The sequence below is a fragment of the Actinophytocola sp. genome, from assembly GCF_050699915.1.
Taxonomy (GTDB): Bacteria; Actinomycetota; Actinomycetes; order Mycobacteriales; family Pseudonocardiaceae; genus Actinophytocola.
Genome location: NZ_JBOHGA010000009.1, coordinates 1 through 56,496, shown reverse-complemented (window position 1 = coordinate 56,496; position 56,496 = coordinate 1). Strand labels below are relative to the sequence as shown.

Below are 56,496 nucleotides of genomic sequence, written 5' to 3'. Positions count from 1 at the left end.
TGCTGGCGGTGCTCAGCGCCCGCAACCTGTTCCGCACCGCGCTCGGCCGATCCTTCATGGCGGTTCGTGACCAGGACATCGCCGCCTCGGCGATCGGCGTCAACCTGACCCGTACGAAACTGTTCGCCTTCGCGGTCTCCTCCGGGTACGTGGGGCTGGCCGGAGCGCTGATCGCGCACTACACCGAGACGGTCACTTGGGAGCGGTTCACCATCGACGTCTCGATCCAATACCTGGCGATGATCATCGTCGGCGGGCTCGGCAGCATCGCCGGCGCGGTGTACGGCGCGGCGTTCATCATGCTGCTGCCGCCGCTGCTCGCCGAGCTGGCCGGCAGCGTACGCGGCTGGGCGCCGTTCCTGGCCGACCAGCTGCCCGCCTTCCAGGCCGCCACCTTCGGACTGGTCATCGTGCTGTTCCTGCTTTTCGAACCGCGCGGGCTGGACCGCATCTGGCGCCGCGCCAAGGACTACTTCCGTTACTGGCCTTTCCGGTACTAGGAGGACAAGCCCATGAAACGACTCAGTTACGCAACCGCCGCCGCTGCCGCGCTCGCGCTGGTCGCCGGCTGCGGTGGACCTGGTGGGGACGCCGGTGCCGGCGAGGAAGGCCAGGAGATCGTCATCGGGGTGCTCGCCGACCTCACCGGTGCCACCGCCGACGTCGGCAAGCCGTACAACGAGGGGATGTTGGCCTACGTCGACAAGATCAATGCCGCGGGCGGTGTCAAGGGCAGCACGATCAAGGCGTTGAGCGAGGACTACGCCTACAAGGTGCCCACCGCCGAGGAGAAGTACAAGGGGTTCGTCTCCGAGCAGGCGGTCGCCATCCAGGGCTGGGGCACCGGAGACTCGGAGGCGTTGCGGACCAAGGTGAAGGACGACGAGCTGCCGTTCATGTCCGCCTCCTACGCCGAGGCGCTCACCGATCCCAACCAGTCGCCGTACAACTTCGTGGTGGCGCCGACGTACTCCGACCAGATGCGGGTGGCGTTGGACTACATCGCGGCGGAGGATCCGGCGGCCCAGGTCGCGGTGTTCCACCACGACTCCCCGTTCGGCACCGCGCCGCTCGCCGACGGCGAGAAATGGCTCGAGGACAAGGGCTACCGGCTCGGCTACCAGGCCTACCCGATGAAGACCGGCGCCACCGACCAGATCGGCTTGCTCCAGCAGGCCAAAGCGCAGGGCGCCAAGTACATCGTGATCCAGAACGTGTCGAGCCCGGCCGCGGTGGTCGCCCGGGACCTCGCCGCGCAGCGGCTGGACATGCGGATCATCTGCCTGAACTGGTGCTCCGACGAGCTGTTCGCCAAGACCGCCGCGGGCGCGGCCGAGGGCCACCTGATGGTGCAACCGTTCGCCCCGCCGAGCGCCGCCAAGCCCGGCCACCAGGAGATCCGGCAGTACTGCGAGAGCAAGGACATCGACCTCGACGCCAAGGGTCTGCACTTCGTGCAGGGCTGGTACACGATGGAGGTGATGGTCAAGGGCATCGAGAAGGTGCTCAACGACGGCGACGAGCTGACCGGCCCCAACCTGCGTGCCGCCCTGGAGACAATGCCCGCGGTGGACACCGGCGAAGTCACCGGCCCGATCAAGTTCTCCGCCGAAAGCCACCGGGGCAGCACCGCCTCCGGCATCTACCAGGTCACCGGCGGCAAGCTCACCGAGGTCTCCGCCGAGGTGGTACCCAAGACGTGAGCCGGACACCTGATGCGGCCGCCCGCGCCGGCTCCGGCCGGGCGGCCAACGCCGACGGTTCGGCCACCCGGACACCCGCCGCGCTGACCGTGGAGAACCTGGAGGTCATCTACGACCAGGTGATCCTGGTGCTGCGCGGACTGTCGCTGGAGGTACCAGCCGGCCAGATCGTCGCGCTGCTCGGCTCGAACGGCGCCGGCAAGTCCACGACACTCAAGGCCATCGCCGGGCTACTGCCGACCGAACACGGTGACGTCACCGACGGCACGGTCCGGTTCGACAGCCTGGACATCACCGGGATGGACGCGGCAGCGCGGGTACGCCGCGGCATCGCCATGGTGATGGAGGGCCGGCGGGTGTTCGAGCACCTCACCGTGCACGAGAACCTCGTGGCCGGCGGGTACACCCGCGGCGCCAAGGCCGACTACGCGCGGGTGTACGAGTTCCTACCCGGCCTCGCGGCGCTGCGGTCCCGGGTCGCCGGCTACCTGTCCGGCGGCGAGCAGCAGATGCTGGCGATCGGCCGGGCCCTGATGTCCGACCCGCGCCTGCTGCTGCTCGACGAGCCGTCGCTCGGGCTGGCGCCCCGCCTGGTGGACGAGGTGTTCCGGGTGATCCAGCGACTGAACCAAGAGCTCGGCCTCACCGCGCTCCTGGTCGAGCAGAACGCCCGGCAGGCGCTCGCCGTGGCGGACCGCGGCTACATCATGGAGTCCGGCCGGATCATGCTCGACGGCCCCGCCGCGGAACTCGCCGACAACCCCGACGTCAAGGAGTTCTACCTGGGCCTCGGCGATGCCGGCGCGCGCCGACGGTACCGCGACGTCAAACACTACAAGCGCCGCAAGCGCTGGCTGTAAGGAGGATGGCGTGCTCGCCTACCGAATCTCGCAGTACGTTCACGGTCTGGATGCCGCGGTCGCCGCCACGGTGAACGAAGCCGTCGCCCTGGTGCCGGCCTTCGCCGACCGCCTCGCCGCCGCCGACATCAACGGGGTACGCGAGGTCGCCGACCTCGACCCCCTGCCGGTGCTGGGCAAGGACGAGCTGATTCAGGCACAGCAAGCGGCTCCGCCGTTCGGTGGCGCGGTAGCCCCGAACGCGCGGTTGCGCAAGGTGTTCGCATCACCGGGGCCGCTGTTCGAGCCGCAGCTCGCCGGAACCGATCCCTGGCACTGGGCCGAAGCGCTGCGCGCCGCCGGGTTCGGCGCGCACGACGTGGTGCTCAATTGCTTCGGCTACCACCTCTCACCGGCCGGTGCCATGTTCGAGGAAGGCGCGCTCGCGCTCGGCGCCACGGTCATCCCGGCCGGCGTGGGCAACCAGGAACTGCAGATCCAGACCGCGGTGCGGGTCGGCGCGTCCGCGTACACCGGGCTGCCCTCCTACCTCAAGGCGCTGCTGGAGAAGGCGGTGGCTGCCGGTGAGCCGCTGGCGATCCGGCGGGCACTGGTCACCGCCGAGCCGCTGCCAGACTCGCTACGCGACTGGCTGGCCTCCTATGTGGACACCGTGCACCAGGCGTACGGGACCGCGGAGACGGGGCTGCTCGGATACGAGACCGCGCCGAACTCCGGACTTGCCCTACCCGACGGCGTACTCGTGCAAATCTGCGACCCGGCGACCGGTGCTCCGGTGGTCGATGACAGCGTCGGCCAAGTGGTGGTCACGCTGCTGCGCCCCGAGCAGCCACTGGTCAGGTTCGGAACCGGCGACCTGTCCGCCTGGCGTCTCGGCGCCGACTCCTCACTGCGCCTGGCCGGCGTACTCGGGCGCATCGGCGAAGCGGTCAAGGTACGCGGGATGTTCCTGCACCCGCGGCAGGCGGCGCAGGCGCTGGCCGCGGAGCCGGGCATCGCCGCGTACCGCTTCGTGATCGACCGCGTCGAGCACCGCGACACACTGCGCTGCGAACTGGTACCCGCGCCCGACGCCGACGCCGACCTGGCCGACCGGGTACGAGAGAAGATCCGGTCCCGGCTGCGGCTCGCAGCCGACGTCGTCTGCGTACCGGCACTCGATGACGGTCCGGTTCTCGACGACCGCCGGACCTGGTAGACCGCAAGCCGTGTCCGCCCGCGCTGTCATCCGGATCCGCCCAGGGAAGCGGTCCATTTCCGGTGGGAAGCCGACTGATGGGGTGGAGCGCGATGGCCGGCGTTCTGCAGTGCCTGGACGACGCTGCGCTTGAACAGGATGCCGATCGCGCGGCGCGACGGCCGCGGTCCACACCCGCCCGCATGACAGACCACACAGCGGCGGCAGCTCCATCCGCATCTCGGCTTCGGGGCGCCAGGCCTGCTCGTTGGCGCGCATGACGTCGCTGATGGCGAGGCCTTCCCGAGCGCACTGCGCGAGCAACTCGGCGGCCGAGCCGAAGGGTAGTACGTCCGGGTGCCGAGCACCGGCCGTCGTCGGCGGCCTCGGGTCCCGAACACCCACCGTCGAGATCGATCTGCCATGGCTACCGATCGGTGGCGTCGCCCTGGCCTGTCTGGCAATCGCGCTGCTCGCCAGCCTCGTCCCCGCCGCCCTCCTCCTCCGCCGACAACCGATCGAGCTCGCCGGCCTACGGGAATAGCCGAACGCTCTCGGTGACACCGACGACCGAAGCCTGAGGAAACCCTCAGCAGGGGCTGCCTATCCTCGGGCCTGCTGGGGCGGACGGACCGGTCGCGCTGCGGGCACACGTTCGTGATCGTCGAAACCACTTTCACCGTGAAAGGTTCCGTCGCGACATGATCGGCGTGATCGTCACCGTGATAATCGTCGTCGTCTTCCTCGCGCTGATCGCGCTCATGCACTGGTACGTCTGGAAACGGCTGGTCAAGGACGTCACCAAGCCGGGTCGTGCGCGGCGGGCCGGCGCCGTGGCGGTCGCGCTGCTCGCCGTGCTGATGGTCGCCGCGTTCGTCGGCGGGCGGCTGGCGTCGCCGGAGGTGGCGGGCTGGTTCAGCTGGCCCGGGTACATCTGGCTCGCGCTGGTTTTCTACCTGTTCCTGATCACAGCGGTGCTGGAGCTGCCCCGGCTGGCGCTGCGCGGCTGGGTGCGCCGACGCCCGCTCGAGGCGACCGCCACCACCGACACGGCACCGGCAACCTCCGAACCCTCGCCGGCCCCGGGGAAGCCCGAGGTGAACCAGAGCCGGCGGCTGTTCCTCGCCCGGACCACCGCGGTAGTGGCCGGGGCGGCGTCGGCGAGCCTGGTCGGCGTCGGCATGGTCAACGCCCTCGGGCCACCCGACCTGCTGAGGGTTCCGGTGCGGCTGCGCCGGCTCGACCCCAGCCTCACCGGCTTCCGGATCGCCACGGTCAGCGACATCCATCTGAACTCGCTGATCGGCCGCTCGCACACCGAGCGGATCGTGCGGATGATCAACGAAACCGACCCGGACGTGGTGGCGATCGTCGGCGACCTGGCCGACGGCACACCGGAGGATCTGCGTTCGGCCGTCGAGCCGCTGCGGGACCTCGCGCCCCGCGAGGGCAGCTTCTTCGTCACCGGCAACCACGAGTACTTCGAGGACGCCGACGCCTGGATCCGCGCACTCGACGGCCTGGGCATCCACACGCTGCGCAACGAGCGCACCGCGATCACCCGCGGCTCGGCGACGCTCGACCTGGCCGGGGTCACCGACGTCAACGGCAGCTCGGCCGGCGATGCCCCGGACTTCGACCGTGCCCTCGGCGGGCGGAATACCGACACCCTCGTCGTGCTGCTCGCCCATCAACCGGTCCAGGTCTCCGACGCCGCCGAGCGCGGCGTCGACCTCCAACTGTCCGGACACACCCACGGCGGTCAGATGTACCCGTTCCACCACATCGTGTCGATGGCCCAGCCGACACTGGCCGGTCTGTCTCAAGTAGACGACACCTGGCTGTACGTGACGCGCGGGGCCGGCTTCTGGGGGCCGCCCGTACGGGTCGGAGCCCCGCCCGACATCTCTGTGCTCGAGCTCCGGGCCGACTGAGATCTGCCTTCGGCAGATGGTCCCGGCTCGCCCGCTGCCGGAACGTGGACGTGTCCGGGAAGGCGAGTCGGGGAGTTGTGATGATCGGACGGCGATCGCCGATGATTCACGGCTTAACCTCGACGATTTTCAACCGGAGGCTAACAAGACGTTCGGGCCGTCTTGTGTGACGCAGAGCGCACACATGTGCATCAGTTCCCCGATTGGTTCGTGGCTCCGTGTGGATTCGCTACGCGCCTCCTCGTTCTGGCCCTGGCGACGCCGACGTTCGGATCGAGTGGGGACATCCAGAATGGACAAAGGAACTCCACTCGGACCGGGTGACCTCGCCACAGGACAGGCGGCACACTCCTTCTCTTCGTCAGGTATGACTCCGTGACGCCAAAAGTAGTATTTACGTCCTCGGTGCCAGTCGGCATCGAGTTCGGTACAGCGTCCACTCGTCCTCTTCCAGCACCAATCAGGAAACTCGACGTGAAAGGGTGGACGTAGCCTCGGGCTGCGCCGGAGTGCTCATCGACGACTTGGCAAAACGAGTCACGAGCTGGACCAGCCGGTCGACTGCCTGGCCAGCTGGATCCACGGTTCCCGTGTGGCCTGCGTTGGAATCAATGTACGCGGGGCTGCCGGAGTGTTACCGGTAGTGTGGAGAGTCGGTGTGTCACTGCTGGGGGTGCAACGAGCTGACGGCCTGGACGGCAGCGGCTACCTTCCCACGCGGCCCAAGCGGCCGCCGTAGCCCCGCTACGGCCGCGGCATGGCTGGTCAGCTGGCGCGGCCGGCGTCGGTCTTGTCGTAGAACTCCTTCAGTCGTTGCTTGATGGCTGGATTGGCCATCGTGGAGTAGCCCCAGAGGGCTTCGATGGCGAGTTGGTCATCCAGCGGGCGGCCGATGACGTCGAGGATGGTTTCTTTCGCGGACTCGACGGCGAACTGGTCGTTGCGGAGGATCTTGCTCACCACGTCCTCGGTGGCCGCCATGAGCTCGTCGTGCGGTACGACCTTGGACACCAAATTCGTGGCCAGTGCTCGCTGGGCGTCGATCGGCTCGCCGGTGAGCAGCATCTCCAGGGCGACGCCGACGCCGCATGAGTTCACCAGGCGCGGGATGCCGCCGTCGGCGTGGTGTAGGCCGCGACGTACCTCGAACGAGCCGAACTTCGCGCGGTCCGAGGCGACGCGGATGTCGCAGGCAAGTGCGACTTCGAACCCACCAGCCAGTGCCCAGCCGTTGATGGCGGCGACGATCGGCTTGTGGATGCGGTGCAGGCCGCGGGTGATCGCGCCGAAGCCGTCCTTGACCTTCTTGCGCGGGTGTAGCGCGTCCTCGTCGAGCCAGGGCGGGAGCAGTTCCTTGAGGTCGGCACCGGCGCAGAACGCGTGGTCGCCGGCGCCGGTCAGGATCGCGACCCGCAGCTTCGGGTCGTCTCGGAAATCCCGGAAGATCCGCCACATCTCGTTGTGTGCCTCGAGGTTGAGGGCGTTGCGGGCATCGGGCCGGTTGATAGTCACGTAGGCGACGTCGCCGCGCTTGTCGTAGAGCACCGAGGGCATGGTTTGCCTTTCGTCCGGGGATGCCAGTCGCCCGCGGGACGGCCGACATCGACGCTGTCGACGAGAAGATAACAGGATATCTGCATATTGAACAGTGTTATCTTCGGTTCATGACTCATACCGCACCACTGGCCGGAGTGACCGTGCTGAGCCTGGCCGAGCAGTACCCGGGGCCATATGCGACCTTGCTGCTGGCCGACCTCGGCGCCGACGTCGTGCTCGTCGAGCGGTGCGGCGCGGGGGATCCGTCGCGCCGGTTTCCCGGGTTCCACGAGGCGTTGAACCGCAACAAGCGCTCGGTGGCGGTAGACCTCAAGTCCGCGGCGGGGCGCGCCGTGTTCCTGCGGATGTGCGAGCGTGCCGACGTGGTGCTGGAGGGCTTCCGTCCCGGCGTCGTGGACCGGCTCGGCGTGGGCTACGACGCCGTGTGCGCGGTCAACCCGGACGTCGTCTACGTGTCGATCTCCGGCTTCGGTCAGCATGGCCCGTTGCGGAACAGGCCCGCACACGATGTGTCCTATCAGGCCATTGCCGGGATGCTGGCCGAGCGGCTGGATCGCACGGACCCGTGGCCGGCGCCGCGGATCGCCGTCGCCGACCTGTCGTCGGGCATGTTCGCCGTCATCGCGGCACTCAGCGGCCTTCTCGCCGGGTCGGGCGGATACTTCGACGTTTCGATGACCGACGGCCTGATGTCCTGGATGACGACCTACGCGTTCTGTGCCGCGAACGGGCTCGCGGAGCCGGGTCTGCCGCCGCGTGAACCCGGCTACGAGCTGTACCGCACTGCCGATGGCGGCGTGCTGAGCCTGAGCGTCGCACACGAGGACGACTTCTGGCGGGCGTTGTGCGGCGTGCTTGGACTCACCGAGCACGGCCCGCTTTCCGCGGCCGACCGGCGCGCGCGGTATCCCGAGTTGCGCGAACGGATCGCCAGCGTTGTGGCTACCCGTGGGCGTGCGGAGTGGGAACGGGAACTGGACGCCGCCGGGGTTCCGTTCAGCCCCGTGCTATCGGTGGCGGAGATGGTGGCGCATCCGCACATCCGGGCGCGCGAGTTGCTTGTGGACGTTCCGGCTACAGGCGGACGCCCAGCGCGGCGGCACATCCGGCAGCCATTGGCCATCCGCGGGCACGCGACAGCGATCGAGCGGCATGTGCCCGCGCTCGGGGAGCACACCCGCGAGGTGCTCGCGGCCGCGGGCTACCCGGAGGAGGAGATTCGGTCTCTGCTCGAGCAGGGTGTCGTCGGCGAACCGTAATCGCTACGCGGGTGGCAGCACCGACTTCTTGATCATGTCCAGCTGGGCGTCCATCAGGGCGTGCTGGTCCTCGCCGAGGACGGTGAGCCGTCCGGACTTGCTCATCAGCACGATGCCGAATATCGCGGCGCCCGCACCGACGGCGGCTCGGTGCGCCCGTTCGGTGTCGGTCACCCCGTCGGCGACGAACGCATGGGTCAACTCGTCGAACAGCACGTTGAGTTGTTGGTTCAGCTCCTGGTTGAGCTCATGGGTGAGGCCGACCGGCCGGACTCCGCCGCCGAAAAGGTAGAACGACAGGTCGAAGTCGTGTGGCCGGTCCACGTAGAACCGGAACATCCGGCTCAGTGCGGCGCTCGCTCGCTCTCCGGCGGGTGCCTCGGCGCGGGCGGCGCGGGACTCGGCGATCAACACGTCCAGCGAGTCGCGCAGGATGTCGGCGTAGATCTCTTCCTTGCTCGGGTAGTAGGTGTAGATCGCGCCAGTGGTGTATCCGGCTGCCTTGGCGATCTCCCGAACCGACGCGCCGGCGATGCCCACCCGAGCGAAGAGCGCCTTGGCGGCATCGCGGATGAGTTGCCGCTTGAGGTCGCCGACGGCCTTGGCGCGTTCGGCGGCGGCGTTCGATTCGGTTCCCATGTCTCGTGTCTAGCAGATCGCGTCGTTGTACGGGTGGGGTGACCGGTCAGTCGTACGGGCCGCCGGCCACGTACAGCACCTGGCCAGACACGTAGCGGGCGTCGTCCCGGACGAAGAACGACGTGGCGGCCGCGACGTCGGCCGGCTGGCCGGCACGGCCGACGGGGATCTTGGCCACCGCCGCCGAGCGGAAGTCCTCGAAAGTCATGCCGACGCGCTTGGCGGTGGCGACATTCATCGCGGTCTCGATGAATCCGGGCGCGATCGCGTTGACGGTGATGCCGAACTTGCCCAGCTCAATGGCCAACGTCTTGGTGAATCCCTGTATCCCGGCCTTCGCCGCCGCGTAGTTCGCTTGGCCCCGGTTGCCCTGCGCCGAGGTGCTCGAGGTGTTGACGATGCGGCCCCATCCCGCGGCGACCATGTGCTGCTGGGCGGCACGGCTCATCAGGAACGCACCACGCAGGTGAACGTCCATCACCGAGTCCCAGTCCGCCGCGGACATCTTGAACAGCAGGTTGTCCCGCAGGATTCCGGCGTTGTTCACCAGCACCGTGGGCGAACCGAGGTCCTCGGCGACCCGGGCCACCGCTCGCGCGACGGCCTGCTCATCGGTGACGTCGGCGCCGACGGCCAGGGCTCGTCCGCCGCCGGCGTCGATCTCGGCGACGACGCTCTTGCACGCGTACTCGTCGAGGTCCAGCACGGCCACGGCGAACCCGTCGGCGCTAAGCCGCCGCGCGGTCGCCGCTCCGATGCCGTGGGCCGCGCCGGTCACGATCGCCGTCCTTCTGTTCGCCGTGTCGATATCCATCGTCCGTCCCTCCGTCATTGACTCGTGCGTATGAGTGAATTACGTTAGCCTCAACATAACGCCGTATCAACTTTTTGAACAGTGATCTGACGCGGTGAGTGGAACCTTGGAGGACGTGGTGACCAAGCACCTGAAGTCCGCGGTACCGGTGGCGGCAGACGAAGATCGGTCTCGCAGCGTGCGCGAGACCGTCAGCGAGGTACTCGCCGACATTCGGCGTCGTGGTGACACCGCGGTACGCGAGTACTCGGTGAAGTTCGACAACTGGTCGCCCGAGAGCTTCCGGCTGTCGGGGGAGGAGGTCGAACGCATCGTCGCGACGGTTCCGGCCGACGTGATCGCGGACATCCGGACTGTGCAGGACAACGTCCGCGAGTTCGCCCGCCACCAGCTCGGGTCGTTACGCGAGTTCGAAGTGGAGACCCAGCCGGGGGTTTTCCTGGGGCAGAAGAACATCCCGGTGTCGTCGGTCGGCGCCTACGTGCCCGGCGGCCGGTATCCGCTCGTCGCGTCCGCGCACATGACGATCGCCACCGCGAAGGTCGGCGGGGTCGATCACGTCACGGCGTGTACGCCACCGATCCGCGGCGAGGTGCCCGCTACAACGGTAGCGGCGATGGCGCTGGCGGGAGCCGACGAGATCCTTTTGCTCGGCGGGGTTCAGGCGGTGGCGGCGATGGGGTTCGGCACTGAGACGATCCGCAAGGCCGAGCTGATCGCCGGGCCGGGCAACGCCTACGTCGCGGAGGCCAAGCGGCAGCTGTTCGGTGAGGTCGGCATCGACCTGCTGGCCGGGCCCACCGAGATCCTGGTGGTTGCCGACGAGCACGCGGACCCCTTCGTGGTCGCGGTGGATCTGCTGTCACAGGCCGAACACGGCCCGGACTCGCCCGCGGTGCTCATCACCACGTCCGCGGAGCTGGCACAGCGGGTGCTCGAGCACATCGAACGGATCCTGCCGGACATGCCGACCCGGGACTTCGCCGCTCCCGCATGGCAGAACCACGGTGAGGTCATCGTCGTGGACGACCTCCCGGCCGCCTACGCGTTGGCCGACGACTACGCCAGCGAGCACGTCCAGATCCTCACCGAGGAGCCCCGCCGAGCGCTCGCGGCGATGCGCAACTACGGCGCGCTGTTCCTGGGCGAGGGGACCTGTGTGTCCTACGGCGACAAGGTCATCGGCACCAACCACACGCTGCCGACCGGGGGCGCGGCTCGATACACCGGTGGCCTCTGGGTCGGCAAGTACCTCAAGACCGTGACCTACCAGGAGGTCACCGACACCACCTCGAGCGCCCGGCTCGGGGAACTGTGCGGCCGGGCGGCTCGGGTGGAGTTCTTCGAAGGCCATGCCCGCTCCGGCGACGTGCGGGCGGCGAAGTACGCCGGCGCGCCGATGGCATGGGCACCCGCGCGATACGGGACCGCGCGGTGAGATCGAGCTGGTCTCGGCGCCGGGTCGGTGTGGTCGGGTCCGGGTACATGGGGCAGGGCATCGCGCAGGTCCTGGCCGCCGCGGGCGCGCACGTCGTGGTACTGGACATCGACGGTGACCGGGCCGCCGCCTCGCTGGCGCACCTGCGCACACAGGCTCGGGCGTTCGAGGCACGCGGGCTGTGGCCGGCGGGTCGGGCAGAGCAGGTCGCCGCCCGGACCGCGGCCGCCGCGTCGATGGCCGACGGCCTGCCGGGGACGGACCTGGTCGTCGAGGCGGTCGTCGAGGACGTGCGGGTCAAACGGGACGTGCTGGCCGCGATCGAGCAGCACGCGCCGGCGGCCGCACCGATCGCGACCAACACCTCGTCGATCCCGATCGCCGAGCTTGCCGTGGCGCTGGGTGACCCGTCCCGGCTGCTCGGCGTGCACTGGTTCAACCCGCCGCAGTTCGTGCCGGGCGTGGAGATCATCCCCGGACCGGGGACGGACGAGTCGACGGTGACCTGGCTCGTCGCGCTGCTGCGGGCCGCGGGCAAGTCGCCCGCCGTGGTCAGCGACGGACCCGGGTTCGTGGCGAACCGGCTGCAGTTCGCGCTGTTTCGCGAGGCCGCCCTGCTGGTCGAGGAAGGCGTGGCCGAACCGGAGCAGGTCGACGAGGTGGTGCGCCACTCGTTCGGGTTTCGGCTGCCGTTCTTCGGCCCGTTCGCCATCGCCGACATGGCCGGGCTGGACGTCTACGCGGGCGCCTTCGACACGTTGCGGCGGGCCTACGGCGAGCGGTTCGCCCCGCCCCCGGCACTCAGCGAGCTGGTGGCGCGCGGCCGGCTCGGCACGAAGAGCGGTGGCGGGTTCCTGGCACTGGACCAGATCCAGACCCGCGCCATGCTCGCCCGCCGGGACAGCGACTACGCCCGCCTGCTCGAACTCCTCGCCGCGGATCCCGACGACACCGACGCACATGCCGACGCACAGGGAGCGCCACGATGACCGACCAGCTCACCAAGGCCGCCGTGTCACCGGAAACCCGGCGACGTCGTGCCGAGTACCCGGTTATCCGGACCGTGCCGACCCGCTGGGCCGATCACGACACGTACGGGCACGTCAACAACGCCGTGCACTACGTGCTGATGGACAGCGCTATCAACGGATGGCTGCTCGACGCGTCGCAAGTGGACATTCGGAAGCTACCCGCGATGGGCGTCGTCGTCGAGACCTCCTGCCGGTATTTCAAGGAGGTCCACTTTCCGCAGGAAGTGCACATCGGGATCGCGCTGGAGCGCTCCGGCAACACAAGCGTGCGCTACGACGTCGCCCTGTTCACCGACGACGAGACGCCGGTGGCCGTGGCCCGGTTCGTGCACGTCTACGTCGACCGGCACACCCGGCGGCCGGTGCCGATTCCGCCGGAGATCCACCAGGCCCTCCACCAGCTCCGGGCGACCAGGAATGTGTCCTAACGCGACAGTCGACCGGTTCGCCCGCGTCCTGGGCGCCGGGTCGTACCGGCCGCGTCGAGTCGTGTCCAATGAGGAGGTTGCCGGGCCGATCGGGTCGAGCGACGCCTGGATCAGGGCACGGTCGGGCATCCGGCGGCGACGGTGGGCCGACGATACCGAGACGCTCTCGGCCATGGCGGCCGCGGCCGCCGAGCAGGCCCTTTCACGTGCGGCTGTCGTGCCGGGACAGGTCGACTGCGTCCTCGTCGCGTCGATGACGCACATGCGGCAGACCCCGGCGGCGGCCAGCGAGGTGGCCGCCCGGATCGGCGCGCCGGATGCCGCCGCCTTCGACGTGTCCGCCGCCTGCGCGGGCTTCTGTTACGCACTGGCACTGGCCAACGACATGGTGTGCGGCGGCAGCGCGTCGGTGGTTCTGGTGGTCGGTGCGGAACGGATGACCGACGTGCTCGACCACGGCGACCGCGGCACCGCGTTCGTGTTCGGCGACGGCGCGGGCGCGGTCGTGGTCGGCCCGTCGCACGAGCCGGACATCGGGCCGGTCGTGTGGGGCGGCGACGCCACCCGGACCACCGCGATCACCCAGGACCGTAGCTGGACGGCGTGGCGACGGGAGCTGACGGCGGATTCGCACGCGGCGTGGCCGAGTCTGCGCATGCAGGGCTCCGCGGTGTTCCGGTGGGCGACCACGGCCATCGTCGACGTGGCCCGGCGGGCGCTCAAGCAGGCGGGCATCGAGGTGGCGGACCTGGCCGCGTTCATCCCGCACCAGGCCAACGGCCGGATCACCGACTCGCTCGCCCGTTCCCTCGGACTGCCCGACGGCGTGGTCATCGCCCGCGATGTCGAGGAGCAAGGCAACACGTCGGCGGCCTCGATCCCGCTCGCCTTGTGCGCGCTGCTCGACACGGGCGCGATCCGTTCCGGCGATCGGGCGCTGTTGCTGGGGTTCGGTGCGGGTCTGACCTATGCCGGCCAGGTAGTCACCGTGCCGTGAGCGGGGATTTACGCGCCGTCATGCGAGGCGAGCGCGTAGCGGCCGGGTGTCGTCCCGACGTAACGCTTGAAGTGCCGCGTGAAATGCGACTGGTCGTAGAAGCCGACGCTGGCGGCGACCTCCGACGCGGGTTCCCCGTCAAGCAGCCGCTGCCGGGCGAGTTCGATGCGGCGGCCGAGTTGGTAGGCGTGTGGCGGGACGCCGAACTGCCGGGTGAAGGAGCGAACCAGGTGCGCGGGGTTGGCGCCGAGGGTCTGACTGGCAGTACCGAGCGAGACCGAGGCCGCGAGATCGGTGTCGAGCAGCGCGCGGAACTGTTCGGCCAGGCTGCCGGGACGCTGTGGCCACGCGGGATCAGTCGCCGCACGCCGGCGCAAGTGGCCGCGCAGCCGGTCGAGGGCCACCGCCAGCCTGCTCTCCGCCTCGAGCGCGTCATCGGCGTGGTTCAGCAGTCCGTGGATGGCGGACAGGTGCCGGCGCAGCACCGGATCTCCGATCACCGGCTGATCGACGGCCGGGCCGATGAGTTCCTCGCCGAGTGCGGCGCTCGCCAGGTACAGCACCCGCTTGCGGAAGCCGTCGCTGGTGGCGGGACGCCCGTCGTGCACGACGTATGGCGGCAACACGCCCACTGTGGACGGATCGGTACCGTGCGGATGTCGATCCAGGTCGTACCGGATCGCACCGTCGTCGACCAGAAACAGGGTCCACGTCTGGTGCGCGTGCGCGGGGTAGGCGTAGTGAGCGAAACGCGCGTGAAATACCTCGACGATTTCCGGAATCGCCGGCTTCCACGCGCGCACCCGATCGGTATCTCGGTGAGATCCTTCAACCATACCGTCAATCGTTTCGCTCAGGCGGGAGATATTCGGGATGACCGCATTCTAGACAGGACGCAAAGAACGTACAAGACCTTCCGCGCCCGTCCGGCCTACCTTCGGTCCGACGACCAGCCGAAACGGAGTCAGGAGCAGGGATGGTGCGAGAGGACGCGGTGACCAGGTACGTCCGGTACGAGCACGCGGGTGAGGCCCGCTACGGGATTTGGGACGACGACGAGATTCACGAGCTCAAGGGCGATCTGTTCACCGGCGCGACGACTACTGGGCGTACACATGCGGTTTCCGACGTGACATTTCTGGTGCCGTGCGAGCCGTCGAAGGTGATAGCCGTCGGCCTGAACTACGCGAGCCACCGAGAACACGTCGAGAAATCCGAGGGTGTGATTCGCAACGCGGCCGGCCGGCCGGTCCCGGATGACTATCCCGGTGTATTCGCCAAGTTCCCCACGAGCCTGATTCCGAATGGCGCGGACATCGTTTTCCCGGCCGACGCCAAGAACGTCCATTTCGAGGGCGAGCTGGCTCTGGTGATCGGCAAGACCGCACGAGACGTGCCGACGGCACAGGCCCGGGAGCACGTCTTCGGGGTGACGATCTGCAACGACCTGGTCGAACGCGACTGGTTGCTGGAGGACCTGCAGTGGTTCCGCGCCAAGGGCGCCGACGGCTTCGGCCCGATCGGGCCGGCCATCGTCACCGGGTTGGACTACCGCTCGGGCCTCGCGCTCGAGACACGCGTCAACGGCGAGGTGCGCCAGTCGTCCAACACGAGCGAGTTGGTCTTCTCGCCGGACGAGCTGCTCAGCTACTGCAGCAGGTATGTGACGTTGCTGCCCGGCGACGTGATCTTCACCGGTACGCCGGGCACCACGCAGGCCGTCGTCCAGGGCGACGAGATCGAGGTCGAGATCGAGGGAATCGGGCTACTGCGCAACGCCGTCGCCGCGCGACGGCCGGCGACGTGAGTCCCGGCAAGGAGGACACCGACATGGGTATCACAGCGGTTCGCGGCTTTCTGGCCGAGCACGCGCCGGACGTGACGATCGTGGAACTGGCGCAGAGCAGCAACACCCAGTGGCTGTCGGCGGAGTGGAACATCGCGCCCGCGCAGATCGCCAAGACGCTCTCGCTGTCGGTCGGCGACCGGAACGTGCTGCTGGTGGCCTGCGGCGACTCACGGCTGGACAACCGCAAGGTACGGGCCGAGTGGGGCGGCAAGGCGCGGATGTTGGCGCCCGAGGTGGCCGAGCGGCTGACCGGGCACCCGGTCGGCGGCGTCTGCCCGTTCGGGCTCGCCACACCGTTGCCGGTGTACTGCGACATCCAACTGAAGGCCTACGACGAGGTCGTCCCCGCGGCCGGCTCGACGCATGCCGCCATGCGGATCAACCCGGTGCGGATGGCCGAACTCGTCGGCGCCGCATGGGTGGACGTCTGCAAGACCCCCGATGGCGGATGACCACCGTGTCGTCCACAAAGGACGTGAGCTGATCGTGACCGCCATCGCGCCGTTCACGCACACCCCCAACCCGTCGCCGGCGGCCCCGGAACGCGTTGCGGAGGTGTTGGCCGAGCCCGGCTTCGGGCAGCACTTCACCGACCACATGGTGACCGTGCCATGGAACGCCGGGCTCGGCTGGCACCACGCGGCGGTGGTGCCCTACGACCCGCTGCCGGTCGACCCGGCGGCCGCGGTGTTGCACTACGGCCAGGCGATCTTCGAGGGACTCAAGGCCTACCGGCACCCGGACGGCACGGTCGCGACGTTCCGGCCAACCGCGAACGCGGCACGCTTCCGCAGATCGGCGGCGCGGATGGCGATGCCCGAACTGCCCGAGGCGCTGTTCCTGGAGTCGTTGTCGGCGCTGGTCCGAGCCGACCGGCGGTGGTTGCCCGACGGGGGAGAGGACGCCCTGTATCTGCGGCCCTTCGCGGTCGCGACACAGGTCGGTCTCGGCGTCAACCAGCCGTCGAACTCGTACCTGTACCTGGTGATCGCCTCGCCGGCCGGCGCCTACTTCGCCGCCGGCGGCGTCCGGCCGCTCACGGTGTGGCTGTCGACGGACTACATCCGGGCCGCGCGGGGCGGGACGGGTGAGGTGAAGTGCGCGGGCAACTACGGCGGCGCGTTCCTCGCCCAGGCACAGGCGGCCGAACAGGGTTGCGACCAGGTGGTGTGGCTCGACGCGACGGAACGTCGGTGGGTCGAGGAGATGGGCGGGATGAACCTGTTCTTCGTCTTCGGCTCGGGCTCGCGGGCCCGGCTCGTAACGCCCGCGCTGTCCGGATCGCTGCTGGCCGGCGTCACCCGGGACTCGCTGCTCACCCTCGGCGCGGACCTCGGCGTCTCCGTCGAGGAGCGACCGGTCTCGACCGGTGAGTGGCGGGAGGCCGCCGAAGCCGGTGCGCTCACCGAGGTCTTCGCCTGCGGCACGGCCGCGGTCATCACGCCCATCGGACGGGTCCGGCATGCGAATGGGCAGTTCACCATCGCCGACGGTCGTCCTGGCGATCTGACAATGCGCTTGCGCGCGGAGCTGACCGGTATCCAGACGGGCACGATTCCCGACCGCCATGGCTGGATGTATCGGCTCGGCTGAACAAGCGCAAAGGACGTACAAGACTCCCCTACGCGGAAACCGTAGCGTCAATTCATGGTGATCTCCGATGAGTTGACGATCGACCTACTCCGCATTCTTGTCGCTTTCGACACGACCAGCGCCACGTCGAACCTCGATTTCGCGAAATGGGTCGCTGGCTATCTGAGAGAGAACGGCGCGTGGGTTGGCCTGAACTTCGACGAGAACGGCGCCAACGCCAACGTCCTGGCCTGCTTCGGGCCACCGGAGCCCGGTGGTGTCGTGCTGTCCGCGCACACCGACGTGGTCCCGGTCGAGGGGCAACGGTGGATGTCGGATCCGTTCCGGCTGACACGGCGCGGGGACCGGCTGCACGGTCGGGGGACCGCCGACATGAAGGGGTTCATCGCCGTCTGCCTGGCGGCGGCACCGCACTGGGGAACGGGCCGGTTGCGGAGGCCGATCCACCTCGCGTTCAGTCACGACGAGGAGATCGGCTGCGTCGGTGCGCCGCGCCTTGTCGACGACGTGGTCGCCACCTGCGGACAGGCGCACGTTGTGATCGTCGGCGAGCCGACCGGCATGCGGGTCGCCGACCGCCATCGCGGCTACCTCGCGTTCCAGACGACTTTCTACGGCCACGCGGCGCATTCCAGCGACCCGTCGAAGGGCAGCAGCGCGGTTCAGGCCGCCGCGCGGTTCGTCGAGTTGCTTGCCGACCCGGAGTTGGGCCGTGCCGAGGGCGTGACCCGGACGACGGTCAACATCGGCCGGGTCACCGGCGGGACCGGGACCAACGTCGTGCCGGAACGCTGCGTCGTCGACTGGGAGCTGCGCCCGGCCGCCGACGCCGACATCGACGAGCTTCGGCGCCGTGCTGCTCGCTGGACGTCCACCGCGGCACGGGATCTGCGCGTGGAGAGCACTGAACTCGTCGCGGTTCCGCCGCTGCGTGCCGACGACGATCGAGCCGTTCGGTTGGTGCGCGAGTTCGGTCTGGACGGTCCGGCGGACAGCCTGCCCTACGGCACCGAGGCGGGCTATTTCCAAGCGGCGGGTATGCCCACGGTGATCTGCGGGCCGGGCTCGATCGAGCAGGCACACCAGCCCGACGAATGGATCGACACGGCCCAGCTCGGCCGTACGGCCGAATTTCTCATGGGCGTGACGAAATGGGCGGAAGAGGAGAATGTCCATGTCGACTGACAAGATTTCCGTGAGTTCGTCGGCTCCCGCGGCTACTCCGCGGGAATCGCGTCGGCGAAATGTTCGTGCGGTTGTGGTGACGCGACCGCCTCGTTGCTGCTCGCGGTCGCCACGTTCGGCGTGGGGTTCGCGATGCGGCCGATCGGTGCCGCCGTCCTGGGCAGCCTGGCCGACCGCCGAGGTCGCAAGGTCGCGCTGTCGGTGACCATCCTGATGATGGCGGTCGGCACGGCCATGATCGGGCTCGCACCGACGCACGCCGTGGCGGGTGCGTGGGCCCCGGCCATCATCGTGCTCGCCCGCCTGATCCAGGGATTCTCGGCTGGCGGCGAGTTCGGCGCCGCGACCGCCTTCCTGCTCGAGCACGCGCCGCCAGACCGCCGCGGGTTCTACGCCAGCTGGCAGCAGGCCGGCCAGGCGGGCGCGCTGCTGGTCGGGTCGGTGTCGGGTGTCGTGCTGACCGGGGCGCTGTCGCCGGCGGCCCTGGAGAGCTGGGGCTGGCGGGTGCCGTTCCTCCTCGGTGTCCTCATCGGACCAATCGGGTTCTACATCCGGGCCAGGACCGACGAGCCCGCGGAGTTCCGACGTGCCGACCGCCGGCGCTCCCGGCTCACACTCGCGGTCGGCAGCCACTGGCGTGGGATCGCCGCCGGGTTCGGGATCACCATCACCTGGACCGTGTGCACGTACTTCTTCCTGGTGTACATGCCGACCTACGCGGTCCGTGAGCACGGTATCGCGCAGCGGGACTCGTTCCTCGCCAACGGCGCGTGCCTGTTGGTGCTCCTGGTTCTGGTGCCCGTGTTCGGCGCGTACTCCGACCGGATCGGCCGCCGCACCCTGCTACTCGGATCCGTCACCGTCATCATCGTGCTCACGATGCCCTCGTTCGCGTGGCTGGCCGACAACCCGTCGTTCGGGTCGCTGTTGGCGTTGCAACTGTGCTTCGCGGTGGTCTTCGCGGCCTTCACGGGTGTCGCGCCGGCGGCCATGGCCGAGGTATGCCCCGCCGAGGTCATGTCGACCAGCATGTCCATCGCCTACAGCCTGGCGGTCGCCATCTTCGATGGGTTCGCCCCGTTCATAGCGACCTGGCTCATCGCCCAGACCGGCGACAAGCTCTCGCCGACCTGGTACGTCACCGCATCCTGTGTGCTCAGTGGACTGATGATTTTCGCCTTGTACCGCAACGAACTGGTCAGGCGCGCGACGACGTAGCCTCGCCCTCGGCTCCGTAGCCGGTCTCCGCGCGTACCAGCAACTCGGCGAACTCCCGCTCGTTGTGATCCCGTGGCGCCAACAGGGAGCCGAGCCAGCAACCCAGGAACCCCAACGGAACCGACAGTAGCGACGGGTAGGCGTACGGCCATGGCGCCGACTCGCCGGGGTAGACCGTCGGGCTGAGCAGGATCAGCACCAGCGAGCTGACCAGTCCGAACGCCAGGCCGGTCAGCACGCCGGCGGTGTTGAACCGGCGCCAGGTCAGGGCCATCACCAGCGCCGGGAAGTTGGCACTGGCCGCGACCGACAAGGCCAATCCGACCAGGAAGGTGATGTTGAAGGACGGCCCGGCCCAGACGGTGAGCACCATCGCCACGATCCCGACGGCGACGGCTGAGATCCGTGCGACCAACGTGACCTCTCGGTCGGAGCTGCGACCGCGGCGGACGACGTTGTTCCAGATGTCGTGGGCCACCGCGCCGGACGAGGTGATCACCAATCCGGCCACGACGGCCAGGATGGTCGCGAACGCCACCGCGGAGATCAACGCGAGCGCGATGCCGCCGCCGGTGGAGCCGATGCCGCCGCCGAGCTCGGCGGCCAGGGCCGGGCCCGCCAGGTTCCCGCTCTCGCCGGCGGCCCGCACACCCGCGTCGTCCAGCAGCGCGCGAGCGCCGAGGCCGATGATGATCGTCATCAGGAAGAAGCTGCCGATCAGCCCGACGGCCCACACGACGGACGTCCGCGCCGCCTTCGCGTCCGGCACCGTGAAGAACCGCATCAGGATGTGCGGCAGCCCGGCGGTGCCGAGAACGAACGTCATCCCGAACGACACGACATCGAGCGGGTCGCCGTACTGGAGCCCGGGCACCAGGTAGTCCGCGCCGGCCGGGTGGTTGCCCGCGGACCGCGCGAACAGGCCGGAGATGCTGAACCCGACTCGGGAAAGAATGACAACGGTGAGCACGATCCCGCAGACCATCAGCAGGCCGGCCTTGATGATCTGCACCCAGGTGGTGGCCAGCATGCCGCCGAAGATGACGTAGACCAACATCAACGTGCCGGTGAGCACCACCGCCACCGAGAAGTCGACACCGGCCAGCGCCTGCATGAGAACGCCCGCGCCGAGCAGCTGCGCCATCAGATAGAACCCGGTGACGGCCAGGGTGGTGACCGCGGCCGCGGCGCGGGTGGGGCGTTCGCGCAGCCGGAACGCGAGCACGTCCGCCATCGTGAACTTGCCGGTGTTGCGCATGCGCTCGGCGAGGATCAGCATCACCGGCACGAACGACATGATCGCCGCCACCGGGATGATCGTGCCGTCGAAGCCGTAGAGGAAGACCAGCCCGGCGATGCCGAGGAAGGTCGCCGCGGACAGGAAGTCGCCGGCGATGGCGAACCCGTTCTGCGCGCCGGTGATCCCGCGTCCGGCGACGAGGTACTCGGTCGCCGTCCGGGTGCGTCGCGCCGCCCAGTAGGTGACCGCGAACGTCACGGCCAGCACCACCCCGAAGACCGACAGGGCCAGCGTGTTCGACTCACCGTTCATGACTCGCCCTTTCCGACCTGGGACGCCGTGGCTTGCGCGAACCGCAGGCGCGCGCGGTCCTCCATCGCCTCGAACACGCGGTTCGACTTGCGTGCGTAGCTCGCCACCAGCGTGAACGCCAGGAGCTGGGCCAGCACCACCACGAGGAAGCTCACGTTGACCGCGCCCAGCACGCTCGCGCCGAGAAGGTCCCGGCCGAACGTCATGAGCAGCAGGTAGCCGGCGGTCCCAGCGATCCATGCGGAGTTCAGCGTCCACCGATACCGCCTGCGCCGCGCCACCAGCTCGCGCAGCTCGCTCAAGGACTCCAGCGTCGCCCAATCCACCGGTGATTTCATGTTGACTCCCGTATATCCGTGCACTATTCCGTTCGGGAACTGAGTGGTAGTTCGACGACCGCCCACCCCGGTGCGCAGACCTCTCCTTTCTGGTTGCGTTCTTCGAGCTCGCATTCTGCGATTGCGACACCGTCGCCGGATCGCACGGCGGTCACCTCGCCGGTGCAGGTGAGCACGTCACCGGCGACCGCGAGTTGCTTGTTCTGCCAACGAAAACGGCGTAGCCGCGCATGTGGGCCGGCCCAGTCCAGGACCGCCTGCACCAGGAAACAGCCGTGCAGATGGGAGGGAACCAGGATCGACGGATAACCCTCGCTGCGTGCGTGCGTCTCATCGTAGTGAATGAGATGCGCGTTCCACGTGACGGCGCTGTACCGGAAGAGCTGCACGCTCGTCGGGTGTTTCTCCAGTGCCGTGATCCGGGTGCCGACCGTGATATCGGAGAAATTCATGTCGATGACTCCTCGCGCACGATGAACGTCTCCCGGCAGGTCAGCAACTCGCTGCCGGCGTGATCGCGGAAGCGCCGCAGTACGGTCATGATCAGCAGCTCGCCGGAGCGTCCCTGCTTGAGCTTGGCGTCGTCGATGCTGACCTCCGCGGTCACGGCCGTACCGTCCGTGACCGGGTGGTGGAGCTCCAGGTCCTGGCCCGCGCCCATGAGGCGCAGGCCGTCGATGGGCACGCCCGCGGTCTCACTGCCTCCGGTGCCGTCCGCGCGCAGCTGCTCGTTCGCGGGGCCTGCGCCCCATTCCATTACCGCGGACAGATACAGCGGCGGCGCGACGGCGTCATCGCCGAAGTAGCGCGGGTTCACGTCACCGCTGGCGTAGGCGAAGCGCTGGAACTCCCGACACGAGACGACGCCCACGTCGACGGTCTGGATGCGACCGACGGCGCGGCTCGCGTGCTCGTACGCGAGTTGGATCGCGGAGGTCAACTGTCTCACCTCGAGTGTCGTTACAGGACTGTCAGGACACCGATACACTAGACGTAACAGTGTTCAAAAGATAGAGTCGCTGTTATCTCGGACGGAGGCGTCCATGAGCGTGAGCCAGTCCACGGAGCAGAACCTGCTCCGTCGCGTCAACGTCGGTGACATGCTGACGCGCACCGCGGCACGGTCACCGGGTGCGCTCGCCCTGGTCGACGGGCGCCGTCGCTGGACCTGGCGGGAGCTGGACGCCAGGGTCAACCAGATCGCGCACGGCCTGATCCGGGACGGCTACCGGCCCGACGACCGCATCGCCGTAATGTCCGGCAACACCGCGGAGTTCTTGATCACCTACTACGCCTGCGCCAAGGCGGGCGTCGTCGCCGTGCCCATCAACCTCGGCTGGAACACGGACCAGACCGCCTACGTCCTGCGCCACTCCGGCGTCACCGGCATCGTCGTCGCCGCCGACCTGCTCGGCGCGGCGCTCGACGCGATCCGCGAGGTCGACACGGTCACGGACGTCATCGTCGTCGGCGACGAGATGCTCGACATCGGGCGCCGCTGCCGGAGATTTGATGACCTCGCGGCAGACAGGGAGGATGCCCCGGCGGTCGTCATCGGCGACGACTGTCCGGTGCAGTGTCTCTACACCGGTGGCACGACGTCGCGCCCGAAGGGCGTGCTGGGCAGCCACTTGGCGGTGTACCTGGAATCGCTGGCCATCGCCGTGGAGTGGTCCTTCTCCGACCGCGACCGGCTCGCCTGCATGATGCCGCTGTTCCACACCGCGCAGCTCAATCTCTTCTGCACACCCGCCGTGGCGGTCGGCGCCACGATGGTGCTGCTGCCGTCCTTCGACGCGGCACGGCTGCTGGACACCATCGAGGAGTTCGGTGTCACGATCATCTTCGGGCTGCCGATGATGTACCGCGAACTGCTCGGCCGCGACGACATCACCACCCGCGACGTGTCGACGCTACGGCTCGCGGTCTACGGCATGGCGCCGATGCCGGCCGACGAACTGCGGCGCGCGATCGAGCTGCTCGGCTGCGACTTGTCGCTGATGTTCGGGCAGACCGAGATGAGTCCGGTGACCACGATCTTCCGTCCGGAGCACCAGCTGTCGCACAGTGGTGCGGTGGGCACCCCCACCGTGAACACCCAGGTCGCCATCATGGACTACGACGGTGGCTTGCTCGAGTCCGGCCGCACCGGCGAGATCGTCTACCGCGGCCCGCAGCTGATGAACGGCTACCTGGACGACGACGCGGCCACCGCCGACGCGTGCCGAAACGGCTGGTTCCACTCCGGCGACCTCGGCCACTTCGACGACGACGGCATCCTCTGGTTCGACGACCGCACCAAGGACGTCATCAAGACCGGCGGCGAGAACGTCGCGTCCATCGAGGTCGAGCTCGCGCTGTACGCCGCCGAACCGGCGATCCGCGAGGTAGCGGTGATCGGCCTGCCACACGAGCGTTGGGGCGAGGCCATCACCGCGGTGGCGGTTCCCCGGCCCGGCCACCAGCTCGACGGCGGGACCATCCGTCACAAGGTGAAGGCTCATCTCGACGGGTTCAAGGTACCCAAGGACGTCATCGTCCGTGCCGAGCTGCCCAAGACCTCGACGGGAAAGGTCCAGAAGAACCTCCTGCGGCAGGAGCACGCCGCCCACTACTCCGGCTGAGGGCTCCGGACCGAGCAAAGGCGCAGGTCATGTCGAACACGCTGTACAGCCAACTTCTCCTCACCGCGGACCGGTTCCCGGACCGGGAGGCCATCGTCCACAACGGAACTCGCCTTACCTGGAGCGAACTTCGCGGACAGGTCGACGGGGTCGCGGCCGGGTTGCTGGACCTCGAAGTCCAGCGAGGGGACAAGGTCGCGGTCTGGCTGCCCAACATCCCGGAGTGGCCGGTGGTCTGGCTGGCCACGACCAGCATCGGCGCCACCCTGGTCCCGATCAACACCCGCTACCAGACCGGTGAAGCCGCGTACCTGATCGAACAGTCCGGTGCCCGCGTGCTGTTCCACCTGCCCGAGTTTCTCGGCACGGACTACACCGCGATGGTCGAGGAGATCCAAGCCCGGCAGCCAGGCCTGCGACACGTGGTGACCGTCGGCGACGACACCGCGCTGACCTTCAACAGCCTGGCCGCCACCCCGATGTCCGACCGGCTGGCGAAGGCCCGCGCCGCCGCCGAGCCGTCCGACGACATCATCCTGCTCTACACGTCGGGAACCACCGGCGTGCCGAAAGGCGTGCGACACCGGCACGAGGCACTCGCCGACGTCGCGGCCATGGCCAGGCTGATGTCCGTCAGCAGCTCCGACCGGCTTCTCGCGCACATGCCGTTCTTCCACGTCGCCGGCTCGTTCATGGCCGTGCTCACTGCGCTGCACACCGGGTGCACGCTGGTCTGCGTGGACCGGTTCACCGGAGAAACCGCCCTGCGCACCGTGCAAGCCGAGCAGTGCACCGTGGTCAACGGCGTGCCGAGCCACTTCATCATGATGCTGACCGCACTCGACCAGAACTCCTACGACCTGCGGTCGGTGCGGGTGGGCTGGATCGCCGGCTCGACCATCCCCGCGGACCTTGTCCGGGGCGTCCGGGAGAGGTTCGGCATGGACCTGGTCGTGATGTACGGCCTGACCGAGACCACCGGAGTGGCCACCGCGACCCGCCCCGACGACCCGCTCGACGCCCTGCTGGAGACCGTCGGCACCCCCATCGGCAACGACTACGAGGTCGCCATCTTCGACCCGGGCTCTATGCAACCCACCGCCCACGGCGCAGAGGGGGAGGTGTGGATCAGAGGACACCGGGTGACCAGCGGCTACCACCGAATGCCGCAACAGACCATCGAAGCACTACGCCCGGACGGCTGGTTCCGCAGCGGTGACCTGGGCCTGATCCGAGCCGACGGACGGCTGCGGATCACCGGCCGGCTCAAGGACATCTTCATCGTCGGAGGCACGAACGTCTCGCCCGCCGAGATCGAGCGGACCATCTGTGAACTCGGAGCCGTCGCCCAAGCACAGGTCGTGGGTATTCCGGATGACCGCCTCGGTGAGGTCGGCATGGCGTTCGTCCAACTCAGACCGGGCCAAAACTTGCGGGCAGAGGACGTTGTCGACCACTGTGCCCGACGCTTGGCCAGGTACAAGGTGCCGCAGCGGGTCGAGTTCCTGACCGACTTCCCGACAACGGCCGCTGGCAAGGTACAGAAGTTCAAGCTCCGCGAGTACGCGATGCAAAGTTGATTACGATGTCGTCGACCATCCCTCGCAGTTCTCCCATTAGGCCTGCCGCGGCACGCTCACGGAGGAGCCCCCGGATCCAGGGTGTTGACGTGCTCGTCGAGCACCAACCCCTTCTGCCCAGGCGCTTGCGCCGCAGCGGTCAGGCCAACTTCCGCAGGGTGACCGGGCGGACGTGGCCAACAAGGATGAGATCGTGTTCGTCAAGGACGTCCCGGCGGGATGAAGTAGTGGCTGGGCCACGCCGCGAGCAAGATCCACTGCTGGTCTGGTTAAGCAGCACGGTGCGGTCGGCCATTCGGGCGTGCTCGACCGGCACCACTTCGGATACCGGTCGGTCGCAGATGACGTGCGGTGGGCGGAGCGGCGCAGCTTGCGGTTGGTCAGTTCGGCGAACCAGCGCTCGACCAGGTCGAGTCAGGAGCAGGTGGACCCGCCCGCCTCGCTCGATGTCATGCGATCGGCACCCCTTTCGCGGGGGATCGTGCCAAGGCGACGGTGAGCACGAGTGCGGCGAGGACCAGTGCCAGCCCGATGACCTCCACCGCGCGTATGTCGGTGATCCGGGCGGCGCCCACCGTGAGACTGCCGGCGACGAGCAGCCAGCCGGGCAGGAACCATTGACCGGTGCGGCGGATGAACGAGATGCCGAACACGGCGAGCCCGGTGTACAGCAACGCCGGGCCGACCTGGTAGACGATGAGCGCCAACGGCGTCGACTCCTGGATGGTGTCGAACATCGGGCCGGTGAGCGTTCGGTCGCCGCCGGCCAGGCGCATGACGACGAGGTCGATGAGGAACTGGCCGGCCAGCGCCAGCGCGCCCGCGAACATCAGCGCGCGGCCGGACCATGGCAGCCAGGCCGGGCCGTCGCGCACCAGGTCGTGCAGGAGCACGCCGGCCGGCAACATGGTCACGGCGCCGCACAGGAAGATCAGGTGCGATGCGGTCCACGCGTCGGTCGTCGACATCAGGAGCACGCCGACGACCAGTAACGCTGGCGCGAGGGCGAGGATCGGCAGTCTGGACGGCACGGCCGCCTCCGTTCCAGGTGGAGGTTGGATGGGCTCAACGGTCGCGCCTGGTGGCCGCCGGCGCATCGCCGGTGTGACCGATTGCGGTCTCACTCGCTTCGGTGAGGCGGTGCCGCGCCGGTCCGCACTACTGTGTAACGGGTGATGTCTGGTTGGCTGGCCAGGTTGCGGGTGTTGTCGCCGACCGCGGTTGATGTCGTCCTCACCGTGCTGGCGCTGATCGCGCAGTCGGCGCCGTTCCTGTTCACGATCAGAAGTGACGGCCGGCCGTGGACGGTGCTGGAGTTCGCTCCGGTGCTGCTCGCGACGCTGCCGGTGCTGTGGCGCCGGCGAAACCCGCTGCTGTGCCTGCTGATCACGGCGATCGGCATCGCCGGGTACTCGATGGTGGGCGGGCACGGGCCGGAGCAACCGGTCTGGTACGGCGCCCTGGTGGTGATGTACACGGTCGCCGACCAGGCGCCGCACCGGTCTCGAGTGGTCGCGCTCGTCGCTTCGGCGGTGGGCATCGTTCTCGTCGGCGGGCTGCTCGGCTCGGTTGCCGCGGCGGTCCGCGAGGTGTTCCTGTGGGGCGCGGCCTACGCGCTGGGCCGGTCCGCGCAGGTGCGACGGGACTACGCGGCGGCCTTGGAGGAGCGGGCGGCGCGGCAGGAGCGGGCGCGGATCGCCCGGGATACCCACGACATCCTGGCGCATGCGGTCAGCGTGATGGTGGTACAGGCGGAGGCTGGCCCGGTCGTGCTGCGCAGCGACCCCGCGCGGGCCGAGGCGGCGTTCGACGCCGTCGCCGCGGCGGGGCGGGACGCGATGACGCAGCTGCGGCGGACGCTCGGCGTTCTCCACGAGGCCGACCAGGGGGATGCCGGCCGCGATGTCGAGGAACCGTCGCTGGATCGGCTGCCCGAGCTGGTGGCGGGGGTCGGTCCGCACGTGTCGATGGTGACCGGTGGGATGCGACGGACGGTCCCGGCGGAGGTCGAGGTCGCTGTGTTCCGGATCGTGCAGGAGGCGTTGACCAATGTTGTCAGGCACTCCGACGCGGCCACCGCTTCGGTTCGCCTGGACTGGGAGGACACCGAGCTCGTGGTTACGATCACCGACGGCGGTGCGCCGAAGCCGAACGCCGGCGGCGGGCACGGGTTGATCGGGATCCGGGAACGCGCCGCGGCCTGTGGTGGCACCGCCCGCTTTGGACCCGTCGAGGGTGGACCTGGTTTCCAGGTTCAGGTGCGCCTGCCTGTCTGATGTGGAGTCGTCCGATGTGGAGCGAGGCGCCGCGGATCATCCGGGTGGTGATCGCCGACGACCAGGAGCTGGTCCGGAGCGGGTTCGCGATGATCCTGGAGGCACAGCCCGACTTCTCGGTGGTCGCCGAGGCGGGCGACGGGCTGGCGGCGGTCGCGGCGGTGCGCGAGCACCAGCCCGACGTGTTGCTGCTGGACATCAGGATGCCGCGGATGGACGGGATCGAGGCGGTTCGGATCGTGTGCGCGGACACCGCCACCCGCGTGGTCATGCTGACCACCTTCGATCAGGACGACTACGTCTACGACGCGCTCTTGGCCGGGGCGAGCGGGTTCCTGCTGAAGGACATCCGCCGCGACGATCTGGTGCAGGCGGTGCGGGTGGTGGCCGCCGGGGAGGCGCTGCTGTCGCCCGTGGTGACCCGGCGCCTGATCGACGACATGGTCCGCCGGCAGTCCCGCCCCGCGCCCGCGTCCGCCGACCTGGAGGTGCTCACCGCCCGCGAGTTGGAGGCGTTGGTGCTACTCGGCCGTGGCCTGTCCAACGCGGAGATCGCCGCGGAGCTGGTGGTGAGCGAGCACACCGTCAAGACGCACGTGAGCAACGTGCTCAGCAAGCTCCACCTGCGAGACCGAGTGCAGGCCGCGATCATCGCCTACGAACGGGGGCTCATCGTCCCCGGCTCCTCGTCCTGACGGCCCGGTCGGCGGATCGCTCGTGCCGGCGATGTCCGCGCCGGGTATTCGGTCGACCATCGAGCCATGAACCTCATCACGAAAGCGCTCGTCGCCACCGCCGGCGCGGTGCTCGCTGTCGCGTTAGGACCATCGGTGGCGCTGGCCGAGCCCGCTGGTGTGCGCACGACGGACGTCAGCTTCCGCACCGCCGACGGGATCACGTTGGGCGGCACCGTGTTCGCCCCGAGCGAAACGTCCGGGAAGCTGCCGGCCATGTTGCTCGTGCATGGCTCCGGCACCGGCGGCCCCGGCTACCGCGAGCAGCTGCGTGGCGAGGCGGAGGCATTCGCCAGGCGGGGGATCGTGGTGCTGGCACCGGACAAGCGGGAGAAGGACTACACGCGGTTCCACCGTGACTTCGGCCAGCTCGCGGACGACGCGCTGCGGGCGTTCGCGGTGCTGCGGGCGCGACCCGAAGTGGACCCGGCGAAGGCCGGGATGTGGGGGTTGAGCGAGGGCGGCTGGGTCGTGCCGATCGCCGCGGCGAGGACCGCGAACGTCAAGTTCGTGGTACTGGCGGCGGGTTCGGCCATGTCGCCGATCCGCCAGCAGTCGTGGAACGTCACCAACAAGATGGCCAACGCCGGCATCAACGGCTCGATCACCAGGTCGTTCCCGGTCACCTGGCACCGCATGATCTCCGACGCCGGCATGTACGGCGGCGGTTTCCACGACCCGATCCCCGCACTGCACGGCGTTCGACAGCCGGTACTCGGTCTGTGGGGTGAGCGGGACACGGCGATCCCGCCCGCGCAGAACGCCGAGCTGGTCGCCGCGATCCTGCGCGAGTCCGGCAACCACCAGTACGTGATCCGGTTCGTACCGAACGCCGAGCACGCGATGCACCAGCGCGGGCCGGACGGGGAGCGGCTGCCCGAGCTGATGCCCGGCTACGCGGACACCGTCGGCGCCTGGGTCCGTGACGTGACCACGGGTCGGGTGCCGGCCGAACACGTCGATCCGCTGCCCGCGCAGGACCGGACCAGCGTCGGGGTGTCGCGCCCGGCGTGGTGGGAGTCCGCGCCCGTGCAGTTCGGCGCGCTCGGGGTGTTCCTCGTCGCGTTCGGGGCCTACCCGCTGATCGCGGCGGTGCGTCGGTTCCGCGGGCGTGGCCTACCAGGTACGTGGTCGGCGCGAGTGCTCACCGGCACCGGCCTGATCGTTCCGCTCGGCATGACCGGCTACCTGTCGGCGCTGATGTTCACCATGACCGAGTACCGCGTGCAGGCCGGCTCACTGCTCGGCAACCGGCCGATCATCTGGCTGGTCCTGCAAGCACTCGCGGTCGCGGCGACCGTCGCCACGCTCCTGCTCGCTCGCGGCTGGCGAAACTCCGCCGACCGGCTACGCCACAGCCTGCTCCTAGCCGGCGGCGCCCTGTTCGTCCCCTGGGCGATCTACTGGGGACTGCTCCTGCCATGAAACACGACCACGGCGCCATCGCACCCGGCGTGGTGACCGGCCTCCTCGGACCGAACGGCGCTGGGAAGTCCACCACCATGCGGATGATCGTTGGGCTGGACCGGCCGACGTCCGGGCACCGCGCTGATCGACGGCCAGCCGTACGCCGCACTGCATCACTCACTGCGTACGGTCGCGGCCCTGCTGGATGCGGCCACCGCGCATCCCGGCCGCACCGCACGGGCACACCTCCGGGCCGTCGCCGCTGCGAACGGCATGACGCCCACGACGCTGCGGTTCGTGGTCGCGCCCAGCTGACAGGTCCGCATGTGCCGCCGTTCTTGGTCCATGATCGCGGCGGGCGCGTGGTGGGCGCTCAGCACGGTGATGAGGTGCTCGGCGATCCTGCTGGTCAGCGTCGCAGCGGGCGCCAACGGCATCAGGGCCGGCAAAGAAGCTGCTGCGCTTGTCGAGCCCGCCAACCGCGCCCGACGAGGATTGGCAGCACAAACAACTGACGACGCCATCCTTCCCTGACCGCGACCGTGGCATGCGATCCCGTCAGCCGTCACGCCTGCGCCAATCACGGAAGCCAGGACCACCACCGGGCGACATCACCGCGGACCAGGCCAGGGATGGGCCTTGATCGTGGTCAACCTATGTGGGGGTGGCCTCGATGAGACTGAAGGCCGCGGGCGGCGGGAGCGGGATCACGTCGGTCGCCGCGAATCCCGTTCGCTGGCACAGTTTTTCGAAATCGGCGCGGGTGCGTTCGCGGCCGCCGAGGTTGACCAGCATGTTCAGGTCGGACAGGTACATGGTGTGCGGGAGTGTGCCGTCCACGATCTCCGGCAGTACCGGTTCGATGATCAGCAGGCGGCCGTGGTCGGGCATGACGCGGCGGCAGTTGGCGAGGATCGTCGCGCATCGGTCGTCGTCCCAGTTGTGTAGCACGCTTTTGATCAAGTACAGGTCCGCGCCGGCGGGGATCTCCTCGAAGAAGTCGCCGGTCTGCTGGGTGATGCGGTCGTTCGGCGGTGCCTGGGCCAGGCCTTCGTCGGTGTCGAAGAGGATCCCGCGAAGGTGTGGGTGGGCGGCGAGGACGCCGGCGAGCAGCGTGCCGTCGCCACCGCCGACGTCCACCACTGTGTCGAAACGCTCGAACGGGTAGTGCGCGGGCATGACCTGCGCGGTGAGGCGGGTGCCCTGGCTCATCGCGGCGTTGAACGTGGCGGACAGCTCCGGCTGTGTCTTGAGGTGGCTGTAGATGTCGGTGCCGAACACGTCCTTGAAGACCGTCCGTCCATCACGGACCGCTTGGTCCAGGTGGCGCCAGGCACCGACGATCGTCTCGTCGGTGAACAATGTCGCGAGCGCGTGCATCGATCCGGGCACGTCGCGGCGCAGCAGCGCGCCCGCCGGGTTCAGCGCGAACGTGTCCTGCGGGTTCTCGGTGCACACCTCGAGTGCGGCGAGCGCACGCAGCAGCTGGCGCATCGCGGTCTCGTCGGCCGCGCAGGCCTTGGCCAACTCGGCCGTGGTGCGTGCGTCGTCGCCGAGCTGGTCGGCGATGTTCAGCCGAGCGGCCGCGCCGACGACCTGGGCGGCCATCCCCCCGAACACCAGCTGGACGAGCTTCGCGCGGTTCTCCGGCTCAGTCATGCCTCAATCTCTAGCAGAAGCACAGCTACATGACAATGGTTTTCGTTACAGGAGGGTCCGAACTCGGGAGCCCCGTCGCGGGCACCAGCGAACCGCTCGGGCGGGCAGACGCCGTCGCTGTTGTCCAGATCGACAACCTTCTCCGACCCGCCCGCATCTCGGTTGCTCAGCGCGTTCCGGACTAGCGCGCCGGCTGAGGGCTCGGGCGGAATCGTTGGCGCCCAACCCGCTGGCGACGGCGTGCCGGCGCTAGCCGAGCGTGAGGCCTGCGACGCGGTTGCCGCGGGTGGTGAATCGGTAGCGGAGGTTGGTTCCGTTGAAGCCCGAGGATTTGGAAGTCGACGCTGAGCTCGGTGTCGGCGAAGCGCCGGCCGGAGTCGGTTACGATCGCGTCGTCGGTCAACGTCGCCATGATCTGGTCAGCGCGGACCGCCGGACCGAGCGTGGAACGTCCATTGTGGTCACGCGCCGGTGCCAAGGCGGGCGTCGAGCCACTCGATGACGTGTGCGGCGGCCCGGCTGACGTAGGGATCCTGGTCGTAGAGTTCGATGTGGTTGTGGGTGTCGATCCAGGCGAGCTGCTTGTCACCGCCGGCGGCGTCGTAGACCTGTTGGGCGAACTCCGGCCACAGGAACAGGTCGGTGGTGCCGTGCACGATCAGCATCGGTGTCGGCGCGACGAGCGGCGCGTGCGCGATCGCGTTGTAGGCGAAGTAGGACTGCAGGGACTTGGCCACGACCCGGTTCTCCCACGCGGGCGCGTCGCTGCGGGACGTGCGGTCGTAGTAGCTGAACGCCTCGGGGTTGGGCATGAACGCCAGCCCGTCGGACAGGTCGGGCGCGATCGCCGGGATGTACTGCACCTCGCCGGTCTCGTACTCCGTGCCGGCCAGGTCGTTGAGCTGGCGCAGCAGGCTCGCGAACCCGTCGGATCCCATGGCGGCCAGGAAGGTGCCGCCGATGTTGAACCCACCGGCGATGCTGACCACCGCGGCCACCCGCTTGTCCCGGGCCGCGGTCGAGATCGCGTACCCGCCGCCCATGCACACGCCGGCCAGCGCGATCCGCTCCCCGTCGACATCCTCGCGGGCGCGCAGGTAGCTCACCGCGTTGGCGTAGTCGTCGATGATCTGCGCCGGGTCGTAGTAGCAGCGCGGCTCGCCCTCGCTGTCCCCATAGGTCCGCGAGTCGAACGTCAGCACGGTGTAGCCGGCCTCGGCGAACTGCTGCGCATAGTGCGGCAGCGTCTGCTCCTTTACGCTGCTCGCCGGCCCGCACATGACGATCCCCGGCGTGCTCTCGCCCTCCGCTGCCTCGGGTGGGCGGTAGAGATGGCCGGCGAGGATCAGCCTCTCGCTGACGAACCGCACCGGTTCACGGCGGGCCGGATCCGCGACGAGCTGGTGGTCGGCGTCGGCAACGAAAAAGCGCTCCGCGGCGTCAACCGGCTCGGTCAGCCTGGCCGGCGTCGGACGCATGGTGGTCAGTTCCACGAGATACTTCCCCTTGTCGTTTCTGGTTGCCGAATGGTTGTGCCCTGCTGATCACGGGCGCGGCGAGTCACGGGCGCGGCGAGGTGATCGTCTGACCGCGAAGCTGGACGGCCTGCCGCAGCATCCACACGCCGTTGCGCAGTACGAAGTCGTCCCGGAAGGTGCCCACGGTGACAACCAGGAACGTGCCGTTCCCCGGCCGTCGGTGCTCGATCAGCGTTGTCAGCGTGACTACACCCGAAATGGATCGTTTACTCAGCACATCAACGTCTTCGATGGTGACGTTGTGCTCGATCGTCCGAGCCATCGTGGCGAACTGTTGCGGGAACACCTGCCGGATCGCGGTTGCGTCGAGCCGCGATCCGTCCACCATGGTTGAGACGAAATCGTCCGGGACGTGGCGCAGGAACAACTCCGGCCGCTTGTCGACGAACGCCGTCCGGAAGTCCCCCTGGTAGATACCGTCCAGCACGGAACGGGCGGCATCTTCGCTCAGCTGTTCCGGCGCCTCGGCCACGGCCGGCGCTGGTTCGCCCGACATGGGCGGCTCGGCGGCGTCCGCCGTGACAACCAGCGGAATCAGCGATGCCAGCGCGGCGATCACGGCTGCCGTCATCGGCAGTCGCCACGTGGTCCGGCGAGCTCGAGCTGTCCTCAGTAGGTCGGTCACGGCCGTGATCCTTTCGCGAGATGTGTCATTCGGAGCTGGCCACTGTGGCCGGTGGAATGGCGCTGTCCGCATAGAGGAGGAAAGCGCTGATCAAGCCCGAGATATCCGTGATCTTTCAGGTACGGCGTGACGCCGAGCCCGAATACCGCGAGCACGCGAGGCGCGAGCGCCACCCGTTCCGGGGCACTCCTCGGAAGACGCGCCCGATCCCCAGGTCTCGCCGAAGGTCATCGTGTCCAGGAACAGCTCCGACACGCGCAGTCCCGTACGGCCCAACAGCCGAAATCTCATGGCCCGAGTATTGGCGCGCGCCAGCCCGGCCGTCCAAGACAAGCTGTTATAGCCTTCGGTTATGGATGCTCATCTCCGCGACCTGCGTTACTTCTTGACTGTGGCCGAGGAGCTGAGCTTCACCCGAGCCGCCGAGCGGCTCCACCTGTCCCAACCGGCGCTCAGCAAGCAGATCCAAGGCCTGGAGCGCACCCTACGCGCGGCGCTGTTCGATCGTGGTCGTCGGCAGGTTCGACTGACCGCCGCCGGGGAGGCGTTGCTCGCCGTCGCACGGCGGGTCCTCACCGAGTGGGACGACGGCACGGTCGAGGTCGGTGACATCGTCGCCGAGCAACTGCGGACGCTACGAGTCGGCACCCTGACCTCAATCGGCCGCACGCTCTACCGCGAGGCTGTCAACCATTTCGCCACGCGCCGGCCCGGCTGGCGGATCGAGCTCCGTTCCTTCGGTTGGGGCGACCCGACGGCGGGTCTGCACGACCACGCGACCGACGTGGCGTTCCTCTGGCTCCCGGTGGACGCCGAGGACATCAGCTACCACATCCTGCTCAGCGAACGACGGTTCGTGACCCTCAGCAACCAGCACCGACTGGCACACCGCACAACCGTGCTATTCCAGGACCTCCTCGACGAACCGTTCGTGGCCCTCCCACACTCGGCCGGACCACTGCGCGACTTCTGGCTCGGCGCCGACCAGCGACCCGACACACCCGTGACGGTCGTGGCCGAGGTGACCAACGCCGACGAGAAACTCGAGCTCATCGCCTCCGACACGGCGATCGGGCTGGTCGCCGAGAGCAACGCCGCCATCTACGCGCGTCCGGACCTCGTCAGCATCCCGGTGACCGACCTCGGACCCGCGCAGCTGGCCGTCGCCCACCGCCGCGGAGACCGGAGACAGGCCGTCCAGGCCTTTACGCTGGCCTGCACCGACGCCATCCGCAACGCGTATGAACCAGCAGCCAACGGCGCCGAGGTGCCCGCGCCGACGAAGCACCCAGCACGGTGACTCGCGGCGGATGACCGTACCCTCGGGCTGCGCGACCTTGAGAAGTAGTGGTTAGCACTTTCGGATCAGCGGCCGGATGTGCTTGTTGAGGTTCGCGTTCAGAGTGGGCGCCCTTGGCAGGGCTACATGCAGACGGTCCCGCGTCTGACCAGCGGTTTTCCAGCGGGATGCTGGTGATTGAGGGGCAGTTTCATGTCGATCACCCAGGAGGCGATGCGTGGATGGCCGCTTGGGAGCGCGACTCGCCGACAGAGTCGAGCGTTGTCGTGCGGGCGTTGCTGCGGCCGGCGCACCGGCTGCTGATGTTCGCGAGCGTGGTCACGTTGGCGTTGAATGTGGCGGACCCGCTCGTTGCGGGGGAGTACGGAAGGCGGCGTTCGATGCCGTTGGACCTGTTCTCTTGATCGGCTGGGCCGAGGTTGGACCTGGCTTCTTTGCAAGCGCTTGGTGCAGCCCATCCGCCGGAGACCGCCGCCATCCGGACCGGTGTCGAGCTACCGCATGTGCAAGCCAAGGAACAAGTGGGTGCCCAGAGTCGTCTGATTTCGTTGCAGGACAGGGGAATCAGTCGTTCATTTCACGTCTGGCGCCCCCTTTTTCGTCGCGGACACGCTCGGCGTGGGCGGTGACGGCGAGGAACGCCGCCGCGAGCATGGACAGGGCGATGTGCCGGTACCAGGAGTCGTACCTGCGGACTTGGTAGTGGTCCAGCCCAGTCTCGTTCTTGGCGAACTGGAACGTTTCCTCGACGCCCCAACGGGATCCGGCGACGCGGACCAGTTCGGCAAGCGGCACCGGGTGCGGGTATGGCAGATGTTGTAGACCAGTTCGGTGGGTTTGCTGATCGAACGGCGGACCAACAACTGGTGCTCGTCCGCGCCGGGATCCAGCAGCAGCCAGTCATAGAGGCGATGGGCCCTTGCTGCCCTTCCCGTCGGACAGTCGCTGCCAGCCCTTGCGGGGTGCGCTGCGGGTCAGCTCGTCGGCCCGCGCAGGTCCCTTTCGGGGTGGTGAACCGCTGTGCGGTCAACGGTTCGCTGAAGCCCGAGGGGTAGTTGTGGTCGCCGACGAGGTAGATCCCGCCGTACATCACGCCCCAGTCCTGCTGCCCCTGCGCGGTGTCGGAGGCGGGGAGCGCGAGGTTCACCCCGGAAAGCAGTGCCATGATCGTTTCACGGCAGCGCGGACCCGGACATCACCGGGCGGGTACGGAAAACCCGAACCCCGGAATCGGGGGCTCGCCTGATCGTGGCGCGGCGGCGAGATTCCTACGGTCGAAGCCATGAGATCAGGGACGAGGACGGCCGCGGTGATGCTCGACGGGGTGGCCAAGCGGTACGGCAAGGGCAGGCACGCGGTCCAGGCACTGCACGGGATCACGGCCGCCTTCCAGCGAGGTAGCTTCACGGCGGTCATGGGGCCGTCGGGCTCCGGCAAGAGCACCCTCATGCAGTGCGCCGCCGGGTTGGACCGGCCCACGTCGGGTTCGGTGCGGCTGGGCGACGTGGAGATGACCCGGCTGCGGGAGCGCAGGCTCACCGATCTGCGGCGCACCCGGATCGGCTTCGTCTTTCAGTCGTTCAACCTGCTCCCCGCGCTCACCGTGCGGCAGAACGTGCTGCTCCCGCTGCGGCTGTCCGGCGTGCGGGCCGACCGGGAGAGGGCCGGGCGGGCGCTCGCCGAGGTCGGGTTGAGCGGCTACGAGCACCGCCGTCCCGGCGAACTCTCCGGCGGACAGCAGCAGCGGGTGGCGATCGCCAGGGCGTTGATCACCGAACCGGAGGTGGTGTTCGCCGACGAGCCGACCGGGGCGCTGGACACGGTGACCGCCGGCGAGGTGCTGGCGTTGCTGCGCGGGGCCGTCGACCGGCAGGGGGCAACCGTCGTGATGGTCACCCACGATCCGGCGGCCGCCGGGTGGGCGGACCGGGTGCTGTTTCTCGCGGATGGACACCTGGTCGACGACCTCCACGGCGCGTCCGTGGCCAGGATCGGTGACCGGATGCGGGCACTGTCCCCGGCGGCCGTGGCATGAGCACGGGACTCGCCAGGACGTCCATCCGGTCCCGGCCGTCGACATTCGCCGGGGTCGTGGTGGCGCTGACCTTCTCCGCCACCGTGATCTCCACCTGCGTGGCCATGCTCGTCACGGTGGGCCGCATGGCGGAGTTCCCGAACAAGGCCGAGGTGACGGACCTGTCCGCCGCGCTGACCGGCGGCACGGGCTATCTCACGATCCTCATGGCGGCCGTCGTGGCCTCGCTCGCCGTGAACCAGCGGGAGCGGGAGACCGCGCTGCTGCGCGCGGTCGGCGCCCGGCCGGGGCAGGTGCGCCGCATGGTGGTGGCGGAGATGTTGCTGTGCGCGGCGCCGTCGGCGGTCGTGGGATACGCGCTCGGCTCGATCGCCGTGCGGCAGTGGTACCGGGCCATGGCGGCGCAGGGCATGGTCCCGGCGGACGGGCAGGTCAGCGTGGGGATGCTGCCGCTGCTCGTGAGCTTCGGGGTGCTCGGTCTGACGTCTGTGATCGGCGGCCTGATCGCCGCGCGGCGCGCCGCCCGCACCCGACCCGCGGCGGCCATGGCCCGCGCTGCGGCGCCGAGGGACGGGATGACGTGGCCGCGGCGGGTGCTGGCGGTGGTGGCGCTGGCCGGGTCGGTGGCGCTGACCGTGGTGGCGTTCTTCCTACCCCAGGAGACCGCCTACGACCTGGTTCCGCTGCTACTGCTCGCGTACCTGGTGGCGGTCGGGGCGGCCGGGCCGTTCCTCGGCCGGCTCGTCACCGCCCTGACCGTGCCGGTGTCCCGGCTGCTCGGCGTTACCGGCGAGCTGGCGGTCGCGAACAATCGGGCCCGGTCTCGCCGGATGTCGGCCGCCATCGCCCCCATCGCCTTCGCTTCCTCGTTCGCCGTGGCGAAACTCGGCGAGCTGTACCGGGACGGGCGCGGACTGAGCGACGTGGAGTGGCTGGAGATCTTCGGTACCGGGATGTACGCGGGGTTCGCGGCGGTCATCGCGGCCAGCACGCAGGTGATGTTGACCATGGAGCGCCTGCGTGAGGTGTCGTTGCTGCGGCTCGTGGGGGTGCGGCGGCGGCGTGTCGTGGGCATGGTGGTCTGGGAGTCGACCATCATCGCGGCCGGAGCCGTGGCGATCGGCGCCGTCGTGGGGACCGTGGTGTCGGTCCCGATGATGGCGGGCGGCCTGCCCACGGTGCCTGCGGCCGGCTGGTTCTGGATCACCGGGAGTGGGGTGCTGGTGGTGGTCGCCGCGGCGGTCCTGCCGCTGCTGCGGTTGCTGACGATCCGGCCGATCGAGGGGGTGGCGGTGCGCACATGAGGTATTCCGCCGTCAGGTTTGCCACGGCAGCGCGCCTGGTGGGTGCCCCGTTCGGGCGACGGCAGCGTGGCGAGTTCGGCCTCGCGCTGATCGGTCTGATCCCCGGCCTGGTTGGCGGAGTGCTCACGCTGGTTCTGCTATCCGCCGGCGCGGTGCTGACCGTGGTCAACATCGGGTTGCTGCTGCTGGTCGGGGTGCTCGCCGGTGTTCGCCACCTTGGGGGGTTCCACCGCTGGTTGCTGCGCCGGTTGGTGGGTGAGCACATCCCGCCGCCCCGCCGGGACGCCCGCCCGTCCGGTCTCGCGGCGGCCCGCCGGAGGCTGACCGGCTCGGACGGCTGGCGGGCCGTCGCCTATGTCCTGCTGTACATCCCGCTGTCGGTCCTGTTGTTCGTCGTGCTCGTCGGGGTCCGCGTCTACGGCTTCGGGTTCCTCACCTACCCGTTGTGGTGGTGGCTGTTGGACTCCGACGGCGAGCGCGGCCTCGGGGTGGGCGAGCTCCAGCTCGACACGTGGCCGTCGATGGTCGTCGTGTGCGTGGTGGGGCTGGCGGTGCTGGCGTTGTCGACCTGGGGCGGGGGCCGGCTCGTGGCGCTCGTGGTCGCGGCTGCCCGCGCGCTGCTCGGTCCCGCTCCTCTGTCGGCCAGGGTGCGGGCCCTCGAGGAGACCCGCGGTCTGGCCGTGGCGGACTCGGCGGCGGCACTGCGGCGGATCGAGCGCGACCTGCACGACGGGGCACAGGCCCGGCTGGTGGCGTTGGCCATGTCGTTGACCATGGCCAAGGAGAAGCTGCAGCCTGCCGCTCCCTCGGGCGAACAGCTCGACCAGGCCAAGGCGCTGGTCGACGGTGCGCTGCGGGGAGCGCGGACGGCCATCCAGGAGCTTCGTGAACTCGTCCGCGGCATCCACCCGCCGATGCTCGACGTGGGTCTGGCCGAAGCGCTGGAGAGCCTGGTGGCCGACTACAGGCCGTCGGTCACTGTGGACTCCCGACTGCGGCGGCGTCCTTCCCCCGCGGTCGAGACCATCGCCTACTTCTGCGCGGCGGAGCTGATCACCAACGCCGCCTGGCACAGTGCTGCCGGCGAGATCACGGTGCTCCTCCGGCAGTCCGACGACGAGCTGGTGGTGACCGTGCGGGACGACGGTCGGGGTGGCGCGGTCATCGGCGCTGGCAGCGGTCTGACGGGGCTGGCGACCCGGATCCGTCCGGTGGACGGGACGCTGGACCTCTCGAGCCCGCCGGGCGGGCCGACCACCGCAGTGGTTCGGTTGCCGTTATCTGTCCCGTCCTAGTCGTCGTCGAGGAGGAATCGTGCGCACCGTCATAGCCGAGGACGCGGTGATACTGCGGGACGGCCTGGTTCAGCTGCTCACCGACCGCGGCGTGGAGGTCGCGGCGGCGGTGGGCGACGTCGAGTCGGTGCACGCCGCCGTGGCCGAGCACGAGCCGGACGTGGTCGTGCTGGACATCCGGATGCCGCCGACCTTCACCGACGAGGGGCTCCGCGCGGCCGTGGCGCTGCGGGAACGGCACCCCGGTCTCGGCGTGCTGCTGTTCTCGCAGTACGTGGAGGTGCGCTACGCCTCCCAGCTGCTGACCGGAAACGCCGCCGGCATCGGGTACCTGTTGAAGGAGCGGGTGCTCGCGGTGGACGACTTCATCGACGCGCTGCGCCGGGTGGCCGCCGGCGGCACGGCGCTGGACCCGGAGGTGGTGTCCCGGCTGCTGGCCACCCGGCACGTCCGGTTCGGGCTGGAGTCGTTGAGCCGGCGGGAGAGGGAGGTGCTGGATCTGATGGCCCAGGGCCACACCAATGTTGGGATCGCCCACGAGATGACGATCAGCGACCGGGCCGTGGAGAAGCACGTCAGCTCCATCTTCACGAAGCTGGACCTGCCGCGCACCGAGGGACAGCACCGCAGGGTGCTTGCCGTGTTGCGGCACCTGGGAGTGGAATGAGGGCTCGTTGCGAAGAATCCGGCCCGACGCGCGAACCGCCGATCCTGGGGGAAATCCGACAGGGGCGGTCATGCGTGTCGAGCCATCCCGGCGCGGAGTCGACGATCGCGAACACCGTGGCCGGGCCAGTGTTGTCGCGTTCGACCGCACCAAGGATCTCGTGCGCAAGGTACTCCAGGACGAGCAACCGCGCGTAGAGGTCCGGCATCCGATCCTGCCGTTGGGCTTGGGTGCGGAGTTGGGCCGCCGACCTGGCACTCCTGACCGCCCGCCGCACCGACCTGGTCTCCGATCGGGTGCGGGTGAGGGCCGTTGCCTGCCAGAACGTGATCACGGTGCCGCCCTCACCCCAGTCGAGTTTGAGACCATCCACACCGCCGCACACGCGGCCTGACAACCATCACACCCGAACCGTCAATCAAAGTCTGGGCAGTCCCCTTGGGCCAGGGCTCGCTGTTCCGGGCACGTTGCTCGAAGTCAGCGCGATCGCGGCTGTTGGCTCGTAGATCTCCGTCGTCGGCGACCACGCGTGACGGCTGGAGCACGTCGAGCGCCGAGGGTTGCCGGCCCTGTGGCCACCGTCCTCGCCGGTCGGGAGTCGTGGGCCGTCGTCGGAGGTGTCGCAGGCGGAGGGGATGAAGGTGCGCGTCCGGCCCGGTCGGTGACGGTTCACGGGCGGCCTCGGACTTCCCCGACCGGGAAGTCCGAGGCCGTCGTTCCGCGGCTTCCACCGGCCAGCGGTGCGCCGGGCGTCGCGTCGTTGTTCGCGTCCGAATTGTTGAGTGTCGCCCAGCGCACCAGAGGCACGGTGATCGCGGTCGTGATCACCGCGACGACGACCAGCACGGTGTAGGCCAGTTGGTTGATCAGACCGGCCTGGTAACCGATGGTCAACACCACCAGTTCGGTCACGCCGCGGCAGTTCATCAGCAACCCGAGCCGGATCGCGTCACGCGCCGGCAGGCCGGCCAGCCGTGCGCCGACGCCGGCGCCGACCATCTTGGACACCACGGCCGCTATCAGCAGCACGATGAGCGCCAGCAGAGCCGACGGCGCCGTGGCGAGCAGCCCGACCGAGGTGCTCAGTCCGACACCCGCGAAGAACAGGGGCAGCAAGATGATCAGTGTGAAGCCCTCGAGCTGCTGACTTATCCGAGCAACGCACGGCGCGTTCCTCGGCATCGCGACACCGAAAAGGAAGGCGCCGACGACCGGATGCAGCTGGATGGCCTGGGTCAGCACCGCGTAGCCGATCGCTCCCGCGACCAGCACCACCGTCAGCGACTGGCTCGATTCGAGCCGCCGCACCATGGCCGCCAGCAGCGGACGCACGCACAAGACGGTGACCAGCACCAACGCGGTCGCCAGCAGCAGGATTCGCCATCCCGAGCCGTTCCCGACCTGTCCGGACAGCAGGAACGCCAGGACTAGCCAGACGCCACCGTCACCGATCGCGGCGGCGGACAACGCGACCGTGCCGACCCGCGTCTCGGACAGCTGCAGGTCGGCCAGTATCCGCGCGAGGACCGGCAGCGCGGTCACCGCCAGGGCAAGCCCGACGAACAGCATCGTCGCCGTTGGCGCCGCCCCGTCCTGGCCGGCGAACAGGCCGCCGGTGGCGGCTACGATTCCCGCACCCGCGACGCACGGCAGGAGCATGCCGCCGGCCACCGTTGTGGCGACGACCCCCTTGCGTTCGATCCGATCGGTGCGCAGCTCGCAGCCAAGCAGGAAGACGAACACGACCAGGCCGAGTTGTGCTGCCGCGCCAAGCCCCTCGACTACCGCGGACGGGAACAGGAACGCGCTTGCCGCAGGCCATACCGCACCGAGCAGCGACGGTCCGAGCAGCAACCCACCGACCATCTCACCAAGCACCGGCGGCTGGCCGATCCGCCTCGCCACCGTGGCGAGCAGCTGGCAGCTCATCAGGATCACCGCGATCGCGATGAGGTAGTGGGTCACCGAGTCGACGGCCGGCAACCCGGTCGCGGCCAACAGCGGAACCATGCCGGCCAGGACCGCGAGTCCGGCGACGACGCCGACCACGGTTCGGGCGCGGTGCGGTACGGATCTGTTGCCTTCGAACGGATCGGGCATCCGCTAACGCGCCGAATCTTTGTCGCGGAGGCCGATCAGTGCGGAAATCTCATCGAGGTCGTACTGGGCCCGTCCTGGCGTTCCGTACCTGGTCAGCTTTCCCCGACTCGCCCATTTCCGTATCGTTTCGATCTTGACGCCGGCTGCCAGTGCCGCGACCTTGGTCGGTACCAGCCGTCGGCCCGCGCTCAGGGTCATGCGATCGAACCCTTGCGACCTGTACCGCCGTGCGCGAAGCGCAGGGCCAGCGACAGCCACTGGCGCGGATCAACCGCGTGCCCGGCCTCGCAGCTCACGCGGTTGCCGCCCGAGCCGACGCCGTCCGGGTCGATATGCGCGTACACCTTCCGCCCACACCCGGGCCGCTCGCACAGTCCGAGCGCGACGTAGTCCGTCGGGTTGATCGCGTGCCGGGCACGGGTGCATACGCGGGCGAACTCCTCGATCGCGTCGACGATGGCCGGGTGACTCACCAGAAAGCTCAGATTGTCCAGCAGGAACTTCACCAGCGCGGTGACCTCCCGGCGTGGCCGGAGCGGTAGGCCCGCCTCCTCCGCCACCAGCGCCGCCCACGACGACAAGAGGGACAGGACTTCCGTGCGAGCGGTGACCAGAGTGTCCCGTAGAACTATTCCAGGGCTTTTCCTGCCACGAGATTGACCGAGGCCGCGCGTGCGCTCGCCGTGCAGCACGACCCCACACCTCGCATACAGCAACGGCAGTGCCTGTAATGCCTCGTCAAGCTTCCGCACGCAGGGTAGGCATATGCGCGCCCCACCCGCCGAAGTTGCCGATTGCTGAAGTTTGGTGGACACCGCGCTAGTGCAATTGGGGGATTCGCATTGCGCCTCGGGCATCTCAACTCCTCGGGTGATTTCCGTCGACGTCAGCACCTTGGCACCTTCTGGAATCAGCGCGCTGCGACGCTGATATGGCGACGTAATAGCAACCTGATAGCGAGCTAATCGCAATTGGTCGTGTTGTCAACGGTGCATATTAGGCAAATGATGTGATCCATGTCACCCTTGTCTCGGGAGCGTGGGAATGTCACGGTTGGTGGGACGGCACCGCTGTGTCCAGATGTGGAAATCTCCCACTGAGCAGCAATTACTCTTGATGTCGTAGATCATTTCGCTTGTCGCTCGCGCGCGCCGCATCAGTGCGCAGGTCGCGGCGGAAGGGATTATCGTAATGCAAAAGGACGCCTTGCGGGTCGCCATTATCCTCGGTACGGCGCAGGAGGGACGTTCGGGATCGGCGGTGGCCAACTGGTTCACCGGTCAGGCTCGGCTGTTCGATCAATTTACCATCGACGTAATCAACCTCGCTGAGGTCGAGTTGCCACTGGTCCCGCCGCGGTCGTCGGCATCCGCCGATGCCGACGTGCTGGCCGACACCGCTGCGCGACTGACCGCCGCGGACGCGTTCGTCGCCATTACGCCGGAGTACAACCACAGCTTTCCCGCGTCGCTGAAGAATCTGATCGACTGGCACCGTACGCCGTGGCAGGCCAAACCCGTCGCCTTCGTGTCGTACGGCGGGCTGGCGGGCGGACTACGTGCCGTGGAACAACTGCGTGGCGTCTTCGCCGAGCTGCATGCCGTCACGATTCGAGACACGGTCAGCTTCCACGTGGTGTGGGATCAGCTCGACGATGACGGCAACCTGTGCACCTCCGACGCGGTCGTGCCGGCGAAAGTGCTTCTCGAGCGGCTGGTCTGGTGGGCGACAGCGCTCAAGAACGCCCGTACCCAGCAGCCCTACGTCGCCTGACGGCCGCGAGACCGGGGCACACGCGGAGACCGAACGAGACCGGAGGCTGATCAGTCGTGGACAGCAAGAATCGATTCGAGACGAAGAGCACGCACGCGGTCGCCCGCGCTGAGTGGCTCATGGGGTTGCTGGTCGCTGTCGTGCTGGCGATATACAACATCGGACAAATCGACTGGTTCGTCTTCGTCGGACTGTTCGTGGTGATTGACGTCATCGGTTACATCCCCGGTGCGATCGCCTATCATCGCAGTCCGGACGGCGCGATCTCAAAGGGCTACTACGTTGCCTACAACGTAATGCACAGCCTCCTCACCGCCGGGGCGATCGCCCTGGTGTGGGCCTTGATCTTCGGGCCAGAATGGGCGTTGCTCGCGCTGCCCATCCATCTATTCGGGGATCGAGCGCTGTTCGGCAACACCATGAAGCCGTTCGGGATTCCCTTTGAGCCGGTGACGACGCCGGAGTTCGCGGAATTCGAACGGGAATATCGTGGTGAGCAAGGTGTGGCCGTTCGTGAAAGAGTCGATTCTGGAAGGGTATAGAATGAGATTTCTCGCACGGGAACGCGCCACGCTCGAACGGATGCTGCCGGGCCTGGACGAGGCTCTGCAGGACATCCCGCTCAGCAAACTGGAGAGCGACTCGTCACCGGGTATCTCCCTGCTGCGGGAATCAGGCGGTGCCGGTCTGCTCATTCCGGCCGAATACCAGGGCAAAGGCGCCAGTGCGTTGGAGGCCGTGCAAATTCAGCGTGCGATCGGCTCCCGGTCCCCGTCTCTGGCGGTCGCCGCCACCATGCACCATTTCTCAGTCTCCAGCTTGGTGTACATGGCCGCTTTCGGCGGCCAAGAATGGCTGTTGCTCGAAGCCATCGCGACCAAGAACATGCTGTTGGCCTCCGGGTTCGCCGAGGGACGCCCGGACGGACGCATTCTGGCGCCGAGCATGGATGTCACGGTTACCTCGGAGGGAGTGCGGGTCAGCGGGTACAAGCGGCCGTGCAGTCTCGCCCGGTCCATGGATTTGCTGACCGTGAGCATGCGCTTGCCTGCGCCGGACGGTACTGGCGACCGGTTGGCCGTCGCCTTGATTCCGGCCTCCGACCCCGGCGTGACTGTCACGCCGTTCTGGTCCAGTTTCGTTCTCGCCGGCGCGGAGAGCGATCAAGTACGCATCGACGACGTGCTGGTTCCGGACAGCCTGGTGGTGCTGACCGAGGTGACTACCGACGGCGAGCTGGACGACGTCCAGACTGCCGGGTTCGTGTGGTTCGAACTGCTGATGACCGCTTCGTATCTCGGCGCGGCGAGCGCGATCGTGGAGCAGGCGCTGGCCAGTGAGAAGTCGTCGGAGACGGCGCGACTCAAGCTGGTTTCGAACCTCGGGGCGGCCGCGGCGGCGGTCGAGAACATCGCGCGTCAGATTCCGCGGTCGCAGTCCGACATGGCGCTGCTGGCGGACACCCTGCTGGTGCGCTACGCCGTGCAGGACGCCATCGCCGCCGTGGTACCCGCCGCCGTGGAGCTGCTCGGCGGGCTGCGGTTCATGTCCGCGAACGACATCGGATATCTGGCGGCCGCGGTGAACGGGCTCGGTTTTCATCCGCCGTCGCGGGGTCGAATGGCCGGACCACTGACCCGGCATCTCGCCGGCGACACTCTCAAAATTGCTTGAGGAGCAACACATGACGTGGCGGAAGAAAACCATTCTGCTCACCGGCGCCAGCGGTCTCGTCGGTCGGGCGCTGATCGACGACCTTGCCGCCGAATTCGACGTCGTGTGCCTGCGTCATCGCCGGTCGATCAACGATGTCCGGGTCAGTGAGTTCTCCGGTTCCTTCGCCGAGCCGTGCCTCGGTTTGTCGCCGGCGGACTACGCGGTGCTGGCCAAGCGGGTGGACGCCATCGTGCATGCGGCGGCGGCGACCAGTTGGAAGCTGAGCCCGGAACGCATCCGGGAGGTCAACACCAGCGGGGCGACCGCGTTGCTGGGGCTCGCCGAGCAGGCGTCGGCTCCGCTGTACTTCCTGAGCACCGCGTTCGTCGCGTGTCCACCGGAGAAGCATCACTCACCCGGTGCCGCGGCCTACGTCGACTCCAAGATCGAGGCGGAGGCGATCGTCCGGGAACACCCAGCGCCGAGCGTGATCGTCCGGCCCTCGATCATCATCGGAGACTCGCTGGACGGTCGAATGTCGCAGTTCCAGGGCATCCACGCGGTGATGGGTGCCATCATGCGCGGCCAGGCCCCGATGATCCCCATGCCGGCCGATGCCCTGATCGACTTCGTGCCGCTGGACGCGGTGACCGGGGTCGTCGGCAAGCTCCTGCGCGAGAACATCACCGCCGGCGAGTTCTGGCTGACCGCTGGGGACCAGGCGCTGTCCGCGCTTGAGCTGCTGGACGTCTGCATGGAGCTGGCGGCGGACCTCGGGCTGGGTACCCCGAAGCCGCGGCTGATCCCGACCGAGGCGGTGGATCGCCTGATCCTTCCGCTGCTGGAGGACTCACTGCCGCCCCGGCTGGCCGCGAGGTTCAAGTTCCTGCTCGAGTTCGCCAGCCTTTTCCAGAAGTCCGGTGCGCTGCCGAACTCGATGTCGGAGTTGGGATTCGCCGATAGCGTCACCAACAAGGCCCTCAGCCGGGCCGCGTACAACACGTTGTACTACTGGGCGCAAGGCAAGGGCCTGGCACCCACGAACCAGAAGCAGCTTGCATGACACCGCCTGTGTCGACCTCAAGATCAAGCCCTGCCGAGTATGCGACCACACAGAATCTTCCGTTCCCCGACGCAACCACGACATTCAACTCCGGGGAGGCGGAACTGTCATGACGGTCGCGGAGGTCAGGCTGGACATCGAGAATCTGTGCCGGACACATCAGGGCGCCGGGCGGGCGTCGCTCGGGCGGCTGTTGGGCGGGATGGCCGAGGTCGACTCCTCGGGTGCCTGGGTTCTTACGCACGACGGCCGACGTTTCTTGAATTTCGGCGGCCACGGGGTGTACCTGCTCGGCCATCGTCACCCGGCGGTGACCGCGGCTGTGCGGCAGCAGCTCGAAACACATCCGATGTCCACTCGGGTCTTCTTCGAGCCGGTGGGAATCGAGGCGGCGGCCGAGCTGGCCTCGGTCACCCCGCCCGGTCTGGATCTGGTGCACTTCGTCAACTCCGGGACGGAGGCGACGGAGGCCGCGCTGAAACTCGCGCGGGCGCACGGCAAGACCGAGCTGGTCACCACGAACCGGGGGTTCCACGGGAAGACCCTTGGCGCGTTGAGTGTGACGGCTCGCCGGCTCTACCAGGATCCGTTCGAGCCTTTGCTGCCGGGCGTCACCGTCGTGCCGTACGGAGATCCGGTGGCGCTGGAAGCGGCGCTGGCCGCGGTCGCCGGGCGCGGCTGCGTCATCGTCGAGCCGGTGCAGGGCGAGGGCGGGGTGATCGTGCCGCCGCCGGACTACCTCGCGACGGCCGCCCGACTGTGCCGGCGCTACGACTCGCTGCTGATCGTCGACGAGATCCAGACCGGCCTCGGTCGGCTCGGCAGTTGGTGGGGCGTCGATACCGCGGGGATGGTGCCCGACCTGCTCCTGGTGGGAAAGGTGCTGTCCGGTGGGGTGGTCCCGGTGTCCGCCGTGGTGACCACGGCGGATATCTACAAGCCGTTCGCCAAGGACCCGTACCTGCACTCCTCCACGTTCGCGGCGTCGCCGATCGCCTGTTCGGCGGCGCTGGCGGCGGTCCGGGTCGTGCGCGACGAGGACATCGTGTCTCGCGCGGCCACGCTCGGCGAAGAGTTGCTCGACGCGGTGCGCGGCGTGACGTCACATGTCGAGACCGAGCGGGTCGAGGTGCGTGGGCGCGGTCTGCTGATCGGCATCGAGTTCGACGAACCCGGGCTGGTCGGCGAGTTGTACCTCAACCTGGTCGACCGTGGTGTGCTGGTGAACCATTCGTTGAACTCACCGACGGTCCTGCGACTTACTCCGCCGGCGATTCTTTCGCCGGCGGAACTGGAGTTCTTCAACACCGTGTTCGCCGAAGCGGTAGCGGAAACGGTGTCCAAGTGACGTCGAGGCAAGGAATATAAGAAATGCCCAAAGTCATCATGTCCTTCATTGTTCCTGGTTTCGACCCAGCTGCCGCCTTCGACCTCGTCAGTGATTTCAAGAGCTATCCGGAGCTGACCGACGCTGTGGTGGCCGTCGACCTGAAGGACAGCGAGGAGCCCGGAATCATCTCGACCTGGACCGTGAAGTTCCGACGCGGCCTGCTGTGCTGGACCGAGCACGACGTGTTGGACCGGGCGGCAGGCGAGATCGAGTTCCACCAGTTGGAGGGAGATTTCGAGGTATTCGACGGATATTGGCGCGTCAGGGCCGCCCCGGGCGGCACGGAGGTGCAGTTCGAGGCGCACTTCGATCTCGGCATGCCGACGCTCGCCGATCTTCTCGACCCGGTGGCCGAACGAGCGCTTCGTGACAATATCGCGCTGATCCTCGCCGGCCTGTTCGGTGAGATTCACCAGGTTGCGAAGGCGAGTTAGGTAGTGGCTCGCGCGCAGCTGTCCACGTCCGATATCACGTCACATGACGCGCTGGCCGTAGTCGAGAAGCTCGGCCAGAGCTCTTCGATGTTCCTGGCACTCAACGAGGGCAACAGGTACTTCTCGGTCGAAGACCGGCCCGGACTGATCGCCTACCGGCCGGCCGGGCGCCGGTACTGGGTGCAGCTCACCGGCGCCTGCGCGGCGGACGCCGATCGCGGACCGCTGGACCGCGCGTTCGCCGATGCCGCCCGGGCGGCCAGGAAGCGGGTCATCGCCGTGCAGTTGAACCGCGCCGACGCCGAACGTGCGGCGACAGCGGACTGGGTCGTGAACCAGTTCGGCTGTTCCTACAGCATCGACCTCGCCCAGTTCAGCTTGCGCGGGCAGAAGTTCGTCAAGACCCGCAACATGATCGCCCGATCGCGGCGGGAGGGAGTGACGGTCAGCGAGGCCGCGGCGGATCGACTGGCTGTTCCGGAATTCGCGGCGCAACTCGACGGCGTCGACGCCGCCTGGCTACGCAACAAGGGGCGGCATGTCAAGGAGCTGCGACTGATGATCGGTGAGCGTGGCGGCGCGATGCAGAACCGGCGTCGGCTGTTCGTCGCGGAGGTCGACGGCCGGGTGGTCGCCTACATCTCGTACTCCCCGGTGTACGGCGAACGGGCAGGTTGGCTGTATGACCTGACCCGGCGCGCACCGGACGCCCCGCCCGGAGTCATCGAGCACGTGTTCTCCGAAGCGGCGCAGACGTTCCGCGACGAGAAGGTCGGTTGGCTGCACCTCGGGCTCACCCCGTTCGTCGGACTGCATCCCGAGCACGCGGTGCCTACCTCATCCCGACTGCTGAACTCGGCGTTGTCCCTGATCGGAGAACGTGGCTCCGCGCTCTATCCGGCCAAGGGCCAGCTCGCCTTCAAGCTCAAGTGGCGGCCGCAGTCGGTGACACCCGAGTACATCGCATTCCCTCGCCGTGTTCGCCTGCGAGACGTTCTGTGTCTGGCACTGGCGACGAATTCGCTCTGAAGGAAGTGGACATGGTTGACGCAACCAGGTGCCTGGACACGGCGCCGATCTGGGTGCAGCTCGCCGGCTATGTGCCCAACGAGCCGCGCCTGAGTGGGACGAGCCGCGCGGATCTGGTCATCGTAGGTGGCGGACTGAGCGGCTTGGCCACCGCCTACTTCGTGGCCAAGGCATGGCCGGGTATGAAGATCGCCATACTCGAGGCGGGCCGGATCGGCGGGGGCGCAACCGGCGGCAGCACGGGCATCGTCGGACCTGGGCTGAAGATGTCGATTCGGCGGCTGCGCAAGACCTATGGCGACCAGATCGCTCGCGTCGCCTTCGAAGCGTCGCAGCAGGGCGTGAACCTGCTACGAGAGATCATCTACGCCGAGCAGATCGACTGCGACGCCCGCGACGAGCCGCACACCCTCGCCGCCATCACCCACCGCCAGCGCGACCGGATGGCGGCTCATCTCGCGGATCTGGACAGCCTCGGATACACCATCGACTGGCTCAACGAGGACGAACTGGTCAGACGAGCCGGTCCCGGTTACGTGGCCGGCTTCTCCTACGACGATGTTCTGCTGGTCGATCCGTACCGGCTGGCGGTCGGTCTGGCCAAGGCCGTTCGCGAACTCGGCGTCGATATTCACGAACACAGCCGGGTGCTGGAAATGCGCACGACGGGCAGCACCGCGACCACGTTGTCGACCACGTCGGCCGACATCACGGCCGATCGGGTTCTGCTGGCGATGGACGGCTACTCGGGAAAGCTGGAACCGTTCCGGCGCAGCGTGATTCCGATCAGGGCACACGTGATGGCCACGGCGCCACTGACCGACCAGCAGCGTGCCGAGCTCGGCTGGAACGGCCGGGGCGGAATCATCGATCAGCGGAACTACTTCAACTACTACCGCATGACGGCCGACCAACGGCTCGTCTTCGGTGGCGGCCCGGTCGTCGTGCCGACCGAGGACCCGGTGCCCGACTCGCGCAGCGCGGACGCGGTGCAGGTGCGGCTGCGACGGGAGATGGCGGCCAGGTTCCCGGTGCTGCGGGACATCCCGGTGGTGGCGCGCTGGAAGTCGCTGGCCGGGAGTACGGAGGATCGGTTGCCCATCGTCGCCGGCGTGCCTGGCATGCCCGGCGTGCACTACGCCGGTGCCTGGTGCGGCCATGGACTGTCCTTGTCGGTCCACTCCGCCTGGCGGTTCAGCGAACTGCTTTGGGGCCAAGCCGATTCGCACCTACTGCCCTGGACCAAGTCACGGGGGATCGCGCTGCCGAGGCCGGCACTCGAACTGGGCTCCCGGCTCTACGTGCGCCTGCTCGACCTGGCGGACAAGTACGACGTCCGCACCGGCGCGGTGCGGCCGCCGGCCGAGCCGCGGGTGTTCCAGCCGGCCGAATCGTCGACCGCCACGCGGCGGATGGAGGTTGTCCGCTGATGAGCGAGAACAACGGCGCGGCCGTGGCCGGCATCGAACACGCCGACATCGTCATCGTCGGCGCGCGGATCGCGGGCTGCGCCATGGCCATCCGGTTCGCCGAGGCAGGCAAGCGTGTGGTGCTGCTCGACCGCGGTGCCCGCGAGACCGACGTGCTGTCCACCCACTACCTGCAAGATCTGCGGCTGTGGGACGACCTCGGCGTGTTGCACGAGCTGCACGCGCTCGGTGCGCCACCGCTGCACAGCACCCGCACGGTCATGGACGGCGTCGACATGTCGGTGCACCACCCGCAGTGGCCGCGCATGTGCGTTCGCCGCGCCGGTCTCGACGAAATGCTCCGTAGGCGGGTGGAGGCCGTCGGCGTGCCGGTGCGCACCGGCCTCACGGTCAGCCGGGTGCTGACCGAACGCAACGGCCGGGTCAGCGGGGTGCTCGCCATCGGCTCCGACGGTGTCGAGCACCGCATCCTGGCGCCGCTGGTGGTCGGCGCGGACGGTCGGAACTCCACGGTGGCGAAGCTGGTCAACGCGAAGAAGTACGCGGTGACCACCAACGACCGCGACGCGATCTGGCGTTACTACCGGAACCTGCCGACCCCACTCGAGTTCCAGCTGGTGCGCGACGGCCGCGACATCTACTTCATGGTGCCCTGCGACGACGGCCTCACGCTGGTCGTCGCCCAGCCAACGCGTGACGATCCCCGTCCCTACTACCGCGACAGGGCGGTCTTCGAGGAGAACGCGCAACGCATCATTCCGACCCTGCGCGGCCTGTTCGACGGTGCCGAACAGGTCGGCGAACCACGACAGGTTCGACGGATGGACGGCTACTTCCGGGAAGCTGCCGGTCCGGGATGGGTGCTGATCGGGGATTCCGGGCATTTCAAGGACGTCATCACCGGTCAGGGCATCTCCGACGCGCTGAGGCAGGTACACGCGCTCACCCGGCGACTGCTGCCGGCGTGGGGCTCTCCGCGCACCATTGATCGCGCCACCGCGCGGTGGTGGCCAGAGCGGGACGTCGATGCCCGGCCGATGTACTACTTCTCCCGGTCCATCGGACTCGGCCTGCCGACCAACTCGGTCGACGTCGAACTGTTCCGGTATATCAGCACGTCACCGCGCCGGCGCGACAACCTGACGCTCATGCTCCGGCACGAGTACAACCCGCGCCGCCTGATGGGGCTGCCGGCGGCCGTCTCCGTGGCCAAGGCCCTCGGGCGCGCGCAAAACTCGGCGAGCCAGGTGTTCAACGACGCGCAAGCCTCGCTGTACCGCCAGTTCGGCCGGAAGCAAGCGAGGTGAACCGTCGTGGACCACTCACTGCCTGACCTCGGCTGGCGGCATCCGGATCTTGGCGAGCCGAGCCCGACCCGAATCGGATCGGGACAGGTTCGCGTCTTCCAACGGGGTTCCGGCGAGCCGATCGTCCTGGTGCACGGCGCCATGGTCAACGCAAATCTGTGGCGTCAGGTCGTCCCGATGCTGGCTTCGCGATTCCGCGTCGTCACCCTGGATCTGCCGTTCGGCTCGCATGATCGCCCGGTCGAGCAGGCGGACCTGACCCCGCCCGGCATCGCGTCGATGGTCGTCGAGACGATGGAGACGCTCCGGCTGGGTGGGGCGACCCTGCTGGCCAACGACACCGGCGGCGCGATAGCCCAGTTGATCGTCGCGGAGCGTCCGGACCTGATCGGACGGCTGGCACTGACCTCGAGCGACGCGTACGCGGACTTCCCGCCGGCGGCTTTCGGGTTCATGCGGGCCGCCGCGGCCCTGCCGGGCGGGCTGCTGCCGCTGTTGGCGCCCATGCGGATGCGCGCGTTGCGGCGACTGCCGTTCGCGCAGGGGTGGCTCACCCGCAGACCGCTATCCCCCGTCATCTCCGACTCCTATCTGCTGCCGTCGATCCTGGACCGGCGCATCCGCAGGGACTTGGCGCGGGTACTGGTCGGGTTGCGGTCGAAGCACACCGTGGCGGCGGCCGAGCGTTTCCGCGAATTCGAGCGCCCGGTGCTCGTGGCTTGGTCGCGGCAGGACCGCTTCTGTCCCATCGCCAATGCCCGCCGGCTCGCCAGGGAATTTCCTGACGCGCGCCTGGAATGGGTTGAAGACGCGTACACCTTCTCCCCGGAAGACCAGCCGGCGCGGGTGGCGGCACTTGTTTCGCACTTCATCAGCACTACCGAACCAGGGGTCGCAAATGTCCGATGACCCGCGCGCGCGATGGCGCCACCGCAGTCTCGGGGTACCGCGCGAACTGACGTTGTCCACCGGAAAACTGGTCTGTTTCGAGGCCGGCGAAGGCGAGCCCGTGGTGTTTCTGCACGGGCCGTTCACCAACGCCAACGTATGGCGCAAGGTGGTGGCCGCGCTGTCCGGCGGCTTCCGTTGTATCGCCATCGACCTGCCCTACGGCTCGCACACCATCCCGGTTCCCGAAGCGGACCTGTCATTTCGCGGGTTGGCCGAGATCACCGTCGAGGCGCTTGAACAGCTGGGTCTCGACGACGTGACGCTGGTCGGCAACGACGGGGGCACGGCCGTCGCGCAGGTGGTCGCGATGACCCGGCCGGACCTCGTCGGGCGACTGGTGCTGACCGATGGGGGTGCGTACGACAACGCCCCGCCCCGCCGTTACCGGTCGGTCCTGAAGGCGATCGCGTACGCGCCGCTGGCGCGGGAGCTGATACTCGGGCCGCTGCGCTGGCGACCACTGCGCCGGCTGCCGTTCGCGCAGGGCTGGCTTACCAGCCGGCCGGTCGAAAGCGCGACGTCGGATTCCTGGGTGTTGCCCGCGCTGGTCGACGACGGCGTCTACGCCGACGCCCGGCGTATGTTGCGCGCTCTCGATCCCGCCCTGTTGTCGGAACTCGCGCGGCGGCTGTCCGACTTCACCGCGCCGGTGCTGGTGGCGTGGTCGACGACGGACAAGGTGTACCCACCCACTCATGCCCGGCGCCTCGCCGACGACTTCGCCGACGCCCGTCTGGTGTCGATACCCAACTCCGGCGTGCTGCTGGGAGAGGAAAGACCGTTCGAATTGGCCACCCACATAGGTGAGTTCGTGCGGGGCACGCACCTCGCTCCGGTCACCGCCACCGCGCCGACACAGAAAGTTGACGAACATGCTTGAACTCAGCAAATCCGAGGTAGGACAACGCGGCCGCGAGTTCGACGTCGCCGTCATCGGTGGCGGCATCGGCGGTACCACGCTGGCCGCCATCCTGGCCAGGCATGGCGTCCGGGTGGCGATCATCGAGGCCGGCGGTCATCCCCGGTTCGCCATCGGCGAGTCCACGGTGCCGGAAACCATCGTCGGCCTTCGGGTCATGGCCGCTCGCTACGACGTGCCCGAGCTCGGTTACCTGGCCGGCCACCACACCCTGCGGCGCAAGGTCAGCACCGCGTCCGGGGTGAAACGCAACTTCGGCTTCGCCTACCACCGCGCAGGGGAGGGGTTCCGCGCCGAGGAATGCACCATGCATCCCACCTGGAGCCCGCCGATCGGCCCGGACTCACACTTCTTCCGGCAGGACATCGACGCCTACCTGTTCCAGGTCGCGCTGTCCTACGGGGCCACCGGCCTCACCTACACGCCGGTCACCTCGGTGGAGTTCGACGCCGACGGGGCCACGATCAAGACCGCGACGACCGGCGACTACCGGGCGAAGTTCATCGTCGACGCCGGTGGCATGCGCAGCGTGCTCGGTGAGCAGCTCGACCTGCGCGTCGACCCGCCGTACCAGACGCATTCGCGCACCATCTTCAACCACTTCGTCGGTGTCGAGCCATTCGACAAGGTGATCCCGTCCCGTAAGGAACACGGGATGCCGAGCCCGTTCGCGCAGGGCACGCTGCACCACATTTTCAAGGGCGGCTGGGCGTGGGTCATTCCGTTCGACAACCACATCGGCAGCACAAGCAATCTGTGCAGTGTCGGTATCAACCTGGATCTCGACGAGTATCCGAAGCGGGACGGTGAATCGCCGGAGGACGAGTTCTGGGCGCATGTCAACCGGTTCCCCAGTTTCCAGAAACAGATGAGCCGGGCGTACGCGGTGCGGCCGTACACCTCGTCGCAGCGCAGCCAGTTCTCCTCGAAACAGGTGATCGGCGATCGCTGGGTGTTGCTGCCGCACGCCTCGGACTTCATCGACCCGTTGTTCTCCAGCGGCCTCGCGGTCACCACGATGATCATCAACGCGCTCGGGCATCGGCTCATCGACGCGGTGCGCACGGACGACTTCTCGATCGATCGTTTCGAATACATCCAGACCTGGACCAAGAAGTCGTTCGGGTACTACGACAAGCTGGTCAGCTACTCCTACACCTCATGGGACGACTTCGACCTGTGGAACGCCTGGCACCGGGTGTGGTCCCTGGCCACCATGTACGGTGCGAACTCGCAGCTGACTGCGTTGATGGCCTTTCGGAGCAGCAAGGACGAGCGCGCGTTCGACCGATTGGAGCAGGCGCCCTACCGGGGTCTGCAGGCGGTGGACAATCCCAGGTTCGCCGAGATGTTCGAGGCTGCCTGCGCCGCCATGCAGTCCTATCGGGACAAGACGATCGACGTGGCGGAAGCCTGTCACGACATCCACGTCGCACTGTGCGCGAGTGGCTTGGTGCCGTCCTCCCGCTGGACCGGTTGGCGCGCGCTCGACCCGGACAACAGGGTGCCCACCGGCAAGTTCGACATGTTCGGCATGGCCAGGGTCTTGTTGTGGGGCAAGTTCGCCAGCCCGAAGCATGTACGCGGTACTTACTTCACCAACGGTTTCGCCGAGGTGTCGAAGGACGCGACGAAACTGCTTCTGGCCGAGGCGAGTCGCGGTCTCAGCGTCGGTGTCCAGGCGGCACGGGACATGTTGACCTACCGCAACCGTGACTACCGAAAGGTCGGCGGGCTGGATTAGCGCGCGTCGCGCGCTGTTCGAACAAGTCGGTGGGCGTGTTGTGAACGAACCTCGCCGAACACGCCCTGATCGTCACCGGGTCGT

The 56,496-nt window shown here is 68.3% G+C and carries 55 protein-coding genes and 1 pseudogene (1 of these 56 only partly in view); 40 read left to right on the top strand and 16 right to left on the bottom strand.

From position 1 onward, the window contains the following. The 5 genes from ACRDSK_RS03215 to ACRDSK_RS03195 all read left to right on the top strand — a co-directional run. On the top strand, positions 1-500 hold the final stretch of the coding sequence (locus tag ACRDSK_RS03215) for a branched-chain amino acid ABC transporter permease (RefSeq protein ID WP_431438348.1). 562 nt of this gene lie to the left of the window's left edge; the window shows 500 of its 1,062 coding nt (coding positions 563-1,062); its start codon lies off the left edge, out of view; its stop codon occupies positions 498-500. 12 nt (positions 501-512) lie between these two features. Continuing rightward, positions 513-1,703, top strand: a complete 1,191-nt coding sequence (locus ACRDSK_RS03210; RefSeq protein WP_431438347.1) for an ABC transporter substrate-binding protein — start codon at positions 513-515, stop codon at positions 1,701-1,703. 83 nt (positions 1,704-1,786) lie between these two features. Next, positions 1,787-2,563, top strand: coding sequence for an ABC transporter ATP-binding protein (locus ACRDSK_RS03205; RefSeq protein WP_431438351.1), 777 nt, complete (start codon positions 1,787-1,789; stop codon positions 2,561-2,563). 10 nt (positions 2,564-2,573) lie between these two features. Beyond that, positions 2,574-3,761 carry a phenylacetate--CoA ligase family protein gene (locus tag ACRDSK_RS03200; protein WP_431438346.1) on the top strand — a complete coding sequence of 396 codons (1,188 nt, stop codon included), beginning with the start codon at positions 2,574-2,576 and terminating at the stop codon, positions 3,759-3,761. A gap of 680 nt (positions 3,762-4,441) precedes the next feature. Then, positions 4,442-5,674 (top strand): metallophosphoesterase, encoded by a 1,233-nt coding sequence (locus ACRDSK_RS03195; protein ID WP_431438345.1) that lies wholly within the window; start codon positions 4,442-4,444, stop codon positions 5,672-5,674. 765 nt (positions 5,675-6,439) lie between these two features. Here ACRDSK_RS03195 and ACRDSK_RS03190 read toward each other — a convergent pair. Then, the gene (locus tag ACRDSK_RS03190) at positions 6,440-7,219 is read right to left on the bottom strand and encodes an enoyl-CoA hydratase/isomerase family protein (RefSeq protein WP_431438344.1); all 780 of its coding nucleotides are present in this window, start codon (positions 7,217-7,219) and stop codon (positions 6,440-6,442) included. 119 nt (positions 7,220-7,338) lie between these two features. Between ACRDSK_RS03190 and ACRDSK_RS03185 the strand changes: the two genes are divergently transcribed. Beyond that, on the top strand, positions 7,339-8,490 hold the full coding sequence (locus ACRDSK_RS03185) for a CaiB/BaiF CoA transferase family protein (protein WP_431438343.1): 1,152 nt from the start codon (positions 7,339-7,341) through the stop codon (positions 8,488-8,490). A 3-nt stretch (positions 8,491-8,493) separates the two neighbouring features. Here ACRDSK_RS03185 and ACRDSK_RS03180 read toward each other — a convergent pair whose 3' ends face one another. Both ACRDSK_RS03180 and fabG read right to left on the bottom strand, forming a co-directional pair. After that, positions 8,494-9,129: a TetR/AcrR family transcriptional regulator gene (locus ACRDSK_RS03180; RefSeq protein WP_431438342.1), complete on the bottom strand. Its 636-nt coding sequence runs from the start codon at positions 9,127-9,129 to the stop codon at positions 8,494-8,496. Positions 9,130-9,175: 46 nt separating this feature from the next. After that, a complete protein-coding gene (gene fabG / locus ACRDSK_RS03175) occupies positions 9,176-9,943 on the bottom strand; it encodes a 3-oxoacyl-ACP reductase FabG (protein WP_431438341.1) in 768 nt (255 codons plus the stop codon). A gap of 94 nt (positions 9,944-10,037) precedes the next feature. Between fabG and hisD the strand changes: the two genes are divergently transcribed. From hisD to ACRDSK_RS03155, 4 genes are read left to right on the top strand one after another with little or no spacing between them, the layout of a single operon-like run. Beyond that, complete coding sequence (hisD, locus tag ACRDSK_RS03170; RefSeq protein WP_431438340.1) at positions 10,038-11,381, top strand: histidinol dehydrogenase; 1,344 nt, start codon at positions 10,038-10,040, stop codon at positions 11,379-11,381. Continuing rightward, positions 11,348-12,370, top strand: coding sequence for a 3-hydroxyacyl-CoA dehydrogenase family protein (locus ACRDSK_RS03165; RefSeq protein ID WP_431438339.1), 1,023 nt, complete (start codon positions 11,348-11,350; stop codon positions 12,368-12,370). Before hisD ends, ACRDSK_RS03165 begins: the two co-directional genes overlap by 34 nt. After that, entirely contained in the window at positions 12,367-12,840 is a 474-nt protein-coding gene (locus ACRDSK_RS03160) for an acyl-CoA thioesterase (protein ID WP_431438338.1), read from the top strand. Before ACRDSK_RS03165 ends, ACRDSK_RS03160 begins: the two co-directional genes overlap by 4 nt. Continuing rightward, positions 12,830-13,837, top strand: a complete 1,008-nt coding sequence (locus ACRDSK_RS03155) for a beta-ketoacyl-ACP synthase 3 (protein ID WP_431438337.1) — start codon at positions 12,830-12,832, stop codon at positions 13,835-13,837. Before ACRDSK_RS03160 ends, ACRDSK_RS03155 begins: the two co-directional genes overlap by 11 nt. An 8-nt stretch (positions 13,838-13,845) precedes the next feature. On the opposite strand, the gene ACRDSK_RS03150 is transcribed toward ACRDSK_RS03155, so the two are convergent. After that, positions 13,846-14,673, bottom strand: coding sequence for a helix-turn-helix domain-containing protein (locus ACRDSK_RS03150; protein ID WP_431438336.1), 828 nt, complete (start codon positions 14,671-14,673; stop codon positions 13,846-13,848). A gap of 140 nt (positions 14,674-14,813) precedes the next feature. Between ACRDSK_RS03150 and ACRDSK_RS03145 the strand changes: the two genes are divergently transcribed. From ACRDSK_RS03145 to ACRDSK_RS03125, 5 genes are all read left to right on the top strand, one after another. Next, positions 14,814-15,644, top strand: a complete 831-nt coding sequence (locus ACRDSK_RS03145) for a fumarylacetoacetate hydrolase family protein (protein WP_431438335.1) — start codon at positions 14,814-14,816, stop codon at positions 15,642-15,644. 23 nt (positions 15,645-15,667) lie between these two features. Further along, positions 15,668-16,138, top strand: coding sequence for a YbaK/EbsC family protein (locus ACRDSK_RS03140; RefSeq protein WP_431438334.1), 471 nt, complete (start codon positions 15,668-15,670; stop codon positions 16,136-16,138). Between the two features lie 34 nt (positions 16,139-16,172). Continuing rightward, positions 16,173-17,279 (top strand): branched-chain amino acid aminotransferase, encoded by a 1,107-nt coding sequence (locus tag ACRDSK_RS03135; protein WP_431438333.1) that lies wholly within the window; start codon positions 16,173-16,175, stop codon positions 17,277-17,279. Between the two features lie 54 nt (positions 17,280-17,333). Then, positions 17,334-18,464, top strand: coding sequence for an acetylornithine deacetylase (gene argE / locus ACRDSK_RS03130; protein WP_431438332.1), 1,131 nt, complete (start codon positions 17,334-17,336; stop codon positions 18,462-18,464). A gap of 93 nt (positions 18,465-18,557) precedes the next feature. Beyond that, positions 18,558-19,682, top strand: a complete 1,125-nt coding sequence (locus tag ACRDSK_RS03125; RefSeq protein WP_431438331.1) for an MFS transporter — start codon at positions 18,558-18,560, stop codon at positions 19,680-19,682. Here the strand turns inward: ACRDSK_RS03125 and ACRDSK_RS03120 are convergent. Genes ACRDSK_RS03120 through ACRDSK_RS03105 form a run of 4 tightly spaced genes read right to left on the bottom strand, consistent with a single transcriptional unit; the run spans position 19,663 to position 22,512 of the window. Then, positions 19,663-21,234 carry a solute symporter family protein gene (locus tag ACRDSK_RS03120; protein WP_431438330.1) on the bottom strand — a complete coding sequence of 524 codons (1,572 nt, stop codon included), beginning with the start codon at positions 21,232-21,234 and terminating at the stop codon, positions 19,663-19,665. The genes ACRDSK_RS03125 and ACRDSK_RS03120 overlap by 20 nt on opposite strands. Continuing rightward, the gene (locus tag ACRDSK_RS03115) at positions 21,231-21,572 is read right to left on the bottom strand and encodes a DUF485 domain-containing protein (protein ID WP_431438329.1); all 342 of its coding nucleotides are present in this window, start codon (positions 21,570-21,572) and stop codon (positions 21,231-21,233) included. The genes ACRDSK_RS03120 and ACRDSK_RS03115 overlap by 4 nt, the downstream gene beginning before the upstream one ends. Positions 21,573-21,595: 23 nt before the next feature. After that, positions 21,596-22,024, bottom strand: a complete 429-nt coding sequence (locus ACRDSK_RS03110) for an FAS1-like dehydratase domain-containing protein (protein ID WP_431438328.1) — start codon at positions 22,022-22,024, stop codon at positions 21,596-21,598. Then, the gene (locus ACRDSK_RS03105; protein WP_431438327.1) at positions 22,021-22,512 is read right to left on the bottom strand and encodes an FAS1-like dehydratase domain-containing protein; all 492 of its coding nucleotides are present in this window, start codon (positions 22,510-22,512) and stop codon (positions 22,021-22,023) included. The genes ACRDSK_RS03110 and ACRDSK_RS03105 overlap by 4 nt, the downstream gene beginning before the upstream one ends. A gap of 103 nt (positions 22,513-22,615) precedes the next feature. Here ACRDSK_RS03105 and ACRDSK_RS03100 point away from each other — a divergent pair, with 103 nt between their 5' ends. Together ACRDSK_RS03100 and ACRDSK_RS03095 are read left to right on the top strand one after the other, a co-directional pair. After that, positions 22,616-24,196, top strand: coding sequence for a class I adenylate-forming enzyme family protein (locus tag ACRDSK_RS03100; protein WP_431438326.1), 1,581 nt, complete (start codon positions 22,616-22,618; stop codon positions 24,194-24,196). A 29-nt stretch (positions 24,197-24,225) separates the two neighbouring features. Further along, positions 24,226-25,776, top strand: coding sequence for a class I adenylate-forming enzyme family protein (locus ACRDSK_RS03095; RefSeq protein WP_431438325.1), 1,551 nt, complete (start codon positions 24,226-24,228; stop codon positions 25,774-25,776). Between the two features lie 449 nt (positions 25,777-26,225). Here ACRDSK_RS03095 and ACRDSK_RS03090 read toward each other — a convergent pair whose 3' ends face one another. Next, the gene (locus ACRDSK_RS03090; RefSeq protein WP_431438324.1) at positions 26,226-26,807 is read right to left on the bottom strand and encodes a hypothetical protein; all 582 of its coding nucleotides are present in this window, start codon (positions 26,805-26,807) and stop codon (positions 26,226-26,228) included. Positions 26,808-26,951: 144 nt separating this feature from the next. On the opposite strand from ACRDSK_RS03090, the gene ACRDSK_RS03085 reads away from it, so the two are divergent. From ACRDSK_RS03085 to ACRDSK_RS03070, 4 genes and pseudogenes are all read left to right on the top strand, one after another. Further along, the gene (locus tag ACRDSK_RS03085; RefSeq protein ID WP_431438323.1) at positions 26,952-28,052 is read left to right on the top strand and encodes a sensor histidine kinase; all 1,101 of its coding nucleotides are present in this window, start codon (positions 26,952-26,954) and stop codon (positions 28,050-28,052) included. Between the two features lie 14 nt (positions 28,053-28,066). Further along, positions 28,067-28,747 carry a response regulator gene (locus ACRDSK_RS03080; protein ID WP_431438322.1) on the top strand — a complete coding sequence of 227 codons (681 nt, stop codon included), beginning with the start codon at positions 28,067-28,069 and terminating at the stop codon, positions 28,745-28,747. Positions 28,748-28,813: 66 nt separating this feature from the next. Continuing rightward, complete coding sequence (locus ACRDSK_RS03075; RefSeq protein ID WP_431438321.1) at positions 28,814-30,211, top strand: alpha/beta hydrolase family protein; 1,398 nt, start codon at positions 28,814-28,816, stop codon at positions 30,209-30,211. Continuing rightward, positions 30,208-30,469: pseudogene (locus ACRDSK_RS03070) on the top strand (ATP-binding cassette domain-containing protein); the annotation flags it as partial. The gene ACRDSK_RS03075 and the pseudogene ACRDSK_RS03070, both read left to right, overlap by 4 nt. Here the strand turns inward: ACRDSK_RS03070 and ACRDSK_RS03065 are convergent. Beyond that, complete coding sequence (locus tag ACRDSK_RS03065; protein ID WP_431438320.1) at positions 30,367-30,630, bottom strand: DUF6933 domain-containing protein; 264 nt, start codon at positions 30,628-30,630, stop codon at positions 30,367-30,369. The pseudogene ACRDSK_RS03070 and the gene ACRDSK_RS03065 sit on opposite strands and share 103 nt — an antisense overlap. Here ACRDSK_RS03065 and ACRDSK_RS03060 point away from each other — a divergent pair. Then, positions 30,539-30,727, top strand: a complete 189-nt coding sequence (locus ACRDSK_RS03060; protein ID WP_431438354.1) for a hypothetical protein — start codon at positions 30,539-30,541, stop codon at positions 30,725-30,727. The two genes, ACRDSK_RS03065 and ACRDSK_RS03060, sit on opposite strands and share 92 nt — an antisense overlap. Positions 30,728-30,847: 120 nt before the next feature. Here ACRDSK_RS03060 and ACRDSK_RS03055 read toward each other — a convergent pair whose 3' ends face one another. From ACRDSK_RS03055 to ACRDSK_RS03045, 3 genes are all read right to left on the bottom strand, one after another. Continuing rightward, positions 30,848-31,852: a methyltransferase gene (locus tag ACRDSK_RS03055; protein WP_431438319.1), complete on the bottom strand. Its 1,005-nt coding sequence runs from the start codon at positions 31,850-31,852 to the stop codon at positions 30,848-30,850. Between the two features lie 461 nt (positions 31,853-32,313). Then, complete coding sequence (locus ACRDSK_RS03050; RefSeq protein ID WP_431438318.1) at positions 32,314-33,345, bottom strand: alpha/beta hydrolase; 1,032 nt, start codon at positions 33,343-33,345, stop codon at positions 32,314-32,316. 67 nt (positions 33,346-33,412) lie between these two features. Continuing rightward, positions 33,413-33,961, bottom strand: coding sequence for a hypothetical protein (locus tag ACRDSK_RS03045; RefSeq protein WP_431438317.1), 549 nt, complete (start codon positions 33,959-33,961; stop codon positions 33,413-33,415). A gap of 406 nt (positions 33,962-34,367) precedes the next feature. On the opposite strand from ACRDSK_RS03045, the gene ACRDSK_RS03040 reads away from it, so the two are divergent. Both ACRDSK_RS03040 and ACRDSK_RS03035 read left to right on the top strand, forming a co-directional pair. After that, positions 34,368-35,315, top strand: a complete 948-nt coding sequence (locus ACRDSK_RS03040; protein WP_431438316.1) for a LysR family transcriptional regulator — start codon at positions 34,368-34,370, stop codon at positions 35,313-35,315. Positions 35,316-35,536: 221 nt separating this feature from the next. After that, positions 35,537-35,719, top strand: coding sequence for a hypothetical protein (locus ACRDSK_RS03035; RefSeq protein ID WP_431438353.1), 183 nt, complete (start codon positions 35,537-35,539; stop codon positions 35,717-35,719). A gap of 160 nt (positions 35,720-35,879) precedes the next feature. Here ACRDSK_RS03035 and ACRDSK_RS03030 read toward each other — a convergent pair whose 3' ends face one another. Further along, positions 35,880-36,110: a hypothetical protein gene (locus ACRDSK_RS03030; RefSeq protein WP_431438352.1), complete on the bottom strand. Its 231-nt coding sequence runs from the start codon at positions 36,108-36,110 to the stop codon at positions 35,880-35,882. 487 nt (positions 36,111-36,597) lie between these two features. Between ACRDSK_RS03030 and ACRDSK_RS03025 the strand changes: the two genes are divergently transcribed. From ACRDSK_RS03025 to ACRDSK_RS03010, 4 genes are read left to right on the top strand one after another with little or no spacing between them, the layout of a single operon-like run. Then, positions 36,598-37,350, top strand: coding sequence for an ABC transporter ATP-binding protein (locus ACRDSK_RS03025; RefSeq protein WP_431438315.1), 753 nt, complete (start codon positions 36,598-36,600; stop codon positions 37,348-37,350). Next, on the top strand, positions 37,347-38,654 hold the full coding sequence (locus ACRDSK_RS03020) for an FtsX-like permease family protein (protein ID WP_431438314.1): 1,308 nt from the start codon (positions 37,347-37,349) through the stop codon (positions 38,652-38,654). Before ACRDSK_RS03025 ends, ACRDSK_RS03020 begins: the two co-directional genes overlap by 4 nt. A gap of 38 nt (positions 38,655-38,692) precedes the next feature. After that, complete coding sequence (locus ACRDSK_RS03015) at positions 38,693-39,949, top strand: sensor histidine kinase (RefSeq protein WP_431438313.1); 1,257 nt, start codon at positions 38,693-38,695, stop codon at positions 39,947-39,949. Positions 39,950-39,968: 19 nt separating this feature from the next. After that, positions 39,969-40,616, top strand: a complete 648-nt coding sequence (locus tag ACRDSK_RS03010) for a response regulator transcription factor (RefSeq protein ID WP_431438312.1) — start codon at positions 39,969-39,971, stop codon at positions 40,614-40,616. A 669-nt stretch (positions 40,617-41,285) separates the two neighbouring features. Here ACRDSK_RS03010 and ACRDSK_RS03005 read toward each other — a convergent pair. Further along, complete coding sequence (locus ACRDSK_RS03005; RefSeq protein ID WP_431438311.1) at positions 41,286-42,716, bottom strand: cation:proton antiporter; 1,431 nt, start codon at positions 42,714-42,716, stop codon at positions 41,286-41,288. Between the two features lie 194 nt (positions 42,717-42,910). Continuing rightward, complete coding sequence (locus tag ACRDSK_RS03000; protein ID WP_431438310.1) at positions 42,911-43,408, bottom strand: hypothetical protein; 498 nt, start codon at positions 43,406-43,408, stop codon at positions 42,911-42,913. 499 nt (positions 43,409-43,907) lie between these two features. Here ACRDSK_RS03000 and ACRDSK_RS02995 point away from each other — a divergent pair, with 499 nt between their 5' ends. The 12 genes from ACRDSK_RS02995 (at position 43,908) to ACRDSK_RS02940 (ending at position 56,412) form a co-directional block, all read left to right on the top strand. Then, positions 43,908-44,489, top strand: coding sequence for an NADPH-dependent FMN reductase (locus ACRDSK_RS02995; RefSeq protein WP_431438309.1), 582 nt, complete (start codon positions 43,908-43,910; stop codon positions 44,487-44,489). Positions 44,490-44,545: 56 nt separating this feature from the next. After that, positions 44,546-45,031: a hypothetical protein gene (locus tag ACRDSK_RS02990; RefSeq protein WP_431438308.1), complete on the top strand. Its 486-nt coding sequence runs from the start codon at positions 44,546-44,548 to the stop codon at positions 45,029-45,031. Continuing rightward, positions 44,979-46,163 (top strand): acyl-CoA dehydrogenase family protein, encoded by a 1,185-nt coding sequence (locus tag ACRDSK_RS02985; protein ID WP_431438307.1) that lies wholly within the window; start codon positions 44,979-44,981, stop codon positions 46,161-46,163. The genes ACRDSK_RS02990 and ACRDSK_RS02985 overlap by 53 nt, the downstream gene beginning before the upstream one ends. Before the next feature lie 10 nt (positions 46,164-46,173). Next, positions 46,174-47,208: an SDR family oxidoreductase gene (locus ACRDSK_RS02980; RefSeq protein WP_431438306.1), complete on the top strand. Its 1,035-nt coding sequence runs from the start codon at positions 46,174-46,176 to the stop codon at positions 47,206-47,208. Between the two features lie 109 nt (positions 47,209-47,317). Then, the gene (locus ACRDSK_RS02975; RefSeq protein ID WP_431438305.1) at positions 47,318-48,556 is read left to right on the top strand and encodes an aspartate aminotransferase family protein; all 1,239 of its coding nucleotides are present in this window, start codon (positions 47,318-47,320) and stop codon (positions 48,554-48,556) included. A 23-nt stretch (positions 48,557-48,579) separates the two neighbouring features. After that, positions 48,580-49,032, top strand: coding sequence for a type II toxin-antitoxin system RatA family toxin (locus tag ACRDSK_RS02970; RefSeq protein WP_431438304.1), 453 nt, complete (start codon positions 48,580-48,582; stop codon positions 49,030-49,032). Positions 49,033-49,035: 3 nt separating this feature from the next. Then, on the top strand, positions 49,036-50,061 hold the full coding sequence (locus ACRDSK_RS02965; RefSeq protein WP_431438303.1) for a phosphatidylglycerol lysyltransferase domain-containing protein: 1,026 nt from the start codon (positions 49,036-49,038) through the stop codon (positions 50,059-50,061). Then, positions 50,031-51,491, top strand: coding sequence for an NAD(P)/FAD-dependent oxidoreductase (locus ACRDSK_RS02960; protein ID WP_431438302.1), 1,461 nt, complete (start codon positions 50,031-50,033; stop codon positions 51,489-51,491). The genes ACRDSK_RS02965 and ACRDSK_RS02960 overlap by 31 nt, the downstream gene beginning before the upstream one ends. Next, positions 51,491-52,798 (top strand): NAD(P)/FAD-dependent oxidoreductase, encoded by a 1,308-nt coding sequence (locus ACRDSK_RS02955; protein ID WP_431438301.1) that lies wholly within the window; start codon positions 51,491-51,493, stop codon positions 52,796-52,798. The genes ACRDSK_RS02960 and ACRDSK_RS02955 overlap by 1 nt, the downstream gene beginning before the upstream one ends. Before the next feature lie 6 nt (positions 52,799-52,804). After that, on the top strand, positions 52,805-53,707 hold the full coding sequence (locus ACRDSK_RS02950; protein ID WP_431438300.1) for an alpha/beta fold hydrolase: 903 nt from the start codon (positions 52,805-52,807) through the stop codon (positions 53,705-53,707). Further along, on the top strand, positions 53,697-54,629 hold the full coding sequence (locus ACRDSK_RS02945) for an alpha/beta fold hydrolase (RefSeq protein ID WP_431438299.1): 933 nt from the start codon (positions 53,697-53,699) through the stop codon (positions 54,627-54,629). The genes ACRDSK_RS02950 and ACRDSK_RS02945 overlap by 11 nt, the downstream gene beginning before the upstream one ends. After that, complete coding sequence (locus ACRDSK_RS02940) at positions 54,622-56,412, top strand: NAD(P)/FAD-dependent oxidoreductase (protein ID WP_431438298.1); 1,791 nt, start codon at positions 54,622-54,624, stop codon at positions 56,410-56,412. Before ACRDSK_RS02945 ends, ACRDSK_RS02940 begins: the two co-directional genes overlap by 8 nt. The last annotated feature ends 84 nt before the right edge of the window (positions 56,413-56,496 follow it).

Bases quoted from the DNA above. Each gene is read 5' to 3' on its own strand.
- ACRDSK_RS03210 (WP_431438347.1), top strand. From the start codon at position 513: ATGAAACGACTCAGTTACGCAACCGCCGCCGCTGCCGCGCTCGCGCTG.
- ACRDSK_RS03195 (WP_431438345.1), top strand. From the start codon at position 4,442: ATGATCGGCGTGATCGTCACCGTGATAATCGTCGTCGTCTTCCTCGCG.
- ACRDSK_RS03185 (WP_431438343.1), top strand. From the start codon at position 7,339: ATGACTCATACCGCACCACTGGCCGGAGTGACCGTGCTGAGCCTGGCC.
- ACRDSK_RS03180 (WP_431438342.1), bottom strand. From the start codon at position 9,129: ATGGGAACCGAATCGAACGCCGCCGCCGAACGCGCCAAGGCCGTCGGC.
- fabG (WP_431438341.1), bottom strand. From the start codon at position 9,943: ATGGATATCGACACGGCGAACAGAAGGACGGCGATCGTGACCGGCGCG.
- ACRDSK_RS03165 (WP_431438339.1), top strand. From the start codon at position 11,348: ATGGGCACCCGCGCGATACGGGACCGCGCGGTGAGATCGAGCTGGTCT.
- ACRDSK_RS03160 (WP_431438338.1), top strand. From the start codon at position 12,367: ATGACCGACCAGCTCACCAAGGCCGCCGTGTCACCGGAAACCCGGCGA.
- ACRDSK_RS03155 (WP_431438337.1), top strand. From the start codon at position 12,830: ATGTGTCCTAACGCGACAGTCGACCGGTTCGCCCGCGTCCTGGGCGCC.
- ACRDSK_RS03150 (WP_431438336.1), bottom strand. From the start codon at position 14,673: ATGGTTGAAGGATCTCACCGAGATACCGATCGGGTGCGCGCGTGGAAG.
- ACRDSK_RS03145 (WP_431438335.1), top strand. From the start codon at position 14,814: ATGGTGCGAGAGGACGCGGTGACCAGGTACGTCCGGTACGAGCACGCG.
- ACRDSK_RS03140 (WP_431438334.1), top strand. From the start codon at position 15,668: ATGGGTATCACAGCGGTTCGCGGCTTTCTGGCCGAGCACGCGCCGGAC.
- argE (WP_431438332.1), top strand. From the start codon at position 17,334: ATGGTGATCTCCGATGAGTTGACGATCGACCTACTCCGCATTCTTGTC.
- ACRDSK_RS03120 (WP_431438330.1), bottom strand. From the start codon at position 21,234: ATGAACGGTGAGTCGAACACGCTGGCCCTGTCGGTCTTCGGGGTGGTG.
- ACRDSK_RS03115 (WP_431438329.1), bottom strand. From the start codon at position 21,572: ATGAAATCACCGGTGGATTGGGCGACGCTGGAGTCCTTGAGCGAGCTG.
- ACRDSK_RS03110 (WP_431438328.1), bottom strand. From the start codon at position 22,024: ATGAATTTCTCCGATATCACGGTCGGCACCCGGATCACGGCACTGGAG.
- ACRDSK_RS03100 (WP_431438326.1), top strand. From the start codon at position 22,616: ATGAGCGTGAGCCAGTCCACGGAGCAGAACCTGCTCCGTCGCGTCAAC.
- ACRDSK_RS03095 (WP_431438325.1), top strand. From the start codon at position 24,226: ATGTCGAACACGCTGTACAGCCAACTTCTCCTCACCGCGGACCGGTTC.
- ACRDSK_RS03085 (WP_431438323.1), top strand. From the start codon at position 26,952: ATGTCTGGTTGGCTGGCCAGGTTGCGGGTGTTGTCGCCGACCGCGGTT.
- ACRDSK_RS03080 (WP_431438322.1), top strand. From the start codon at position 28,067: ATGTGGAGCGAGGCGCCGCGGATCATCCGGGTGGTGATCGCCGACGAC.
- ACRDSK_RS03075 (WP_431438321.1), top strand. From the start codon at position 28,814: ATGAACCTCATCACGAAAGCGCTCGTCGCCACCGCCGGCGCGGTGCTC.
- ACRDSK_RS03060 (WP_431438354.1), top strand. From the start codon at position 30,539: ATGATCGCGGCGGGCGCGTGGTGGGCGCTCAGCACGGTGATGAGGTGC.
- ACRDSK_RS03065 (WP_431438320.1), bottom strand. From the start codon at position 30,630: ATGCCGTTGGCGCCCGCTGCGACGCTGACCAGCAGGATCGCCGAGCAC.
- ACRDSK_RS03055 (WP_431438319.1), bottom strand. From the start codon at position 31,852: ATGACTGAGCCGGAGAACCGCGCGAAGCTCGTCCAGCTGGTGTTCGGG.
- ACRDSK_RS03045 (WP_431438317.1), bottom strand. From the start codon at position 33,961: ATGACGGCAGCCGTGATCGCCGCGCTGGCATCGCTGATTCCGCTGGTT.
- ACRDSK_RS03040 (WP_431438316.1), top strand. From the start codon at position 34,368: ATGGATGCTCATCTCCGCGACCTGCGTTACTTCTTGACTGTGGCCGAG.
- ACRDSK_RS03035 (WP_431438353.1), top strand. From the start codon at position 35,537: ATGGCCGCTTGGGAGCGCGACTCGCCGACAGAGTCGAGCGTTGTCGTG.
- ACRDSK_RS03025 (WP_431438315.1), top strand. From the start codon at position 36,598: ATGAGATCAGGGACGAGGACGGCCGCGGTGATGCTCGACGGGGTGGCC.
- ACRDSK_RS03020 (WP_431438314.1), top strand. From the start codon at position 37,347: ATGAGCACGGGACTCGCCAGGACGTCCATCCGGTCCCGGCCGTCGACA.
- ACRDSK_RS03005 (WP_431438311.1), bottom strand. From the start codon at position 42,716: ATGCCCGATCCGTTCGAAGGCAACAGATCCGTACCGCACCGCGCCCGA.
- ACRDSK_RS02995 (WP_431438309.1), top strand. From the start codon at position 43,908: ATGCAAAAGGACGCCTTGCGGGTCGCCATTATCCTCGGTACGGCGCAG.
- ACRDSK_RS02980 (WP_431438306.1), top strand. From the start codon at position 46,174: ATGACGTGGCGGAAGAAAACCATTCTGCTCACCGGCGCCAGCGGTCTC.
- ACRDSK_RS02975 (WP_431438305.1), top strand. From the start codon at position 47,318: ATGACGGTCGCGGAGGTCAGGCTGGACATCGAGAATCTGTGCCGGACA.
- ACRDSK_RS02970 (WP_431438304.1), top strand. From the start codon at position 48,580: ATGCCCAAAGTCATCATGTCCTTCATTGTTCCTGGTTTCGACCCAGCT.
- ACRDSK_RS02955 (WP_431438301.1), top strand. From the start codon at position 51,491: ATGAGCGAGAACAACGGCGCGGCCGTGGCCGGCATCGAACACGCCGAC.
- ACRDSK_RS02945 (WP_431438299.1), top strand. From the start codon at position 53,697: ATGTCCGATGACCCGCGCGCGCGATGGCGCCACCGCAGTCTCGGGGTA.
- ACRDSK_RS02940 (WP_431438298.1), top strand. From the start codon at position 54,622: ATGCTTGAACTCAGCAAATCCGAGGTAGGACAACGCGGCCGCGAGTTC.